This is a genomic window from Lysobacter antibioticus (assembly GCF_000731095.1).
GTDB lineage: Bacteria > Pseudomonadota > Gammaproteobacteria > Xanthomonadales > Xanthomonadaceae > Lysobacter > Lysobacter antibioticus_B.
Genome location: NZ_JMTZ01000013.1, coordinates 1 through 55091, shown reverse-complemented (window position 1 = coordinate 55091; position 55091 = coordinate 1). Strand labels below are relative to the sequence as shown.

54 protein-coding genes and 2 pseudogenes are annotated in these 55091 nt (G+C 67.2%); 18 read left to right on the top strand and 38 right to left on the bottom strand.

The window, feature by feature from the left end; genetic code table 11:
• The first annotated feature begins 22 nt into the window (after window positions 1-22).
• On the top strand, window positions 23-700 hold the full coding sequence (locus tag EX88_RS0105330; RefSeq protein WP_031370972.1) for a hypothetical protein: 678 nt from the start codon (window positions 23-25) through the stop codon (window positions 698-700).
• 263 nt (window positions 701-963) lie between these two features.
• Here the strand turns inward: EX88_RS0105330 and aroB are convergent, their stop codons facing one another.
• Both aroB and EX88_RS0105320 read right to left on the bottom strand, forming a co-directional pair.
• On the bottom strand, window positions 964-2070 hold the full coding sequence (gene aroB / locus EX88_RS0105325; protein WP_031370971.1) for a 3-dehydroquinate synthase: 1107 nt from the start codon (window positions 2068-2070) through the stop codon (window positions 964-966).
• Window positions 2067-2639, bottom strand: coding sequence for a shikimate kinase (locus EX88_RS0105320; protein ID WP_031370970.1), 573 nt, complete (start codon window positions 2637-2639; stop codon window positions 2067-2069). Before EX88_RS0105320 ends, aroB begins: the two co-directional genes overlap by 4 nt.
• Window positions 2640-2790: 151 nt before the next feature.
• On the opposite strand from EX88_RS0105320, the gene EX88_RS0105315 reads away from it, so the two are divergent.
• The gene (locus EX88_RS0105315) at window positions 2791-2994 is read left to right on the top strand and encodes a dodecin family protein (protein WP_031370969.1); all 204 of its coding nucleotides are present in this window, start codon (window positions 2791-2793) and stop codon (window positions 2992-2994) included.
• 66 nt (window positions 2995-3060) lie between these two features.
• Here the strand turns inward: EX88_RS0105315 and EX88_RS0105310 are convergent, their stop codons facing one another.
• Window positions 3061-3939, bottom strand: a complete 879-nt coding sequence (locus tag EX88_RS0105310) for a kinase (protein WP_152566104.1) — start codon at window positions 3937-3939, stop codon at window positions 3061-3063.
• A 17-nt stretch (window positions 3940-3956) separates the two neighbouring features.
• Between EX88_RS0105310 and pdxH the strand changes: the two genes are divergently transcribed.
• Window positions 3957-4562: a pyridoxamine 5'-phosphate oxidase gene (gene pdxH, locus EX88_RS0105305; protein ID WP_031370967.1), complete on the top strand. Its 606-nt coding sequence runs from the start codon at window positions 3957-3959 to the stop codon at window positions 4560-4562.
• 43 nt (window positions 4563-4605) lie between these two features.
• Here the strand turns inward: pdxH and EX88_RS0105300 are convergent, their stop codons facing one another.
• Entirely contained in the window at window positions 4606-5031 is a 426-nt protein-coding gene (locus EX88_RS0105300; protein WP_031370966.1) for a GNAT family N-acetyltransferase, read from the bottom strand.
• A 64-nt stretch (window positions 5032-5095) separates the two neighbouring features.
• A complete protein-coding gene (locus EX88_RS0105295) occupies window positions 5096-5890 on the bottom strand; it encodes an ABC transporter substrate-binding protein (protein WP_031370965.1) in 795 nt (264 codons plus the stop codon).
• Between the two features lie 267 nt (window positions 5891-6157).
• Between EX88_RS0105295 and EX88_RS0105290 the strand changes: the two genes are divergently transcribed.
• Window positions 6158-7102 carry a lipase family alpha/beta hydrolase gene (locus EX88_RS0105290; protein WP_031370964.1) on the top strand — a complete coding sequence of 315 codons (945 nt, stop codon included), beginning with the start codon at window positions 6158-6160 and terminating at the stop codon, window positions 7100-7102.
• Window positions 7103-7123: 21 nt separating this feature from the next.
• A complete protein-coding gene (locus tag EX88_RS0105285; protein ID WP_235186201.1) occupies window positions 7124-8107 on the top strand; it encodes a lipase secretion chaperone in 984 nt (327 codons plus the stop codon).
• A 226-nt stretch (window positions 8108-8333) separates the two neighbouring features.
• Here EX88_RS0105285 and EX88_RS0105280 read toward each other — a convergent pair whose 3' ends face one another.
• The 3 genes from EX88_RS0105280 to EX88_RS0105270 all read right to left on the bottom strand — a co-directional run bounded on the left by EX88_RS0105280 (window position 8334) and on the right by EX88_RS0105270 (window position 10428).
• Window positions 8334-8807 carry a DUF4426 domain-containing protein gene (locus EX88_RS0105280; protein ID WP_031370962.1) on the bottom strand — a complete coding sequence of 158 codons (474 nt, stop codon included), beginning with the start codon at window positions 8805-8807 and terminating at the stop codon, window positions 8334-8336.
• Window positions 8804-9640, bottom strand: a complete 837-nt coding sequence (gene proC / locus EX88_RS0105275; RefSeq protein WP_031370961.1) for a pyrroline-5-carboxylate reductase — start codon at window positions 9638-9640, stop codon at window positions 8804-8806. The genes EX88_RS0105280 and proC overlap by 4 nt, the downstream gene beginning before the upstream one ends.
• 125 nt (window positions 9641-9765) lie before the next feature.
• Window positions 9766-10428, bottom strand: coding sequence for a YggS family pyridoxal phosphate-dependent enzyme (locus EX88_RS0105270; RefSeq protein WP_051884554.1), 663 nt, complete (start codon window positions 10426-10428; stop codon window positions 9766-9768).
• Window positions 10429-10624: 196 nt separating this feature from the next.
• Here EX88_RS0105270 and EX88_RS0105265 point away from each other — a divergent pair, with 196 nt between their 5' ends.
• The 3 genes from EX88_RS0105265 (at window position 10625) to EX88_RS27050 (ending at window position 18041) form a co-directional block, all read left to right on the top strand.
• Window positions 10625-11662 carry a type IV pilus twitching motility protein PilT gene (locus EX88_RS0105265; RefSeq protein WP_031370959.1) on the top strand — a complete coding sequence of 346 codons (1038 nt, stop codon included), beginning with the start codon at window positions 10625-10627 and terminating at the stop codon, window positions 11660-11662.
• Window positions 11663-11766: 104 nt separating this feature from the next.
• Window positions 11767-12945: a PilT/PilU family type 4a pilus ATPase gene (locus tag EX88_RS0105260; RefSeq protein WP_051884544.1), complete on the top strand. Its 1179-nt coding sequence runs from the start codon at window positions 11767-11769 to the stop codon at window positions 12943-12945.
• A gap of 263 nt (window positions 12946-13208) precedes the next feature.
• Window positions 13209-18041, top strand: coding sequence for an RHS repeat-associated core domain-containing protein (locus EX88_RS27050; protein WP_235186199.1), 4833 nt, complete (start codon window positions 13209-13211; stop codon window positions 18039-18041).
• Between the two features lie 237 nt (window positions 18042-18278).
• Here EX88_RS27050 and EX88_RS0105250 read toward each other — a convergent pair whose 3' ends face one another.
• Window positions 18279-20075, bottom strand: coding sequence for a DUF4153 domain-containing protein (locus EX88_RS0105250; protein ID WP_051884540.1), 1797 nt, complete (start codon window positions 20073-20075; stop codon window positions 18279-18281).
• A 228-nt stretch (window positions 20076-20303) separates the two neighbouring features.
• Window positions 20304-20867 (bottom strand): annotated as a pseudogene (locus EX88_RS0105245) (DNA-3-methyladenine glycosylase I); the annotation flags it as partial.
• Between the two features lie 203 nt (window positions 20868-21070).
• On the opposite strand from EX88_RS0105245, the gene EX88_RS0105240 reads away from it, so the two are divergent.
• The 4 genes and pseudogenes from EX88_RS0105240 to EX88_RS0105225 form a co-directional block, all read left to right on the top strand.
• Window positions 21071-21637 carry a YqgE/AlgH family protein gene (locus EX88_RS0105240; RefSeq protein ID WP_031370954.1) on the top strand — a complete coding sequence of 189 codons (567 nt, stop codon included), beginning with the start codon at window positions 21071-21073 and terminating at the stop codon, window positions 21635-21637.
• A 5-nt stretch (window positions 21638-21642) separates the two neighbouring features.
• Entirely contained in the window at window positions 21643-22128 is a 486-nt protein-coding gene (gene ruvX / locus EX88_RS0105235; protein WP_223619889.1) for a Holliday junction resolvase RuvX, read from the top strand.
• Window positions 22125-23060: an aspartate carbamoyltransferase catalytic subunit gene (locus tag EX88_RS0105230; RefSeq protein ID WP_031370952.1), complete on the top strand. Its 936-nt coding sequence runs from the start codon at window positions 22125-22127 to the stop codon at window positions 23058-23060. The genes ruvX and EX88_RS0105230 overlap by 4 nt, the downstream gene beginning before the upstream one ends.
• A 50-nt stretch (window positions 23061-23110) precedes the next feature.
• Window positions 23111-23320 (top strand): annotated as a pseudogene (locus EX88_RS0105225) (alkylphosphonate utilization protein); the annotation flags it as partial.
• A gap of 271 nt (window positions 23321-23591) precedes the next feature.
• Here EX88_RS0105225 and EX88_RS0105220 read toward each other — a convergent pair.
• The 18 genes from EX88_RS0105220 to EX88_RS0105135 form a co-directional block, all read right to left on the bottom strand.
• Window positions 23592-24317, bottom strand: coding sequence for a prolyl oligopeptidase family serine peptidase (locus tag EX88_RS0105220; protein ID WP_051884538.1), 726 nt, complete (start codon window positions 24315-24317; stop codon window positions 23592-23594).
• A gap of 198 nt (window positions 24318-24515) precedes the next feature.
• Window positions 24516-25208 carry a hypothetical protein gene (locus EX88_RS0105215; protein WP_031370949.1) on the bottom strand — a complete coding sequence of 231 codons (693 nt, stop codon included), beginning with the start codon at window positions 25206-25208 and terminating at the stop codon, window positions 24516-24518.
• Window positions 25209-25401: 193 nt separating this feature from the next.
• Entirely contained in the window at window positions 25402-26763 is a 1362-nt protein-coding gene (mgtE, locus tag EX88_RS0105210; protein ID WP_031370948.1) for a magnesium transporter, read from the bottom strand.
• Between the two features lie 161 nt (window positions 26764-26924).
• Window positions 26925-28634: a phosphoenolpyruvate--protein phosphotransferase gene (ptsP, locus tag EX88_RS0105205; protein WP_031370947.1), complete on the bottom strand. Its 1710-nt coding sequence runs from the start codon at window positions 28632-28634 to the stop codon at window positions 26925-26927.
• A 13-nt stretch (window positions 28635-28647) separates the two neighbouring features.
• The gene (locus EX88_RS0105200; protein WP_031370946.1) at window positions 28648-28917 is read right to left on the bottom strand and encodes an HPr family phosphocarrier protein; all 270 of its coding nucleotides are present in this window, start codon (window positions 28915-28917) and stop codon (window positions 28648-28650) included.
• A gap of 53 nt (window positions 28918-28970) precedes the next feature.
• Window positions 28971-29363: a PTS sugar transporter subunit IIA gene (locus tag EX88_RS0105195; RefSeq protein ID WP_031370945.1), complete on the bottom strand. Its 393-nt coding sequence runs from the start codon at window positions 29361-29363 to the stop codon at window positions 28971-28973.
• 272 nt (window positions 29364-29635) lie between these two features.
• Complete coding sequence (locus EX88_RS0105190) at window positions 29636-29974, bottom strand: hypothetical protein (protein WP_031370944.1); 339 nt, start codon at window positions 29972-29974, stop codon at window positions 29636-29638.
• 66 nt (window positions 29975-30040) lie between these two features.
• Complete coding sequence (locus EX88_RS24335; protein WP_051884537.1) at window positions 30041-30397, bottom strand: hypothetical protein; 357 nt, start codon at window positions 30395-30397, stop codon at window positions 30041-30043.
• A 416-nt stretch (window positions 30398-30813) separates the two neighbouring features.
• The gene (gene rapZ, locus EX88_RS0105180; protein WP_223619895.1) at window positions 30814-31725 is read right to left on the bottom strand and encodes an RNase adapter RapZ; all 912 of its coding nucleotides are present in this window, start codon (window positions 31723-31725) and stop codon (window positions 30814-30816) included.
• Window positions 31722-32672: an HPr(Ser) kinase/phosphatase gene (gene hprK / locus EX88_RS0105175; RefSeq protein WP_031370941.1), complete on the bottom strand. Its 951-nt coding sequence runs from the start codon at window positions 32670-32672 to the stop codon at window positions 31722-31724. The genes rapZ and hprK overlap by 4 nt, the downstream gene beginning before the upstream one ends.
• 194 nt (window positions 32673-32866) lie before the next feature.
• Window positions 32867-33331 carry a PTS sugar transporter subunit IIA gene (locus tag EX88_RS0105170; RefSeq protein WP_031370940.1) on the bottom strand — a complete coding sequence of 155 codons (465 nt, stop codon included), beginning with the start codon at window positions 33329-33331 and terminating at the stop codon, window positions 32867-32869.
• A gap of 42 nt (window positions 33332-33373) precedes the next feature.
• Window positions 33374-33703 carry a ribosome hibernation-promoting factor, HPF/YfiA family gene (hpf, locus tag EX88_RS0105165; RefSeq protein ID WP_031370939.1) on the bottom strand — a complete coding sequence of 110 codons (330 nt, stop codon included), beginning with the start codon at window positions 33701-33703 and terminating at the stop codon, window positions 33374-33376.
• A 231-nt stretch (window positions 33704-33934) separates the two neighbouring features.
• Window positions 33935-35344, bottom strand: a complete 1410-nt coding sequence (locus tag EX88_RS0105160; protein ID WP_036148117.1) for an RNA polymerase factor sigma-54 — start codon at window positions 35342-35344, stop codon at window positions 33935-33937.
• A gap of 82 nt (window positions 35345-35426) precedes the next feature.
• Entirely contained in the window at window positions 35427-36146 is a 720-nt protein-coding gene (gene lptB, locus EX88_RS0105155) for an LPS export ABC transporter ATP-binding protein (protein WP_031370937.1), read from the bottom strand.
• Window positions 36146-36673 carry a lipopolysaccharide transport periplasmic protein LptA gene (lptA, locus tag EX88_RS0105150; RefSeq protein WP_031370936.1) on the bottom strand — a complete coding sequence of 176 codons (528 nt, stop codon included), beginning with the start codon at window positions 36671-36673 and terminating at the stop codon, window positions 36146-36148. Before lptA ends, lptB begins: the two co-directional genes overlap by 1 nt.
• Window positions 36654-37220: an LPS export ABC transporter periplasmic protein LptC gene (gene lptC / locus EX88_RS0105145; RefSeq protein ID WP_031370935.1), complete on the bottom strand. Its 567-nt coding sequence runs from the start codon at window positions 37218-37220 to the stop codon at window positions 36654-36656. Before lptC ends, lptA begins: the two co-directional genes overlap by 20 nt.
• Window positions 37217-37765, bottom strand: a complete 549-nt coding sequence (locus EX88_RS0105140; RefSeq protein WP_031370934.1) for a KdsC family phosphatase — start codon at window positions 37763-37765, stop codon at window positions 37217-37219. Before EX88_RS0105140 ends, lptC begins: the two co-directional genes overlap by 4 nt.
• Window positions 37766-37874: 109 nt before the next feature.
• Window positions 37875-38900 (bottom strand): KpsF/GutQ family sugar-phosphate isomerase, encoded by a 1026-nt coding sequence (locus EX88_RS0105135; RefSeq protein WP_051884534.1) that lies wholly within the window; start codon window positions 38898-38900, stop codon window positions 37875-37877.
• 249 nt (window positions 38901-39149) lie between these two features.
• Here EX88_RS0105135 and EX88_RS0105130 point away from each other — a divergent pair, with 249 nt between their 5' ends.
• Window positions 39150-39386 (top strand): BolA family protein, encoded by a 237-nt coding sequence (locus EX88_RS0105130; RefSeq protein WP_031370932.1) that lies wholly within the window; start codon window positions 39150-39152, stop codon window positions 39384-39386.
• Between the two features lie 144 nt (window positions 39387-39530).
• Complete coding sequence (gene murA, locus EX88_RS0105125) at window positions 39531-40784, top strand: UDP-N-acetylglucosamine 1-carboxyvinyltransferase (protein ID WP_031370931.1); 1254 nt, start codon at window positions 39531-39533, stop codon at window positions 40782-40784.
• A gap of 565 nt (window positions 40785-41349) precedes the next feature.
• On the opposite strand, the gene EX88_RS0105120 is transcribed toward murA, so the two are convergent.
• The 3 genes from EX88_RS0105120 to purN form a co-directional block, all read right to left on the bottom strand.
• On the bottom strand, window positions 41350-42048 hold the full coding sequence (locus EX88_RS0105120; protein WP_051884533.1) for a DUF3108 domain-containing protein: 699 nt from the start codon (window positions 42046-42048) through the stop codon (window positions 41350-41352).
• Window positions 42045-42764: a DUF3108 domain-containing protein gene (locus EX88_RS0105115; protein ID WP_051884530.1), complete on the bottom strand. Its 720-nt coding sequence runs from the start codon at window positions 42762-42764 to the stop codon at window positions 42045-42047. Before EX88_RS0105115 ends, EX88_RS0105120 begins: the two co-directional genes overlap by 4 nt.
• Window positions 42765-42853: 89 nt before the next feature.
• Window positions 42854-43537 (bottom strand): phosphoribosylglycinamide formyltransferase, encoded by a 684-nt coding sequence (gene purN, locus EX88_RS0105110; protein WP_031370928.1) that lies wholly within the window; start codon window positions 43535-43537, stop codon window positions 42854-42856.
• A gap of 417 nt (window positions 43538-43954) precedes the next feature.
• Here purN and EX88_RS0105105 point away from each other — a divergent pair, with 417 nt between their 5' ends.
• Window positions 43955-46132 (top strand): tetratricopeptide repeat protein, encoded by a 2178-nt coding sequence (locus EX88_RS0105105; RefSeq protein ID WP_152566103.1) that lies wholly within the window; start codon window positions 43955-43957, stop codon window positions 46130-46132.
• Between the two features lie 355 nt (window positions 46133-46487).
• Here EX88_RS0105105 and EX88_RS0105100 read toward each other — a convergent pair whose 3' ends face one another.
• From EX88_RS0105100 to purM, 7 genes are all read right to left on the bottom strand, one after another.
• On the bottom strand, window positions 46488-46949 hold the full coding sequence (locus tag EX88_RS0105100) for a hypothetical protein (protein WP_031370926.1): 462 nt from the start codon (window positions 46947-46949) through the stop codon (window positions 46488-46490).
• A gap of 826 nt (window positions 46950-47775) precedes the next feature.
• Complete coding sequence (locus EX88_RS0105095; protein ID WP_031370925.1) at window positions 47776-48183, bottom strand: DUF4259 domain-containing protein; 408 nt, start codon at window positions 48181-48183, stop codon at window positions 47776-47778.
• An 88-nt stretch (window positions 48184-48271) separates the two neighbouring features.
• Window positions 48272-48520, bottom strand: a complete 249-nt coding sequence (locus EX88_RS23515) for a hypothetical protein (protein ID WP_051884529.1) — start codon at window positions 48518-48520, stop codon at window positions 48272-48274.
• Between the two features lie 27 nt (window positions 48521-48547).
• Window positions 48548-48967, bottom strand: coding sequence for a hypothetical protein (locus tag EX88_RS0105085; protein ID WP_031370923.1), 420 nt, complete (start codon window positions 48965-48967; stop codon window positions 48548-48550).
• A 61-nt stretch (window positions 48968-49028) separates the two neighbouring features.
• On the bottom strand, window positions 49029-49493 hold the full coding sequence (locus EX88_RS0105080; protein WP_031370922.1) for a hypothetical protein: 465 nt from the start codon (window positions 49491-49493) through the stop codon (window positions 49029-49031).
• Between the two features lie 62 nt (window positions 49494-49555).
• Window positions 49556-50158 carry a DUF2238 domain-containing protein gene (locus EX88_RS0105075; RefSeq protein ID WP_036148128.1) on the bottom strand — a complete coding sequence of 201 codons (603 nt, stop codon included), beginning with the start codon at window positions 50156-50158 and terminating at the stop codon, window positions 49556-49558.
• A 155-nt stretch (window positions 50159-50313) separates the two neighbouring features.
• The gene (gene purM, locus EX88_RS0105070; protein ID WP_200875800.1) at window positions 50314-51378 is read right to left on the bottom strand and encodes a phosphoribosylformylglycinamidine cyclo-ligase; all 1065 of its coding nucleotides are present in this window, start codon (window positions 51376-51378) and stop codon (window positions 50314-50316) included.
• A 424-nt stretch (window positions 51379-51802) separates the two neighbouring features.
• On the opposite strand from purM, the gene EX88_RS0105065 reads away from it, so the two are divergent.
• The 3 genes from EX88_RS0105065 to hda are packed head-to-tail and all read left to right on the top strand — an operon-like array spanning window position 51803 to window position 54804.
• Complete coding sequence (locus EX88_RS0105065; RefSeq protein WP_430536894.1) at window positions 51803-52885, top strand: DUF2066 domain-containing protein; 1083 nt, start codon at window positions 51803-51805, stop codon at window positions 52883-52885.
• A 3-nt stretch (window positions 52886-52888) separates the two neighbouring features.
• A complete protein-coding gene (locus EX88_RS0105060; protein WP_051884527.1) occupies window positions 52889-54082 on the top strand; it encodes an AI-2E family transporter in 1194 nt (397 codons plus the stop codon).
• Complete coding sequence (hda, locus tag EX88_RS0105055) at window positions 54079-54804, top strand: DnaA regulatory inactivator Hda (protein ID WP_031370917.1); 726 nt, start codon at window positions 54079-54081, stop codon at window positions 54802-54804. Before EX88_RS0105060 ends, hda begins: the two co-directional genes overlap by 4 nt.
• Window positions 54805-55091 lie beyond the last annotated feature (287 nt).

Genomic DNA, 55091 nt, shown 5'->3' with positions numbered 1-55091 from the left:
CGACCGCCAGGAGCCCGCCCCGATGCCCGTATTGACCGCCGCACAACTGCAAGGACTCGCCAGCAACAACCTCGGTGCCGGCACCGAGCTCGATCCAGATTGGCCCGATCCTTATCCCGATGCGCCGTGCTGGGGCTATGCATTGTTCGGCGGCCCGGGCGGGCATGCCGCCAACACGCCGCCGACGATCTTCGACCAGGCGTGGTCGTTCGATGCCGAGGCCGAAGACTTCGTGCTCAATCCGGGGTTCGTCGACTGGGTCCACGACAGCTTCGGCAACGCCGCGGCCGATGCGCAAGCGCAGATTCTCGCGGCGAACGCCGCCACCGCCGGCAACGATGCCGCGCCCGGCAGCGCCGCCGCGAAACAGGCCTGCACGCGTGCGCTCGCGCGCCTGTGCATGATCCTCAGCGGCCTGACCTTATCGGGCAACGGCGGAGCCGCGCCGACACAGTATTCCATCGTCATGGCCTCGGACGGTTGGCGGACTTGGGAGCATTGGGCCTTGGGCTTGGCGAACAACGTCGGCGCGCCGGATAACCCGGCGGTCCAATACACTCAACGCGATGCCGGCGTGAACCCGGTCAATACGCGTTGCGGGATCGTCTGGGGGAATCATCCGATCCTCACCACGCTCTACGTCGCCGAGCTGCTGCCCGGGCATATCGAGTATCTGCAACACGCCGTCGGTTGGCCCTGAGCCAAGCGCTGGATGCGGGGCGTTGGACGCAGATGGGGGGAACTTTCCCGCTGTCGTTCCCGCGAGGGCATTGGAAGATCGCCCGCGAAACTTAGCTGCCGTCGTTCCCGCGAAGGCGGGCTCCGCTTCGCTTCGGCGGAGCCGAATACCCAGGGTTTCGCCGAAGCAAGACGCTGAAAGTCCGCTTTTGCCGGACGACGATTTGTTCTCAAGGCTGAAGAAAGCGGGTGCGGCCGCTATCGAGCCGCACCCGCGTGGTGCGATCAACCGGCGGCGAGCACCGACAGCACCGCGTCGTCGGGCACGCCCGCGACGATCCGCGCCGCGCCGGCCTTGTCCCACAGGATGAAACGCAGGCCGGCGGCGTCGGCCTTCTTGTCCAGGCGCATGCGTTCCAGCAAGGCTTGCGGCGCCAGGCCGTCGGGAATCGAGGTCGGCAGGTCCAGCCGCTCCAGCAAATGCTTCAGGCGATCGACGTCGGCCGGACTCGCGCGTCCGAGCGCCGCCGACAAACGCGCCGCCAACACCATGCCGACCGCGACCGCTTCGCCGTGGTTGAGGCCATCGCCGCGGGTGCCGGCATAGCCTTGTTCGGTTTCGATCGCGTGGCCGAAGGTGTGGCCGAAATTGAGCATGGCGCGGTCGCCGTGTTCGTACAGATCGCGTGCGACCACGTCGGCCTTGTAGCGGCAACTGCGCGCGACCGCTTCGGCCAGGGCCTCGTCGTCGCGGGCCAGCAAGGCCTCTGCGTGCGCCTCCAGCCAATCGAGAAAACTGGCGTCGAAGATCGCGCCGTACTTCACCACTTCGGCCAGGCCGGCGCGCAGTTCGCGATCGGGCAGGCTGCGCAAGGCGGCGGTGTCGGCGATCACCGCGCGCGGCGGATGGAAGGCGCCGACCAGGTTCTTGCCGCTGGGCAGGTCGACCGCGGTCTTGCCGCCGACCGAGGAGTCGACCATCGCCAACAAGGTGGTCGGCACCTGTACGCAGTCGATGCCGCGCATCCAGCAGGCCGCGGCGAAGCCGGCCAGGTCGCCGACCACGCCGCCGCCGAGCGCGATCACGCTGGCGTCGCGGGTGGCGCCGAGCGCGGCGAGTGCGGCCAGGCATTCGCCGAACCGCGTCAGGGTCTTTTCGTGTTCGCCGGGTGGGATCACGAAATGCGCCACGCTCAGGCCCGGCCTGGCCGCATGCAGGGCGGCCTCGACGCGGGCGAGGTAGAGCGGGGCGACGTTTTCGTCGCTGACGATCAGCGCGTGGCGTCCGCGCACGGTGCGCGCCAGGCGTGCGCCGTCGTCGAGCAGGCCGGCGCCGATCTCGATGCTGTAGGTGGTCCCGCCCGATACTTCGACCCTGCGTATCGCGCTCATGCGTTGACTCCGGAATAAGGATGGGGCGCCGACGAGGCGTGCGGGCGTCGCCAGAGCCGATCGAGTTGCTCGGCGAGCTGGGTCGCGGCCTCGGCCGAGGTCAGCGCGCCGGTGTCGAAGCGCAGGTCGGCGACTTGCGCATACAGGGGCGCGCGTTGCTCGGCCAGCGTGCGCAGCACCTGCTCGCGGTCGCTGCCGGCGAGCAGGGGGCGGCTGCGGTCCTGGGCCAGGCGTTCGAGCTGTTGCTCGACGGTGACCAGCAACTGCACCACGAAACCGCGTTCGCGCAGCAAGCGCCGGTTGTCGGCGGCGAGCACGGCGCCGCCGCCGGTGGCGAGCAGCAGGCCGTCGCCTGCGAGCAGCTCGGCCAGCACCGCGCTTTCGCGGGCGCGGAAACCGGCTTCGCCTTCGTGTTCGAAGATCGCCGCCACGCTGCTGCCGGTGCGTTGCTCGATCTCGCGGTCGGCATCGGCCAGGCGCAGGCCGAAATGCTCGGCGAGGCGTTTGCCGATGCAGGTCTTGCCGGCGCCCATGGGGCCGACCAGGATCAGGTTGCTGGCGGGGTTCATGCCCCGATTGTAGGGCACGCAGTAGGGCGCCCGTGCGACGGTGCTTGCGTCGTCTTAACAGGCACCGGCCTAGGCTCGGATCTCCGTCGCCGCGCAGGCGGCGGGCGGTCCTCCGGGACGTCCCATTCGCAGCACCCATCAGGAGAAAGACATGGCGGTCGCCAAAGTCATCGAACTCAATACCTCGTCCACCATCGGCATCGAGGACGCGGTCAAGACCGGCCTGGCCAAATGTGCCGAGTCGGTCAAGAACATCCAGGGCGCCTGGGTCAACGACGTCAAGGTGGTCACCGACGGTTCCGGCAACATCACCGAATGGCGAGTCAACCTGAAAGTGACGTTCGTCGTGAAGTAAGCGCGACCGCTGCGACCGATCGGGAGTGACGAAGCCGGCATTGCCGTCGCTTCGTCACTCGCCGCGTCACTGCGGGTTCGCGGCTGAGAGAACCCGTCGCGAGGCATCCAGGCGCAGGCTCGCGTCGGCGATCTGCGGCAGCCGCGCCAGCGCCTGGCGGCTGACCCGTTCGAACAGGCTTACGAAGCGCTCCACCTGCGCCCGCGTCATCGCCTGGCGGCGAGGGCGCCGCGCCTGCATCGCGGATTCCTGTTGCCAGCGCCAATCGGCGACGACCTCGAAACCCGGCTGCTGCAGGAACAGCAAGCGATCCAGCCGCGACCACAGCGCCGGATAGTCGCGGCCCAAGGCGGCGTTGCAGTGGCCGCGCCAGTGGCCGTCGCCGTCCTCATCGCGTTCGAGCGCATTGATCGGTGCGACCAGTTCGGCCGCAGTCTGCATCGGTGTCTTCAGGAACCAGCCTTCGAACAGGGTCAGGTCGACGGCTTCGGCCTGTGCCCAACGCGACGGCACGACCCGCGTATCGCGCAACTTGTCGAAGCGCGGCCAGCGCACCGCGGCGCCGGCATGCAAGCGGTCGAGTACCTCGCAGGCCAGATCGACGTCGTGGGTGCCCGGCGGCCCGCGCGTGGCCAGCAGTGGATGGACCTCGCGGCCCAGGCGCAGGCGTTCGCGCCGGCCGAGATAGAAGTCGTCGATCGACAACACCGCCACGCGCAACCCCCGCGAGCGCGCGAGCGCAGCCACTTGCGCCGCCAGCGTCGATTTGCCGCTGCCCTGCAGGCCGCAGATGGCGTAGATGCGGGCGTTCGCGGCAAGCGCGTCGTCGAGCACGTGGGCGACGCAGGCCGGTTCAAAGCCGGCCGGTCCAAAGCCGGCCGCTGCGGCCCGCTCGTGGCCCGGCGCTTTGCCGGATAGGGCTGACGGATGCAGGCGCGTCGACATCGGCTCACAATAGCGCAATGACCACGACCCCCGACCTGCTCAACGAAGCCCTCGCCACCTTCGACACGCTGTTCGAAGAAGCCTTCATCGCCGGCGAGCCCGACCCGACCGCGATGACCGTCGCCACCGCCTCGCTCGATGCGCGGCCGTCGGCGCGCACCGTGCTGCTGAAGGCCCACGACGCGCGCGGTTTCGTCTTCTACACCCACCTCGACGGGCGCAAGGGTCGCGAATTGCAGGCCAACCCGCATGCGGCGCTGTTGTTCCATTGGCCGCGCGTGCGCCACGGCGTGCAGGTGCGCATCGAGGGCGCGGTGGAAGTGGTCGGCGATGCCGAGGCCGATGCTTATTTCGCCACCCGCGCACGCGGCAGCCAGCTCGGCGCCTGGGCCTCGAAGCAGTCCGAAACCTTGGCCGACCGCCAGACGTTCGAGCAACGTCTGGCCCAGACCGAACTGCAGTTCGAGGGCCGCGACGTGCCGCGTCCGCCGCGTTGGACCGGCCTGCGCGTGCGCGCCGAGAAGATCGAGTTCTGGTACGGCGCCGACTTCCGCCTGCACGAGCGCTGGTCCTACGAATGCGACCGCGCCGGCGACTGGAACAAGCGGATGCTGTATCCGTGACGCTCGCCGCTGCGATGCGCGCGGCGGGCTCGCGCCACGCGCATCAGTGCTCGCGCTTGTACCAGAAGGTGTCCTGCATCCGCGCCATGCCGGCGCGTTCGTAGAAACCGACCGCGTCCGGCACCGAAGCCAGGATCACGCTGACGCTGGGTCCGACTTGACGGCGGACTTCGTCGAGCAGGCCTTTGCCGATGCCGAGCCCCTGCGCCGAAGCCGACACCGCCAGTTCCGACAGATAACAGCACCAGGAAAAATCGGTGACGCAGCGGGCCACGCCGACCAAGGTCGCATCGGCCCGGTCCAGGCGCGCGGTGACGATCAGGTTCGCGGCCGACAGCATCGCCTGCAGACGCGGCTCGTCGGCGACCGGACGGATGCTGCCGAGGCCGGAACGTTCGAGCACCTGCCGGAACTCGGCGACCTCGATCGTCGGTTCGCGGGCATAGACGATGCGGATGGGTTCGGCCATGGCCGGCACCTTCGCATCGCCCGCGCCGCGGTGCAAACGCGCGTTCGGCGCGCGCTCAGCGGTGTCAGCGCTGTTTGGCCGACCAAGCCTGGATGATGCCGCTCAGGGCGTCCAAGCCCGCGGTCAGCGCGGCCGGGCCGGGCTGCAGGATGATCGGCGACTTGATCTCGTGCAGTTCGCCGTCGCGCACCGCCGGGATCGCGTCCCAGCCCTCGCGCGCCGCCACCTGTTCGGGGCGGAATTTCTTGCCGCACCAACTGCCGAGGATCAGGTCCGGCGCGCGCCGCACCACTTCGAGCGGGTCGGCCAGGATACGGTCGCGCGCCAGCGACATCGCCGCGCGTTCGGGAAAGACGTCGTCGCCGCCGGCGATGCCGACCAACTCGGAGACCCAGCGGATGCCGGTGATCGGCGGCGTGTCCCATTCCTCGAAGTACACCCGCGGCCGGCGCGGCATCGCCGCGGCGCGCGCCTGCGCCTCGGCGATGCGCCGCTCGTATTCGTTGGCCAGGGCATCGGCGCGGTCGCCGGCGCCGACCAGGGCGCCGAGGCGGCGGATGTAGTCGAGGATGCCGGCGACGCTGCGGTGATTGCTGATCCAGACTTCGATGCCGTGCTTGATCAGCTCGCTGGCGATCTCGGCCTGGATGTCGGAGAAGCCGACCACGAAGTCGGGCTGCAGCTTGAGGATCTCGCCGATCTTGGCGCTGGTGAAGGCGCTGACCTTGGGTTTTTCCTTGCGCGCGATCGCCGGCCGCACGGTGAACCCGCTGATACCGACGATCCGGTGTTGTTCGCCGAGCAGGTACAGGGTTTCGGTGGGCTCTTCGGTGAGGCAGACAATGCGTTGCGGGCCCATGGGGTTCCGATGCTGACGACGAAGCGGGGATTGTCGGCCAAGCCGGCGATCCGCGGCGAGGGGCCCATGGCCGGCGGCAGGGCGACTCGGCGCAGATTTGGGTGCAGCGCAGCAATCGCAGGCCCTTCCAGGCGGGGTAAACGGCGGAATCGCACGGCGGGATCACAGTTCGTCGCCGTATGGTGCAGCGCGGCGTGTGTTGACCATACCGCTTCGTACAGTCGGGCCGTCGGTGCCTGCCGACGTCCACCCACGATCGGAGGGATCATGTCGCGACTTCATTACCGGCGCCTGTTGCGCGCACCGCTGCTGCTGGCCTGTCTGCTGTTGGCCGGCGTGTTCCCGGCATCGGCCGACGATTACACCCGGACCCGCTACCCGGTGGTGCTGGTGCACGGCTTGTTCGGTTTCGACGCGATCGGCGGCGTCTACGGTTACTGGTTCGGCATACCCGAGGCCCTGCGCGCCGGTGGCGCCCGCGTGCACGTCGCTCAAGTGGCCGCGACCCAATCCAACGAAGTCCGCGGCGAAGCCTTGATCGACCAGCTCGAACACCTGCAGGCCCTGCACGGCTACGGCAAGTTCAATCTGATCGGCCACAGCCAGGGCGGCCCGACCGCGCGCTATGTCGCGGCGGTGCGTCCCGACCTGGTCGCGTCGATGACGTCGGTCGGTTCGCCGCATGCCGGCAGCAAGGTCGCCGATTTCGTCGGCACGACCCTGCCGGAAGGCTCGCCGCTGCGGCCTCTGGTGGCCTCGTTCGCCAACGCCTTCGCCGGCCTGATCGGCCTGTTGTCGGGCAGCGACGACACCCAGGATTCGCTGGCCGCCTTGGCCGCGCTGGAAAGCGCCGGTTCGGCGCGGTTCAACGCGCGCTACCCGCAGGGCGCGCCGACCACCGCCTGCGGTTCCGGCGCCGCAAGCGTCAACGGCATTCGCTATTACTCGCTCGGCGGCACCTCGCGCGGCACCCACCTGCTCGATGCCTCCGACGTGGCCATGGTCGCCGGCGGCCTGTTGTTCGGCGGCGAAGCCAACGACGGCCTGGTCGGGCGCTGCTCCTCGCATTGGGGCCAGGTGATCCGCGACGACTACGCTTGGAACCATCTCGACGAGGTCAACCAGATCGCCGGCCTGCGCGGCCTCTTCAGTTCCAGCCCGACCAGCGTTTATCGCAGTCAGGTCAACCGCCTCAAGAACGCCGGTCTGTAAGCGATGCGGCCGGTGCCGGGCATGCTCGCGGCGGCGTGTGCCTTCGCCGCGATGCTCGCGGGCGGGTGGTGGCTGTCGAGCCGCGACCGCGGGTCGGCGATCACCACCTCGGCGGTGACCGCGGTGCGCGACATCGATCCGCCATCGATCGTTGTGGCCTCTGCGGGCGGCCCGGCGACGGGCACGACGGCATCGTCGCCGTCCGACTCCCTGCGCGACACCGACGTCGACGGCGCTGTGCGCGTCGACGCGCAGGGACGGCCGCAGCCGGATCGCGAGTTGCGGCGCTTGTTCGATTACTTCCTCAGCCGCATCGGCGAGCAATCGCCGGAAGCGATCCGCGTCGCCTTGATCGCGCATCTGCAGCCGCGGCTGGCCGCCGATGCCTTGGCGACGGTGCTGGCCTGGTTCGATGCCTATGTCGCCCTGGAGCGCGACTCGGTCGTAGCCGGACACGAGGCCCGCGACATGACGGCCGCAGTGGCGCGGGTGCGTTCGCTGCGCCGCGAACGCCTCGGCGCCGAACTCGCGCAGGCCTGGTATGGCGAGGAAGAGCGTGCCTACGACGATGCGCTTACTCGGCGCAGGTTGTTAGCCGATCGCAGCCTCGACGAGGCCACGCGCGCAAGGCGCCTGGCCGAACTGGATGCGCTGGACCCGCAACGCCAGACCTTGCAGGCGCAAAGCCTCGAACTCGACAGCGCCGTGCGGCAAAGCCGCGATTTCGAACTGCGCCAGGTCGACGCCGCCACGCGTTACGCCGAACGCGAAGCCTTGTTCGGGCGCGAGGCCGCGCAGCGCCTGGCCGCTCTGGATGCGCGCAAGACGCAATGGCAGGAGCGCTTGCGCCGCTATGCCGCGCAGCGCCGACGCGTGCTGGCCGATACCGCGCTCAGCGACAGCCAGCGCCGGCAGCGCATGGCTTCGCTATTGCAGGGGTTCGACGCCAACGAACGCCGCCGCGTCGATGTGTTGACGCGCAATGGGTTGTTGCCGGGGCCATAGAGCTTGCGTCGGCGGTCGTAGTGTCGTGGTCGCGGCTCGCGCCGCTCCTACCCCCGCCACGTCGCCAAAGGGTAGGAGCGGCGTCCTACTGGATTTCCTGCGGTCACGAGCCGCGACCGCCATGGTCAACGACTGCGCTGCGCAACGACCCGCTACATCCAAACGTCCATCGCCCTTGCTCGTCATCCCGGCGAAAGCGGGGTGAATGGATGTGCGACCGACAACCTCAGAAAAAATCCCGATTGAACTGCAAGGTATAGCGCTGCCCCTGTTCGCCGACTGCCTTGACGTCGAAGCGCAAGGTGTCCGGCGGCGAGATCGCGACCACGCCGACGTAGTCGAGCAGGTCGCCGTCGCGCATCTCGCGCATGCTCAGGGCCTGCTTGCGGCCGAGCAGGTCGACGCTGGTCACCGTGACTTTCGCCGGCACCGACACCGAGGTCGCATCGTCGCCCTTGCGCAGCGACACCACCACCAGCACTGTGCGTTCGTCGTGGCTGGCGCCGTAGCGTTGCGCGATCGCCGGCGACAATTGCTTGGCCTGGATGGCGCTGGCGCGCACGCTGATGTCGCCGATGCGCACCACTTCTTCGCTGCGCGCGGCATTCGGGTTCTGCGCCGGCGCCGGGCCCTCGCCGCCGCAGCCGGCGAGCAGCGCCAGCATCAATCCCGCCGCGGCCTTGCCTGCGAAGCCGTTCATTCGTTCGCCGCCGACAACTGGCGGCCGCGCTCGGTCGCCGCAGCGATCGCGCGGTCGACCAGGGAGCGGAAACCGCCGGCCTCGAAGGTCTCGATCGCGGCCTGCGTGGTGCCGCCCGGCGAGGTCACGCGTGCGCGCAGCACTTCGGCCGGGTCGTCGCTATGGGTCAGCATGGTCGCCGCGCCGAGCAGGGTCTGCCGGACCAGGGCGCGCGCCGCCTCGGCGCTCAGCCCTTGGGCCTGGCCGGCCTGCTGCATCGCTTCGGCGAGCAGGAACACGTAGGCCGGGCCGCTGCCGGAGACCGCGGTCACCGCATCCATCTGCGCTTCCTCGTCGATGCGCACGGTCGGCCCGACTGCATCGAGCAGGCTCGCCGCCTGATCGAAACGCGGAGCCGCGGCGGCATTGGCGTACAGCCCCGTGATGCCGGCGCCGAGCAGGGCGGGGGTGTTCGGCATCGCCCGCACGACCGCGGCGCCACCGCCGAGCCAACGGTCGAGCTGGCCGGCGGTGATGCCGGCGGCGATCGAAATCGCCAGCGGGCGTTGCGCCGCGGCCTGCGCCGCGAGGCTCGCGCAGACCTCGCGCATGACCTGCGGTTTGACCGCGAGCAACCACAGCGATGCACCCTCGGCCGCGACGCTGGCGTCGTCGAAGCACTGCACGCCGAAGTCGCGCTGCAGTGCTTCGCGCAGGGCCTGGACGGGTTCGGCGACGCGGATGTCGCTTGCGGCGACGCCGCGGGCGACCAGGCCGCCGATCAGGCTGCGCGCCATGTTGCCGCCGCCGATGAAGGCGATCGACCCGGAGGGGAGGGAAGCGGATTCGGACATGTTCGACCACTGCGGAAAACCGGAGCGCAGGATAACAACCGGCGTCGGCGGCGTCCGCCGCGCTCGCAGTGTCCGCAGTGTCCGTCTGGGCACCCAGGCACCCAGGCACCCAGGCACCGGGGAGGTCAGGTCTGCGGTTTGGTCCGCGCGCCGAACAGGGCGGTGCCGATCCGGACCATGGTCGAGCCCTCGGCGATCGCCACCGCGTAGTCGTCGCTCATGCCCATCGACAAGGTGTCGACGCTGCGGTGAGTTTGAGTGAGCGAGTCGAACAACTGCTTGCTGCGCCGGAACGCGGGGCGCAGCAGTTCCGGCTCGCCGTGCGGCGCCGGGATCACCATCAGCCCGCGCAGGCACAGCCGCGGCTCGGCGGCGATGGCCGTCGCCAGCGCTTCCACTTCCTCGGGACGGCAGCCGTGCTTGCTGGCTTCGTCGTCGATATTCACTTGAATCAATACGTTGAGCGCGGCCTGGTCGGCGCGTCGGTACCGGGCCAGGGCGGTCACCAGCTTCAGGCGGTCGACGGTCTGGACCCAATCGAAGCGCGTGGCGGCCTCGGCGGCCTTGTTCGACTGCAGGTGGCCGATCAGGTGCCACTCCAGCGCCAGCCCGGCCGCGGCGGTCCCGGCCATCGCGGTTTGCTTGGCCAGGGCCTCCTGAACGTAGTTCTCGCCGAACGCGGTTTGCCCTTTCAGCGCCAGATTCGCGACCGCCGTCTCATCCCAGGTCTTACTGACCGCAAGCAATCGAGGTACCGGCCTTCCGGCGTCATGCGCCGTATGCGTCAACTGATGCAAGATGTCGTGCAGGACGTGCTCGTGCACGAGGGGAATCCTGTAGTGAAAGGGCTGGATCGGACATGCCGTGAGGGGGCTATACTGCCTCGCAGGGGTGGTTTGGTTCCAGCTTGAAGTTGCAATCAAGCCCTTGAGGCTGGCTTTTCACGGACCCGGTTGACGGGTCCCTGCAGTGCGGGGAGCACGCATGGATATCGCCGAACTTCTGGCGTTTTCGGTCAAGAACAAAGCATCCGATCTTCATCTGTCGGCAGGTCTGCCGCCGATGATCCGGGTCGACGGCGACGTACGCCGCATCAACATCCCGGCCCTGGACCACAAACAGGTCCATGCGCTCGTCTACGACATCATGTCGGACAAGCAGCGCCGCGACTTCGAAGAATTCCTCGAGGTCGACTTCTCGTTCGAGATTCCCGGCCTGGCGCGTTTCCGCGTCAACGCCTTCAATCAGAACCGCGGCGCCGGTGCGGTGTTCCGTACCATTCCGTCGGAAGTGCTGTCGCTGGAAGACCTCGGCTGCCCGCCGATCTTCCGCCAGCTGATCGAGCAGCCGCAGGGTCTGATCCTGGTGACCGGCCCGACCGGTTCGGGCAAGTCGACCACGCTCGCGGCGATGATCGACCACATCAACAAGAACGAGTACGCGCACATCCTGTCGGTCGAAGACCCGATCGAGTTCGTGCACACCTCGCAGAAGTGCCTGATCAACCAGCGCGAAGTCCACCGCGACACCCACGGCTTCAACGAGGCCCTGCGTTCGGCCTTGCGCGAAGACCCCGACTACATCCTGGTCGGCGAGTTGCGCGACCTGGAAACCATCCGCCTGGCGCTGACCGCGGCCGAGACCGGCCACTTGGTGTTCGGCACCCTGCATACCTCGTCGGCGGCCAAGACCGTCGACCGCATCATCGACGTGTTCCCGGCCGGCGAAAAGCCGATGGTGCGTTCGATGCTGTCGGAGTCCTTGCGCGCGGTGATCTCGCAGGCCCTGCTCAAGAAGGTCGGCGGCGGTCGTACCGCGGCGTGGGAGATCATGGTCGGCATCCCCGCCATCCGTAACCTGATCCGCGAAGACAAGGTCGCGCAGATGTACTCGGCGATCCAGACCGGCCAGAGCCACGGCATGATGACGCTCGACCAGCACCTGCAAGACCTCGTCAAGCGCGGCATGATCCTGCGGCCGCAGGCGCGCGAGTACGCGAAGGACAAGCGTTTGTTCGACTGATGCGCCCGCCGGCGAAGTTTCCCGCTTCGCCGGCCTCCGCATCGCGCCGATCGCCGCTTGCGCACGACTTCCCCTAGTTCCAGACCTCCCGAGGAGGTAGCCCCATGAACAACCCAGCCAATCCGAATCCGGCCGGCCCGGCCAGCCCCGCTACCGGCGCCATCGACTTCACCTCGTTCCTCAAGCTGATGGCGCACCAGCGCGCCTCGGACTTGTTCATCACCTCGGGCATGCCGCCGTCGATGAAGGTCCACGGCAAGATCAGCCCGATCACCCAGAACCCGCTGACGCCGCAGCAGAGCCGCGATCTGGTGCTCAACGTGATGAGCCCGCAGCAGCGCGAAGAGTTCGAAAAGACCCACGAGTGCAACTTCGCCATCGGCGTGACCGGCGTCGGCCGCTTCCGCGTGAGCTGCTTCTACCAGCGCAACCAGGTCGGCATGGTCCTGCGCCGCATCGAGACCAAGATCCCGACCGTCGAAGAGCTGAATCTGCCGCCGATCATCAAGACGCTGGCGATGACCAAGCGCGGCATCATCATCTTCGTCGGCGCGACCGGTACCGGTAAGTCGACTTCGCTCGCGGCGATGATCGGCTACCGCAACCAGAACTCGACCGGCCACATCATCACCATCGAAGACCCGATCGAATTCGTCCACCGCCACGAAGGCTGCATCATCACCCAGCGCGAAGTCGGCATCGACACCGACAGCTGGGAGAACGCGCTCAAGAACACCCTGCGCCAGGCGCCGGACGTGATCATGATCGGCGAGGTGCGCACCCGCGAAGGCATGGACCACGCCATCGCCTTCGCCGAAACCGGCCACCTGGTGCTGTGCACGCTGCACGCCAACAACGCCAACCAGGCGATGGACCGCATCATCAACTTCTTCCCCGAAGACCGCCGCGACCAGCTGCTGATGGACTTGTCGCTGAACCTCAAGGGCGTGGTCGCCCAGCAGCTGATCCCGACCCCGGACGGCAAGGGCCGCCGTGTCGCCATGGAAATCCTGCTCGGCACCCCACTGGCCCAGGACTACATCCGCGACGGCGAGATCCACAAGCTCAAGGAGCTGATGAAGGAATCCGTGCAGCTCGGCATGAAGACCTTCGACCAGGCCTTGTTCGAGCTCTACCAGGCCGGCGAAATCGGCTACGAAGACGCCCTGCGCTACGCCGACTCGCAGAACGAAGTGCGTCTGCGCATCAAGCTCGCCCAGGGCGGCGACGCGCGCACCTTGTCGCAAGGCATGGACGGCGTCGAAGTGGCCGAAGTGCGCTAAGGCATCGGCGACATCGTCAGAAATGAAGAACCCGGCTTCGGCCGGGTTTTTTGTTTGCGGTCTATGTGCTTTTGGCTGCTTGAATTCACAAATCGGCGAATTGCAGCGCGCGCGTCTTGAAACCTGAGATCGCCAAGCGTGATCATCGCCACGGGCAAAAGCCCGACTCGGTCGCTTTCACGTACTCGCCGGCATCGCCATCGATTGCACAGGACCAAGGACGTTCCAGCCGCCCCGCGGCTCTCTTCATCGGATGACCTGTCATGGCGCATAGCGCATTGCTCCGCTTCGTATCCCTCGTCTGCGCGACGTTGGCGATCCTGCTGCTTCCCCGTGTTTCGCTTGCTGCGGACCAGTACTGCGCCACGCGCTATATGCCAGGGCAGGAGACGGCGTGTTTCAACACCCTGGGTGAAGCTGAAAGCTATATCAGGACCGAGCCGAGCGTGCCCATTGGCAATGCTTTGCTTGAGCGCGCGCCCCAGGAGATGCCCGGTGCCGGTTCGCTTCTTTATTCCTACAAAGTGCCGAGACAGGCCATAGCTGCATTCGTAGGCGATTTTTATAAGGCAGGTTCGCCACTGGGAAGCGTACGGTGCGATACCAAGGTGCCTGGTGTGGTAGCGCCGGATGGTTCGACATGGTGCGACGACGAGGCTTCGATGGCCGAGAGAATTCGGCGTTCATCGGCCTATGGCGATTCGTATCCGCCTGGTTTCTATACCGGCAGTTATGATCTTTCTACGCCGCAGCAATGGACGGTGCATCCCTCTGGCGGTTATCTTTACGTATATAGAAATATCGTCGGCGAGGGACGACGCATATTCAATCTTCAGCTCACACCGACGGTGACGCACTATTGGTCTATCGATCGCGTCGATTGGTACCGCTGCCCGCCTCTGTTTGCCGCGCTCGGCGACCACACGACGACCGAACATCCAAAGTGGCCGATCGTTTGCCATAACACAGCGCGCGCGACTATCACCAAGAAGTCCGGGCAATACAATTCTTGCTGCAAGGACGGCAATCCTGCCGTCGCGGCAACCGGCAACAAGGAGTATCGCGAGACCGATTTCGATTGGGAGGGCGGCGATTTTGCGCGCGCGTATAACTCCATTCGGGATTTGTCTTTGCAATCGGGCTTGACCGATAACTGGGCGCACTCATTCTCTACGCGCCTGTTAATGGTTGGCGGGTGGCCGGAAGCCTGGATTACCTCCGATGGTTACTTCGAGTATCTGACTTGGAATTCAACGACATCTTCCTATGGGTCCGCCAATCGCCCGGGCGTTGTTGTCGTCAAGGAATCAGACGAGGTTGCGGCTCTGCGTGGGCGTTGGCGGATTTCCATGGCGTCGGAGGAATTGAAGTGGTTCGACGATAAGGGGCGATTGGCCAGCTTCGATCGATCTGGTCGGGCTTTTTATGTTGATTACTGCACCAGCGCCGATGTGCAATCGGGCGCGTGCCTGGCTGATGGCGATCTGCTCAGGGTTCGCAGCCTCTCGGGCCGAACTCTCAACTTCGCTTATCTGGCTGCGATGACGCCGCGAGTTGGTGACAACGGTATTCGTCTGGCACGAGTGACCGCCGACGGGGCTGTCCTCGTAGATTACGTATACGACAGTGTCGGGCGCCTTACGCATGCCAGTAAGGCGGGTGCAAGCGCTGGTGAAGGGCGCGAGTACCTTTATGCCGAGGTTGCGCACCTATGTCGTGCGGCCAACGGCAGTGTGGTGCCCGGTTGCAATGGGGCGCTCTTTCCCCATCATTTGACCGGTGTTATTGACGAAAACGGTCAGCGTTACGCGACCTACGACTACGACGATCTGGGTCGGGTGACGATCAGCGATCATGCGGGTGGTGCAGGCAAGGTCACCTTGACCTACGACGCAGCCGGCGGAGCTACGGTCACTCTTCCTACCGGCTCGACCAAGGCTTATACATTCTCGACGGAAGCGTTTCGTCAACCGACGAAGATCGCGATGTCCGTAACCGATGGATCGTTGGCGGGGGCGAGTACGGCGTTCTACTCGAATAATCGGCGGCAATGGAGTCAGGATGCGCGCAACGTCCGTACCCAGTTCACCTACGACCATTTCCACGAGATCAGCAGCAAGGCGGGGCTAACGACAGGCGGCGGTACCACGGCGTTCACTCGGACGACGCAAACGGACTGGAGGCCCAACTACGCGCTGCCCACCGAGCGCCGAGTATTGGATAACACCAATGCCCTGGTCGCCAAATCCAAGTGGACCCATAACGACCGCGGCCAAGTCGTGACCTCGACCCAGGTCGATCCCGTCACGAACGCCGAGCGCACCACGACCACGACCTACTGCGAGGCAGCCGATGTCGCCGCAGGCGGAAACTGCCCAGTGCTCGGCGCGGTCAAGGCCATCGATGGGCCGCGCACGGATGTGGCTGACGTATCCAGTTATTCGTACTACGCCAGCGACGACCCGACTTGCGCCACATCGCCCGCAACCTGCGCCTACCGCAAGGGCGACCTGTGGAAGATCACCGACGCGCTCGGCCACGCCACCGAATTCCTGCGTTACGACGTCGCCGGTCGCGCGCTGTCCAGCAAGGACGCGAACGGCGTCGTGACCGACCTGGAATACACACCGCGCGGTTGGTTGGCGGCACGCAAGGTGCGCGGCGCCAATAATGGCTCGGAAGCCGACGACGCCATCACCCGCATGGAGTACGACCTGATCGGACAGGTCAAGAAAGTCATCCAGCCCGACGGCATGTTCGTGCGTTACGAATACGACGCGGCGCATCGCCTGACCGACATCTACGACAACGCCGGCAACCGCATCCATTACACGCTCGATAGTGCGGGCAACCGGACCAAGGAAGACACGAACGACAGCAACGGGGCGCTGATGCGGACCCTGTCGCGCGTCTACAACCAGTTGGGCCAGCTCAAGACCGCCAAGACCGCGCAGGGCCACGCCACCGGCTTCAGCTACGACGCCAACGGCAACGGCGATATCACCACCGATGCGCTCGGCCGCAAGACCGACAACGACTACGATCCGCTCGATCGCTTGGCCAAGACCCTGCAGGACGTCGGCGGCATCAATGCCAAGATCGAATACAAGTACGACGCACTCGACCGGGTGACCCAGGTCACCGATCCCAAGGGCCTGAGCACCACTTACAGCTACAACGGCCTGGGCGACCAGGTGCAACTGTCGAGTCCGGACACGGGCGTCACGAACTTCAGCTACAACGCAGCCGGCCAGGTGGCGACCAAGCAGGACGCCAACGACGCGAATCCGCACGTCTATACATATGACGCCGTAGGACGCCCGAAGACCGTGTCCTACGGCAGCGGCAACGCCGATGTCGAGTACGACTACGACACCGTCAACTCAGTTTGTGCCGCCGGAGAAACCTTCGCAGTCGGTCGGGTAATTGCAATGCGTACCGAAGGTACGGAACTGAAATACTGCTACGACCGCTTCGGTCGAGTCGTGCGCAAAGTGCAGTCGGTCGACAGCCAGAGCTTCACCTTGCGCTATGCCTACACTTTGGCAGGGCAACTGCAAGCTCTGACCTATCCCGATGGCGCAGTCGCCGATTACGTCCGCGACAACCAGGGGCGGGTCACCGAAATTGGCGTGACGCCGGCCGGCGGCGTGCGCAGCGTGTTGCTCAACAATGCCAGTTACAAGCCGTTCGGCCCCGTCGCTGGGTGGACTTATGGGAATGGCCGCAATCTGCAGCGGACTTACGACCAGGATTACCGACCGAAATCGATCTTCGATGCAGCCAGCGGTGGTTTGTCGCTGTCGTACGGCTACAACGAAGTCGGTGAGTTGACCCAGCTCAAGGATGGCTTGCAAAGCGCTGCCCTGGCTCAGTACGACTACGACGCCCTAGGCCGGCTGAAGGTCACCCGCGATGGCCCCACCGGCACGCCATTGGAGACCTATGGCTATGACGCGACCGGTAACCGCACCAGTCTGCTGCATGCGGGTATCACTACCGACTACAGCTATCCGAGCACTAGCCATCGCCTGAGCAATGTCGGCGGCGTCAGTCGCAGTTTTGATGCGGTCGGCAACACCACCAGCATCGGCGACACGGCCAGGGAGTTCGTCTACAACGCCAATGACCGCATGAGCCAGGTCAAGCAGGCCGGCGTGGTCAAGACCAGCTACCGCTACAACGCCAAAGGTCAGTTGGTCTCGCGTGCCGATAACGCGACCGGCGTGATCACTGGTTATACCTTGTACGATGAAGCCGGCCATTGGCTCGGTGACTACGACGCCAACGGTGCGACCAAGCAACAGGCCATCTGGCTGGGCGATGCCCCAGTCGGTCTGGTGGTCGGCGCCGGCGTCGCGCAGACCCTGCGTTACGTGCAGCCCGACCACCTGGGCACCCCGCGAGTGGTGATCGACCCGAGTCGCAACCTCGCGGTCTGGTCCTGGGACGCAAAGAGCGAAGCCTTCGGCAACAACCCGCCGAACCAGGACCCGGATCAGGACGGCATCGCGTTCGTGTTCGATATGCGGTTTCTGGGGCAGAGCTTTGACGCGGCTACGGGGCTGAACTACAACTACTTCCGGAATTATGATGCGACTACTGGTCGTTATGTGCAGAGTGACCCGATCGGCCAAGCAGGCGGGTTAGGGACATTTGTGTACGCGAACGCAAAGCCCTTGGAATACATGGACCGACTCGGTTTGAGTCCTCACCTTGTGGCTACTGCAATGCTTGAGGGGCTTGTAGCTGGATGTATTTCTGGCTGTGTGGGGGCTGTGGTCGGCGACTTCACTAAGTGTGTTGCAAAAGGAGTTTGGCAAAGACGGGATATAGGGCGCGACTCATTGAATCAATGCAGCTCGGAATGTACGCCCGATCCTTGTTCGGCGCTTAAGGCGTGTGCAACAGGCTGTTTGGTTGGGGGCCTAATCGGTGCAGGTACTGGTGGAACGGGAGTGACTTTGTCTGGCGTCGGGGGCTTTTTGTCTAATTTGTTGTTAGAAACATATCTTGAAGCGTTGCTTCCTGTGGATCTATGTCAACGTTTCGGTATGAAGTCGCCGGGCAAGCCGAATTCCCTACGTATTCCTTGACTGGAACGATAAGAGTGAGTCGACTTCTGCGTTTGATATTGTTGTGCGCTGGAATTTTCGGCTCCATTGTTGCTGGAGGTTGGGGGTTTCCCTATTGGCGCTGGGCGTTTTTCTTATTCTTTGGTTTGTTTGTAATTTCCGAATGGCTATGCAAAAAATCAAGAAAGAAATAAGAGGATTCTTAAGGAGGGGGCTGACGCCGCTCCTACAAGGGAGCGGCGATCAGGCGCAGTTGGGCTACTCAGGTTTCGTAGCCGTGGCCGGCGCAGCCGCCTTCGCCCGCTCCACCCGCTCAAGCTCCAGCCGAATCACCTCGCCGCCCTCGCCGAACTGATAATCAGCCCAACGGCGGGGCACCGGGCGGACGTCGCCTTTGCGCAGGGCCGGTTGGATCGCTTCGAAGCGGTCGCCGAGATAGCTGCTGCCGATCTTGATCCAGGCTCCGTTCTCGAAGGCGTAGACGAAACAGCTGGCGCCGTATCGGTTGGTGTTGCACAGCAGGTAGTCGTTGCGGCCGTCGCGGTCGAGGTCGGGCGTGAACAGCAGACATTCGGCGTGTTCGCTGAGGCAATCGGGCGTGAACAGCTTTCCGTCGAGCACGATCTGCAGCCAGGCCGGGTCCGGTGTGTCGGCGCCGGGTGCGGGTTTGATGTGTTCGCGCACCGCAGCGAGTGTGTTCGGCGACTTGTCGGAGCGGTTGGCCAGGTAATCCCAGGGGGTGTCGAGTTTGATGACGCGTTCGAGTTCGGCTTTCTCGGCAGCGGTGGCGAACTTGGGATCCCTGCGCAGGGCCAGCAAGGCTTCGTAGCCGCGGCGGCCGCTATAGAAGCGCAGGTGCCTGAGGTCGAAATCTTCCGCGGCGATGCGGTCGTCGTGCAGGCGCGCGAGTTGGTCGCCGACGCTGAGCCGGTGCGGGTCCAGCAGCCAGGAGTTGGCGGCGATCGCGAATGCCAACGCGACCAATGAAACGATGACGTTGACCCGCATCAGCGGGCGCAACCAGCCTTGGCGCGGCCGCAGCGCGGCCCAGGCGTAGCCGAAGGCATAAGCGCTCAGCAGCAAGGAAGCGACCAGGGCCCAGAAACGGTCGCCGGTCCAGCCGTGCTGGGCGATGCGCAGGCCCAGCGCGTACAGGCCTAGTGCGGCGTAGATCGGCAAGCTCAGCAGGGCGGCCTCGACGATGCGCCGCAGCCACGCCGGGTAGGGCGGTTCGCCTTCGCCGTCCTGGTAGACCGCGTTGACGAACAGCACCAGCAGGGCGATCAGGCACATCAGGATCAACGTCGCCGAGCGGGTGCGCCACAGCGCGTCGAGACCGGTGAACGGCAGGCTGACGACGAACAGCACCGCGATCAGCGACAGCAGCGGCAACAGGCCCTTGAAGATCGCGAACAGTATCTGGCGCGCGACCTGCACCGGCCGCTGCTGGGTGCGCCCGACCAGGATGCCCAGGCCGACCATGGTGCCGGTGGCCAGATAGGCGAAACGCGGGTCCGAGAACAGGTCGCCGAAGAACTTGATGCCGATCAGCTCGAACAACACCGCGCACAGGGCCAGCACGCCCCAGCTGATGCCGACGAAGACGCCGGTCAGGATCAGGGTCAAGGCGTTCTGCCAGCCGTACTCGAACAGGTCCGGGTAGGGCGCGCTCCAGCGCCGATGCGCGATCCGGCATTGCAGGTAGGGCAGGGCGATGAACAAGGCGATCGCCACGCTCGCACCGAACGGCCACAGCACCGCGCCGGCCTTGATCTGCGGCGCACCGGTGACGCTCCAGCCGGCCCACGCGGCCAGCACGGCGTAGATCGCGGCCAGACCAAGGCTCTGCTGCCAGAAGCGGCGGTCGCGCAACTCCTGCACCGACAGGATCATCGCGCTCGGCACCGACAGCACCAGGGCGTACCAGCAGATCTGCGCGCTATGGCCATCGAGGACGTGGCCGCTGCGCGCCAGGTACAGCAACAGACCTTGCAGCAGGGCGATGGCGACGATGAAGCCGCGGGTGGAGCGGGGCAGTGCGGGGGCCGTGCTCATGTTCTGTCCTTGATCGATGGCCTGGGTCGTTGTGGCGGTGCCAGCCGGCCTGCTAAGGCGGGTACGGCGCTGCCATCCATGACGTTCGGTTCAGCGGGTCTGGCGTGGTTTGCGCGCCGGCGCTTTGCTTGCGGTCTTCTTCGCGGCCGTTTTTTTCGTGACGGCCTTTTTTGCCGCCGTTTTTTTCGCGGCCGGCTTGGGCGCCGCCTTGGGCCCAGCCGGCGGCGCGCTGGCCTGCGCCTGCGCTTGCTGCCAGTAGGGCCCTTGCTGCTCGATGCGTCGATAGGCCGGGCAATCTTCGCGATGGGCCCCGGGCAGGTAGCCCAGGCTCATCAGGAATTCGTTGGTGATCTCGCCGCCGGTGAAACGAAAGGTCTGCTTGAACAGCTTGATCCACGCGGCCTTGTCGCGCGGCCGGCCGTCCAGCAGCAGATGGGCGTCGAGCCACTGGGCGAAGCCGCCGTGGCTCGCGCGCAGACCCTGAACGACCTGGGCGTTATGGATCGCGGCGTCGACCTTGAGCCGGTTGCGGATGATGCCGGCGTCGTCGAGCAGGCGCAGGCGCTCGTTCTCGCCGTAGCCGGCGACGGTGTCGACGTCGAAACCGCCGTAGGCGCGGCGGAAGCCGTCGCGCTTGCGCAGGATGGTTTCCCAGCTCAGGCCGGCCTGGTTGATCTCCAGGATCAGGCGCTCGAACAGCTCGGCTTCGTCGCGCCGCGCATAGCCGTATTCGTGATCGTGGTAGTGGCCGTGGACCGGGTGGCCCGGTGCGATGTCGCAATAGCCCGACATGGGAACCTCGTGGGACGCGGATCCCGATTGTGGTGCCGGGGCTCGGGGGAATCCAGCGGCAGGGGGCCGCGGACCGTATGGTCGGATGCATGCCGGGATGCGGGCCGGCACATGTCTTGGATTCGGGACGCAGGCCCTCGGGGGTGGCCGCGGACCGTGCGTTTCCGGGTCCGAATTCGCGCCGGGGCGGTTAGAATGGGGCCATGTCCGTGATGCCCACACCCCTCGCCAATCAGGTCCTGATCGCGCTGTCCGCGCTGGCCGATACCAATTTCTCCCGCAGCGTGGCGCTGATCTGCCAGCACGACGACGACGGTGCGATGGGCATCGTGGTGAACCGCCCCTCCGAATACACGCTCGGCGAAGTGTTCGGGCAGATGGGCGTGGACGGCGGCGACGAGTCGTTGCGTTCGCAGGTCGTGCTGGCCGGCGGCCCGGTCCATCCCGAACGCGGCTTCGTGCTGCACGACGGCGGCACCCGCTGGGACTCGACCCTGGTGATCGGCAACGACCTGTTCCTGACCACCTCGCGCGACATCCTCGAAGCGATGGCCAAGGGCGAAGGCCCGGACAACGCCATCGTCGCGTTGGGCTGCGCCGGCTGGGGTTCGGGCCAGCTCGAGCACGAGATCACCGAGAACGACTGGCTGACCGCGCCGGCCGACGCCGAACTGCTGTTCGAGCTGCCGCTCGATGTGCGCTGGCAGGCGGCGGCGGGGCGCATCGGCGTCGATTTCGCCCACCTGGCCGACTACGCCGGTCACGCATGAGTTCGGTGGCGAGCAAGCCCGTCAGCATCCGCCGCGACGGCACTGTACTTGGGTTCGACGTGGGTTCGCGCCGCATCGGCGTCGCCGTCGGCAGCGCCTTCGGCCACGGCGCCCGTGCGTTGGCGGTCATCGACGTGCATGGCACCGGTCCCGACTGGGGCACCATCGATCGTCTGCACAAGGAATGGCGCCCCGACGGTTTCATCGTCGGCGACCCTATGACGCTGGAAGGCAACGACCAGCCGGCGCGCGTGCGCGCGATCGAGTTCGCCCGGCAACTGCGGGTGCGCTACAAACTTCCGGTGGTGCTGGTCGACGAGCGTTCCAGCTCGATCGAGGCCGCGCACCGTTTCGCCGCCGACCGCGCCGAAGGCCGCAAGCGCCGCCGCGATGCCGAGGCGCTGGATGCGGTGGCCGCGGCGGTGATCGTCGAACGCTGGCTGGCTTCACCCGACGACGCAACCGATATCGACGAGCTTCCGCACATATGAACGCCCCTGTTTCCACCGTCGCCTGCTCGCGCCATCTGCTGAGCCTGGCCGATGCCTCGCGCGAGACGCTCGAAGCCCTGCTGATCCGCGCCCAGGCCTTCGCCGAGGGCCATTACGATCGCCGCGCGCTCGACGGCATCGCGGTCTGCACCTTGTTCTTCGAACCCTCCACGCGCACCCGCTTGAGTTTCCAGCTCGCCGCCCAGCAACTGGGCGCGCACGTGTTGAATTTCGACGCCTCGACCTCGTCGACCAGCAAGGGCGAAACCGCGCTCGACACCCTCAAGAACATCGAAGCGATGGGCGTGCGCGGTTTCATCGTCCGCCATCGCGAAGACGGCGCGGTCGCCGCGCTGGCCGGGCAGGCGCGCGAAGGCACCTGCCTGATCAACGCCGGCGACGGCCGCAGCGCGCACCCGACCCAGGGGCTGCTCGACATGCTCAGCCTGCGCCAGGCCAAGGGCCGCGACTTCTCGGGCCTGCGCGTGGCGATGATCGGCGACGTCAAGCATTCGCGCGTCGCGCGCTCGGACTTGCAGGCCCTGCGTACGCTCGGCACCGGCGAGATCCGCGTCTGCGGCCCGGCCTCGCTGTTGCCCGATGACGGGACCCTCGACGGTTGTACCGTGACCCAGGACTTCGATGCCGCCCTCGACGGCGTCGACGCGGTGATGATGCTGCGCCTGCAACGCGAGCGCATGGAAGAAGGCCTGGTCAGTTCCTTGCAGGACTACCACCGCGACTACGGTTTGAGCGCGGCGCGCCTGAAGCGCGCCGCGGCCGATGCGGTGGTGATGCATCCGGGGCCGATGAATCGCGGCGTCGAGATCACCGACGAGGTCGCCGACGGCCCGCAATCGCTGATCCTGACCCAGGTCGCCAATGGCGTCGCCGTGCGCATGGCGGTGCTCGAGGCCCTGCTCAAGGGTTGATGTTTTTCGCCGCGCCGTCGTGGCGCGGCCGTTTACCGGATATCGACATGATCGTGAAAGACAGCAATGGCACCCCGCTTGCCGACGGCGACTCGGTGCTGCTCATCAAGGACCTGAAAGTGAAGGGCACCTCGGTGACCCTCAAGCGCGGCACCCTGTGCAAGAACATCCGCCTGACCGACGAGGAAGGCGAGATCGAGTGCAACGTCGACAAGGTCAAGGGACTCGTGCTGAAGACCGAGTTCTTGAAGAAGGCTTGATTCGCTGGTTGTGCGGCGGCTGGTTGTTGCGCCGGGCGTAAGGGGAGAGCAAATCCCCCTCGGTCCCCCTTTTCCAAAGGGGGAAGGTCGTCTTGGCGGCTAGTCGCTATGCGGCTGGCACAACCTTGCTTAGTGCATGTCCAGGCAGGCCGCCGTTAGCGGTGCCGCTCACCAGCTCGCTGCATCACTCAACACCCATCGTTAGGCCTCCCCCTTTGCAAAAGGGGGATTGAGGGGGATTTGTTTTCCTCCAGCGAACGATGCGAATCCATCAAGGCCTGCGTTGCGCGAACAACCAAGGCCACAGCGCCGCGGTCGCATAGGCCGGATCCCAGCTGTTGTGCTTCGCTTCCGGGAATTCCGTATAGCGCACCTCGGCACCGGCGCGCTTCAGAGCGGCCACCATCTGGCGCGAATTTTCCACCGACACCACGTCGTCCTTCGCGCCATGGAAGACCCAGAACGGAATGCCGCGCAATTTCTGCGCGGCTTCGTCGTGGCTGGACACGCCGCCGAGCGCTTTGCGGCGGGCGACGAACTGCGCTTCCGGCGGGTCGAAGCCGCCGCAGATCGGCACCACCGCGGCAAAGCGCTCGGGTTGCATCAGGGCCAGCTCGAAGCTGGCATAACCGCCGAGCGACAAACCGGTCAGCAACACCCGCTGCGGGTCGCCGTCGAACTCGGCCTGCACCGCATCGAGAATCGCGAAGGCCGTGTCGCCGAAGCGTTCGAGGTCGGCTTGGTCCGTATGCATCTGCGGGAACACGACGATCGCGGGGAACTCGTCGAGGCGCGAACGGACCACCGGCCCGAGCCCGACCTCGACTTGCTTGCGGTTGTCGTCGCCGCGCTCGCCCGAGCCGTGCAGGAACATGATCAAGGCCGGCCGTTCGCCGCCGGCGCGGCGCGATGGCAGGAACACCTGATAACGGTGGACGATGCCGTCGCGTTCGAGTTGGCGCGAAACGAAATGGCCGTGCGCTCGGGTGTCGGACATGGGGGCGGCGTCGGGTCGGGTGGCGGAGGGCGTGCAAGCGGCAGCGAGAACGAGCGAGCCGACTATCAGCAAGGCGGTTGCAAGACGAAGCGGACGGCCATGCGGCATCGACGTTCTCCGTAGCGGGTTGCCCGCATCATCGATCGCGCCCGGACGCGATTCAAGCGCGGCGCAGCGACGGCTTCGCATTAGGGACTTTCAGCCCGGCGCGGCCAGGCGCTGCCGCAGCAAGGCCGATGCATCGAGGACCGCCGCCACGCTGAGGCGGAACTTGCGCTTCGGCGCGCCTTGCTCGGTCCAGGCGAAGCGCCGCCACAGCGCCAGCGGCACGCCGATCTCGGCGCCGCCGCCGCGCAGGCGGCGCAGCAGGGTCTCGGTGTAGGCATACAGCGCCAAGGCTTCGCGGAATGCCGCATCACGCATCAGGACATCGACATCGCGGTCTTCGAGCAGGCGATCGTGCTTCAGCGCCAGCTCGTCGAGGCTGTGGCGCATCTGACGGTTGGCGCGACGGCGGTCGCCGCTGGAGATCGTGCGTGCTTTCAGCGAGGCGTTGTGGATGTACCAGCTGCACATCTCGCAGAAGCAATGCGCATCCGGCGAGTACAGGCGCTGGCCCGGATCGCGGACCAGGCGCTGGCCGCCGTCGAGATAGGTCGTGAATAACCGGCAGAACGCGGCGAGGTGTTCGCGCGGCGGGCGCGCCGGCGGCGGCAGGTCGGCGTAGTGGCGTTCGATCCAGGCCGCGGCGGCTTGTGCATCGTGGGCATAGGCATGGGCGGCGTCGAAGCCGATGAAGCCGCGCCGGATTCCTTCGGCCATCCACTTCAGCAGCGCGTAGCTGCGTGCCTGCAGGTCCACGGCCTGTTCGATGTCTGCTTCCTGCAACATGCCGGCGATCTTAGTCGGCCGTTGCGGCGCCGCCGAGGCCGCTCGTCCGGGTACGAGCGGTCGCCGCTCGCGCCCGATGGCTCAGTGCGGCGCGATCAATGGATCAGGATCAATGAATCAAGATCAATGAATCAAGATCAATGAATCAAGATCAATGAATCAAGATCAATGAATCAGGATCAATGAATCAAGATCAATGAATCAAGATCAGCGTCGCCAAGCCGAGGAAGCTCAGGAAGCCCATCACGTCGGTGAGGGTGGTCAGCATCACGCCGCCGGCGAGGGCCGGGTCGAAACCGAGCCGCTTGAGCGTGATCGGCACCAACACGCCGCCCGCGGCGGCGGTCAGCAGGTTGATGGTCAGCGCGGCGCCGATCACCAGCGACAGGCCGGGCTGGCGGAACCAGGCCAACACGATCAGGCCAAGGCCGACGCCGAGCACCAGGCCGTTGATCAACGCGACCATCAATTCCTTGCGCAGCAGCACGCCGACGTTGGAGGCGCCGATTTGGCCGAGGGCGAGGCCGCGGATCATCAGCGCGAGCACCTGGGTGCCGGCGTTGCCGCCCATGCCGGCGACGATCGGCATCAGCGCGGCCAGGGCGACCAGCTTGGCGATGCTGTCCTCGAACTGGCCGACCACGCTGGCGGCCAAGAAGGCCGTGCACAGGTTGATCGACAGCCAGATCAGTCGGCGCCGGAATGCGCGCCGGACCGGGCTGAACAAGTCTTCGTCCTCGTCCAGGCCGGCCGCGCTCAAGGCCTGGTGCTCGGCTTGTTCGCGGATGATGTCGACGACGTCGTCGATGGTGATGCGGCCGAGCAGGATGTTGTTGTCGTCGACGACCGGGGCGCTGATCCAGTCGTGGTCGGAGAATTGGCGCGCGACTTCGGCGGCGGTTTCGCCGACGTCGATCGCCGGCTGTTCGTCGTCGATCAGCTTGTTGATCGCGGTGCCGGGCTCGTGGGTGAGCAGCGCGGCCAGGGCGATGCGGCCGAGGTACTGATGGCGCCGGCTGACCACGTAGAGGTGGTCGGTGTGTTCGGGCAGTTCGCCGCGCAGGCGCAGGTAGCGCAGCACCACGTCGATGGTGGTGTCGGCGCGCACCGTCACCACGTCCGGGTTCATCAGGCGGCCGGCGGTGTCTTCCGGATACGACAGGACCTGTTCGAGCCGCTCGCGGTTCTCGCGGTCCATCGACTTGAGCACTTCGTCGATGACGGTGTCGGGCAGGTCTTCGACCAGGTCGGCCAAGTCGTCGATGTCGAGGTCTTCGACCGCGGCGACGATCTCGTCGGTGTCCATGTCCGCGAGCAGGCTTTCGCGCACTTCCTCGCCGACGTGGACCAGCACCTCGCCGTCGTCTTCCGGGTCGACCAAGCCCCACACCACCACGCGCTTGCCCGGAGGCAGCGATTCGAGCAGGTTGCCGATCTCGGCCGGGGAGAGGGTGTTGACCAGGCGCCGCACCGGCCCCAGACGACCGCTGTCGAGCGCGTCGGAGAGCAGGCGCAGCTGACGTGCGGTTTTGTCGTGGCGGACGGCTTCGGCCATACGGTACTTCCTGGCGGGTGACGGACGCGGCCACGAAGCCGGCGAGGGTCAGATGTTCATGCGGCGATTATCGCCCCTGCAGCTTACAAAGCCCAGCTTTCAGCCTTGCGTCGGAAGAGGGCGTGATTGCGGCGCCTGGAGATGAACGACGCGGCGGCGCATCAGCCGCGTAGCCAGGCCTCGATGCCGGCGCGGTCGCGCGCCCGCAGCAGCGCCGGTGCGCGTTTGCGCAGCACGCTCAGGTCGAGCGAGCGGATCGCGCGGCGCAATTCCAGCAAGGTCGCCGGATGCAGGCTGAATTCCTCCAGCCCCAGGGCCAGCAGCAGCGGCGCGAAGTTGGCGTCGCCGGCCATTTCGCCGCACACCGCGACCGGCTTGCCGCGCGCCTGGGCCAGGCGGATCACGTCGCGGATCACCCGCAGCACCGCCGGATGCAGCGGCGTGTAGAGCTCGCTCAGCGCTTCGTTGTTGCGATCGACCGCGAGCAGGTACTGGACCAGGTCGTTGGTGCCGATCGACAGGAAGTCGATGGTGTTGATGTAGCCGGGCAGTGCGATGGCCGCGGCCGGTACTTCGATCATGGCGCCGAGCGGCACGTCGTCGGCGATCTCCTGCCCCTGCCGGCGCAGGTCGGCGGCGACGCGGTTCAACAGCTCGCGCACGCGGCGCATCTCTTCGGCCGAGCTGACCATCGGCACCAGGATCCGCACCGGGCCGTAGCCGGAGGCGCGCAGGATCGCGCGCAACTGGGTTTCGAGCAGGCCGTCGCGGGCCAGCGACAGGCGCACGCCGCGCACGCCGAGCGCCGGATTGGGCTCGTCGCGCAGGGCCAGGCCGGTCTTGTCGGCCTTGTCGGCGCCGAGGTCGAGGGTGCGGATGGTGACCATGCGTCCGGTCATGCCGAGGACGACGTCGCGATAGACGCGGAACTGTTCGTCTTCGTCTGGCAGTTCGTTGCGCTGCAGGAACAGGAACTCGGTGCGGTACAGGCCGACGCCGGCGGCGCCGAGCGAATGCGCCTCGGCCACGTCCTCGCGCGATTCGGCGTTGGCGTAGAGCTTGATGTCGACGCCGTCGAGGGTGCGGGTCGGCTCGCGGCGCAGGCGATGCAGCTGCTTGCGTTCGCGGGCGAGTTCGCGGGTACGGGTGCGGTGGCTGCGCAGGTCCTCGGCATTGGGTTCGAGGATCACCGTGCCGGTGGCGCCGTCGACGACCAGGGCGTCGCCGTCGTTGATCTTCAGCAGCGCCTGGGCGGTGCCGACCACCAGCGGCAGGTGCAGGCTGCGGGCGAGGATGGCGCTGTGCGACAGGGTGCTGCCGGCGGCGGTGACGATCGCCATCACCCCCTGAGCCTGCAGTTGCGCGAGTTCGGCCGGGGCGACGTTGTCGGTGACCAAAATCTCGCCCGCGACCCCGGAGGTATCGTGGTCGCGCCGATGCAGCGCCGCATGGATGCGCCCGATCACCTGGTCGATATCGTCGACGCGGCTGCGGAAATAGGCGTCGTCCATGGCCTCGAACACCGAGGCGATGCGGTCGCGCTGCAGGCGCAGGGCATAGTCGGCGGCGTAGTGGCCGCTGCGGATCAGTTCGTCGAGGCCGTGCAGCAGTTCCGGGTCGTCGAGCAGCAGGGTGTGCAGATCGAGGAACTCGCCGACCTCGTGCGCGAGCGCGCCGTGCAGGCGGTCGCGCAGGGTGTGCATTTCGTTGCGGACGGTATCGATGGCGACGTGCAGGCGGGCCAGCTCGGCTTCGACCTGGTCGTGGCCGATGCGTTCCTCGGCGACTTCCAGCGCATGCGGCAGGCGGACGCGGGCGCGGCCGAGCGCGCTGCCGCGCGATGCCCCATGCCCCTGGAATTCCTGCCTCATGCGCGCCTCCGGCTCAGCTGTCTTCGTCGAAACGACGGTCGAACAGGGCGATCACCGCGTCGGCGGCATTGGTTTCGTCCTCGCCCTCGACGCGCAGTTTGACGTGGGTGCCTTGTCCGGCGGCGAGCAGCATCACGCCCATGATGCTCTTGGCGTTGACCTCGCGACCCTTGGCGGTCAGCGTGGCGTTGCTGCGGAAGGCCGACAGCACCTGCACCAGTTTGGCGGTGGCGCGGGCGTGCAGGCCGAGTCGGTTGGAAACAGTCAGGTCGCGTTCGATCATGTCGGGGTCCTCAGGCAATGGTCTTACGCGTCGTTGCGAGTCGCGTCATGCGGTCAGGCGTCATCCAGGATTACACCGTTGCGGGCGCCGGCGGCGGCGATCGCCGGCAGTTGGTCCAGTTCCAGCTCCGAGTAGTTCATCACCCGCAGCAGCATCGGCAGGTTCAAGGCCGACACGCGCCGCACCGGCGTGCCCAGCCGCGACACGCGCGCGGCGAGGTTGCTCGGCGAGGCGCCGTAGAGATCGGTCAACACCAGCACGCCGTCGCCGTCGTCGACGCGGCGCAGCGCCGCGCTCGCGAGCGGCAGCAGAGCGTCGGGGTCGGCGTCGAACGGGACCTCCAGCGCTTCGGTGCGCAGCGGCAAGGGGTTGAGCAGGCGGTTGGCGACCGCGACGAGTGCGCTGCCGATACCGGAATGGGTGATGAGAAGGACGCCGACGGACATGCCTCCAACTTAACAGAGCGGAGTGACAAGCCGGAAGCGCCGAATGCGGCGGTCCGCGGGCACGGCGACGGGCGCTCCGGGTCGAGGGCCGGAACGCGGCGGGCAACTGTTTGATTCTTCGAGTCCGCCCGCGGCGAATGCGGGGCGAGCGGTGCCGCGAGCGGGGTGCCCGGGCGCGATGGAAGCGTGATCGATGGGCGCCGCGGCCGATCGGGATCACGGCGCAGGCGGGCCTTGCTGTGACGGCCCGCTGCGCTGCGGATGGTGCCGCGTCACCGCATCGACGGTGCGCGGTCCTCGGACGGCGGTGGCGGCCCGGTCGGGTCGGTCGGTGTCGGTTGCGGGTTCTGCACCGGCGGGGTGTCGCTGGGGGTGTCGGTCGGCGGCGGCAGGTTCGCCGGCGGGAGGTCCCCCGGCGGCATGGCGGTTGCCGGTGCCGGGTCGTTCGCGGGCGGCGTCGGCCCCGGATCGGTCGTGGCCGGGGCCGGCCCGCTCGATTCCATCGGCGCCGGCTCGGGCTTGTTGCAACCGCCGAGCAGGCCGGCGGCGAACAGGGCGCTCAAGACCGCGGCCAGGGCACGCGGGTGAGCGCGAGTGGTAAAGATATTCATGATGATCCTTGGCGGGTGATCCTTGGCGGTCAGGAGCGGGCGTGATCGGCAGCGGACGCGGCGGCGTCATTTGTCGCCGCCGCGCTTGCCATCGCCGGCCTGGTATTCGGCCAGCGACAAGGCGCCGTCGCCGTCGTGATCGTGCGTGGCGAAGTTCGCGGCGAGGCGCGCATCGAGCGCGGCTTCGTCGCGGCTGATCTTGTTGTCGCCGTTGCGGTCGAGGTCCGCGAAGCTCGCCGGTACGGTGGTGTCGGCCGGTGGCGGTATCGGTGCCTGGCCGCGTTGATCGTTGACCGGCGGCTCGGTGCGCTGCATCGCATCGCCCGGCGGTGCGGATTGCGCTTGCGCCATCGCGGCCGGCGGCAAGGCGAGCGCGCCGACCGCAAGCAGCATCGGCGCGAGGCGGCGGATCATGGCTTTCATGTCGTGGCTCCGTGGGGATTCAGACGCACCGGAGCGCTCAGCTCCCGGCACAGCCCGAAACTAAGGCGAGGCTTGCAAGCGTCGCGACACGGCAATGGGAAAAATTTGTAAGGACGCCAAGCCGGTCGCGGGCGAGGCTCAGAGCGCGTTCATATCGCCGCAAAGGGGGAACTGCGTTCGCCTCCCCTCTGCAAGGCGCATGCGTCAGTTCGCCCCCTTTGCAGAAGGGGGCGGCGCCCTGCGTGGTACGAAGTCTGTGGAAAGCGACTGGCGCGGGGGATTTGCTCTGCACGCGCGGCTTGACGGTGCTTAAGAGCAAATCCCCCTAGCCCCCTTTGCAAAGGGGGAGGAGGGTTGCGCTAACACGCTCAAGAAGAGGGCTGCGTTCGAGGTCTGGATGAGCTGCGGCGCGCGGCTCAGTCGAGCTCGCGATGGTGCACGGCGACTTCGTTCCAGCCGCGGGTGCGGGCGTGTTCGGCCATGCGTTCGGCCAGGTACACCGAGCGATGGCGCCCGCCGGTGCAGCCGAAGGCGATGGTCGCGTAGCTGCGCGTGCTGTCGGCTTGCAGGCGCGGCAGCCAGGTGTCGAGGAACTGGCTGATCTGCTCGACGTAGAGGTTCACGTCGGCCTGCGCTTCCAGGTAATCGCGCACGCCGCCGTCGCGGCCCGACAAGGGCCGCAGCGCCGGGTTCCAGTGCGGGTTCGGCAGGCCGCGCGCATCGAAGACGAAGTCGGCGTCGGCCGGCACGCCGCGACGATAGGCGAAGGACTCGAACAGCAGCGACATGCCGGCGTCGCCGCCCATCGCGAATTCGGTGATGACGTGGCGGCGCAGCTGATGAACGTTGAGCTCGCTGGTGTCGACGATCGCATCGGCGATCTGGCGCAGGGGTTTGAGCACCTGACGCTCGAGCGAGATCGCATCGGCCAGGGCCAGGCCGAACTGGCTCAGCGGATGGCGGCGGCGGGTATCGGCGTAACGCTTGAGCAGCACGCCGTCGCTGGATTCGAAGAACACCAGCCTGGGGTCGGCGCCGAGCGCGCCGACGGCCGACAGCCATTCGGGAATATTGGCCAGGTCGCTGTGGCGATTGCGCACGTCGATGCCGACCGCGAGCTTGGTCGGCATGCCTTCCTCGGCCTTGATCACGTTCTGCACGAACTGCGGCAGCAGTTCCGCCGGCAGGTTGTCGACGCAGTAGAAACCCAGATCTTCGAAGGTGTTCAGCGCCACCGACTTGCCCGAGCCGGACATGCCGCTGACGATGACCAGGGTGAAAGCGTTGCTCTCGGCGGCCGAGGCAGTGTCGAAGGGGGAGTTGCTCACGATTCGCCGCGCTCCAGGAAGTTGCTGTGCCGGGCGATGAAGGCCGCGGCCGGGTCGAGGCCTTTCATGCGCAGGCTGTGCAGCCGCGTCGCCGCTTCGGTGAGCACGGCGAGGTTGCGGCCGGGCATGACCGGCAGGGTGATCATCGGCACGTCGAGATCGAGTACGCGGCGGATGCCGGTGTCGCCGGTCAGGCGCTCCATGCCGGCCGGCAGCGGTTCGCTCATCGGTTTGGTCAGGTGCACGATCAGGCGCAGGTATTTGTTGTTCTTGACCGCGGTGTCGCCGAACATCTGGCGGATGTTGAGCACGCCCAGGCCGCGCACTTCGAGCAGGTCCTGGAGCATGTCGGGGCAGGTGCCGTCGAGCACGTCGGGCGCGATCTGGGTGAATTCCGGCGCGTCGTCGGCGACCAGGCGATGGCCGCGCGTCACCAGTTCCAGCGCCAGTTCGCTCTTGCCCGATCCCGATTCGCCGGTGATCAGCACACCGATCGAATAGATCTCCATGAATACCCCGTGCAGGGTGATCTGCGGCGCCAGCGCGCGCGCCAGATGGTATTGCAGGTGATTGAGCAACTCGTGGCCACGGCGCGGCGAGACCCACAACGGGGTGTCGGTTTCCTCGGCGGCGATGCGCAGGTCTTCGGGGCAGGGCTGGTCCTTGCTGATGACCAGGGCCAGGGGCCGGAACTGAATGATCTTCTCGATCGTTTCCCAGCGCAGCCGCGAGTCCAGGCCGTCGAGCCAGGTCAGCTCTTCGGTGCCGAGGATCTGCACCTTGTTCGGATAGATCGCATTGAGATAGCCGGCCAGCGACGGGCGCCGCGCGACCGTGTTGACCGCTTCGACCAGGCGGCCGTCGCCGCGTTGGCCGGCCACCCAGCGCAGGGCGAGGCGCTCGCGCTGCTGTTCGAACAGTTCGCCTGCACGGATGCTCTTGCTCATGGGCGGAAGTTTACGAGCAAAGCGATGGCAGTGTCCGCATCGGCGCGGACCCGCTCGCGTCCGCGGCGCGGTGTGAAGCAAGTGGGGCGGGCGAGCCGATAGACCGGCTCAGCGGCTCGGGGAACGAGCGGGGCTGGGATCAGTGCGTCTCAGATGCGTACGCCTCGAATCGCCGCAGCCCAGAACGGCACGGCTCAGGCCGCGCTGCGGCGAACGTGATCGAGCAGGCGATAGCTCAGCTCGGCGACGTTCGGTGCCGTGCGCAATCGCTCGAGAAAGCCGCTATCGGCGAAGCGTTCGGCCAGTTCCGCCAGCAACTGCAGATGTTGCTGGACGTGGTGCTCGGGAATGGCCATGGCCAGGACCAGGTCGACCGGGCGCCCGTCGATGGCGCCGAAATCGATCGGCTGGGCCAATCTGAGAAAGGCGCCGCGGCTGTTTTCGAACAAGGGCGTGCGCGCGTGCGGAATGGCGACGCCGTGGCCGATGGCGGTGCTGGCGAGGCGTTCGCGTTCGCCCAGGCTTGCGCGCAGGGCGAACGCAGTGGAGGCATTGCCGTCGCAGAGCATGCGTGCGGCGACATCGAGCACGGTATTGCGATCGCCGGGCTCGACCACGATCGCGACCCGTTCCGCACTCAGTAATTCATAAAGCGGCATGACAGCGTGTCTGGATCGATGACCGGGTCCCGGGGAGCGGGTTCAGCCTACGAATTCGCCATTGCGTGCGAGGCTTTCGCCACGGTGATGGTCGACTTGCTTACTCTTGTGCTTCATCAGCAGGCGGTCGAGCTTGTCGGCGAGCAGATCGATGGCGGCGTACATGTCGATGGCGGCGGCGTCGCAGTGCAGGGTACGGCCTGCGATGAGAACGGTGGCCTCGGCGCGATGGTCGGGCTTGTCGAGACTGAGCTGGGTACGCACGTCGAAGGGTTGGTCGAAATGGCGTTGCAGACGGGCCAGCTTGGTTTCCACATAGTCACGCAGGGCTGCAGTGACTTCCAGTTGCTGGCCGTGGGTTTCGATACGCATCGGAGACCTCCTTCACGTCGCGGGAGAATGCAGACTGGGCTCCGGACCGTCGGTCGTCGACGGCTTCGGGGCCTGATTGACGCCCTGGCCGGGGCCAGGGATTCCAGCATCTCACGCTCAGCTCTGGGTGCAAGTGGCAAGACCGCAACAATGGTCGTAGGCCAATGTTAAGTCACTGATTCGATGGGGAATAGAGGCCGAAATCCCGCGGCTTTGCGGGATTTGGCGGCCTCAGGCCATGCGCACGCGCTCTTGCGACGAGGGGATGCTCATCGCCTCGCGGTACTTGGCCACGGTGCGGCGCGCGACCGGCACGCCGGTGGCCTTGAGGGTTTCGGCCAGGCGCGCGTCGGACAGGGGTTTGCGCGGGTTCTCGGCCTCGATCAGGCGCCGGATCATGGCCTGGATCGCGGTGCTGGAGGCCTCGCCGCCGGAGCCGGTGTCGATGCCGGAGGCGAAGAAAGCGCGCAGCGGCATGGTCCCGCGCGGGGTGCGCGCGTACTTGCGGGCGATCGCGCGCGAGACCGTGGATTCGTGCAGGCCGACTTCGGTGGCGACCTCGCGCAGGGTCAGCGGGCGCAGCGCGCTGTCGCCGAATTCGAGGAAACCGGCCTGTTGCTTGAGCAGGCAGCGCGCGACCTTGAGCAAGGTGTCGCCGCGCGCTTCCAGGCTCTTGAGCAGCCAGCGCGCTTCCTGCAGATGGCCGCGCAGATAGCTGGCGTCGGAGGCGTTGGCGTGGCGGATCATGCTTTCGTAGCCGCGATGGATCGAGATGCGCGGACGCATCGCTTCCGACAGGGCCACGCGCCACAGGCCGTTCTGGCGCCAGATCACCACGTCGGGGGTGACATAGGTGTCGGTGGAGATCGCGCCCATCTGCGCGCCGGGGCGCGGGTCGAGCGAGCGCAGCAACTGCACCGCGGTCTCGACCTCGGCGATGTCGCGCTTGAGTTCGCTGGCCAGGCCGGCCGCGCCGATCCTCGGCAGGCGTTCCAGCGGTTCGCCGGCGATCACCAGGGCCAGGGCCTTGCCCGGGGTGTCGTCGGACAAGGTGTTGAGCTGCAGGCTCAGACACTCGCTGAGCGAGCGAGCGCCGGAGCCGACCGGGTCGAAGCGCTGCACCTGGTGCAGCACGGTCGCGACTTCTTCCTCGCTGACGCCCATCGCCAGCGATTCGACGATCGCGGCCAGGCTTTCGCGCAGGTAGCCGTCGTCGTCGATCGCCTCGATCAGGGCCACGCCGATGCTGCGGTCGCGCTGCGACAGCGGGCTGAGGTGCAGTTGCCACAGCAGATGGTCGTGCAGGGTCTCGGCCTCGGCGACCTGTTCGGCCGCGGGCGAGTCTTCATCGCCGTGATCGGAGGGCCCGACCCGCTCGTACCAGGTCTCGCCGTCGTCCATGGTCCATTCGGGTTCGGCGGTCGGCGCTTCGGCGCCTTCCTCGGTGCTCGGCGGCGGGCGCGGTTCGTCTTCGTTGACCGCGGACGGGTCGGTCCAGTCGAGCAGCGGATTGCTCTCGATCGCGGTGGCCAGTTCGGCTTCCAGTTCGACAGCCGACAGCTGCAGCAGGCGAATCGCCTGCCGCAATTGCGGCGTCATCACCAACTGTTGTCCGAGCGAGGCTTGGAGGCGGGGCTTCATCATCGATTGCTAACGCGACCTGAGATGGCTGTCGGCCCGGGCCGCGCGTCGTGGGCGCCGTCCGCGCCCGGCAACCGCTAGGTTACAGACGGAACTGCTCACCCAGATAGACACGGCGGACATCGGGATTGGCCAGCAGCGCGTCCGGAGCCCCCTGCGCGAGCACGCCACCGTCGTTCAGGATATACGCCCGGTCGCAAATGCCCAAGGTTTCACGGACGTTATGGTCCGTGATCAACACTCCGATGCCGCGATTCTTGAGATGGCGCACGATTCGCTGGATCTCGCCGACCGAAATGGGGTCGACGCCGGCGAAGGGTTCGTCCAGCAGCATCAGGCGCGGGCGGGCGGCCAGGGCACGGGCGATCTCGACCCGGCGGCGCTCGCCGCCGGACAGGCTGGCGCCGAGCTGCTCGGCGACATGGGTCACCTGCAGTTCGTCCATCAGGCTGGCCAGCTCGCGCTCGATGCCGGCGCGGTCGAGGTCGTCGCGCAGTTCCAGCACCAGGCGCAGGTTGTCGGCGACGCTGAGCTTGCGGAACACCGAGGGTTCCTGCGGCAGGTAGCCGACGCCGTACTTGGCGCGGGCGTACATCGGCTCGGAGGTGATGTCCTTGCCGTCGAGGACGATCTGGCCGGCATCGGCCGGGACCAGGCCGACGATCATGTAGAAGCAGGTGGTCTTGCCGGCGCCGTTGGGGCCGAGCAGGCCGACCACTTCGCCCGCATCGAGGGTCAGGCCGAAGTCGCGCACGACCTCGCGCGAACGGTAGGCCTTGCGCAGGCCTTGTGCGACCAGCATCAGCCGCCTCCCTTGGCCGGCGCGGCGGTCTTGCTCTTGGGCAGCATGCGAATGTTGACGCGGCCGCCGGTGCCACCGCTCTCGACCTGGCCGGTCTTGGAGTTGTAGACGATGCGTTCGCTCTTGATGGTGTCGCCGTTCTTGTCGACGTAGGCGTTGCCGGTCAGGACGATGGTGTCCTTCGGCATGTCGTACTCGATCTTGTTGGCGCGGCCGTTGAACGGAGCGCCGTCATCGAGTTCCTGCTTCAGCGTCGCCTGCGAGCCGGTCAGGGTGACGAAGCTGATGTCGCCGCCGGCGCGCTTGATGTCGGCCTTGGCGGCATTGATGATCAAGGTGCCTTGGGTGATCTTGACGTTGCCGGTGAGCACGCAAGGGCCCGAATCGGTGCTGACCGAGCAATTGCTGCTGTCGGCGCCGGCATCCATGGGCTGGTTGCGGTCCGAAGAGCGCGCGAGCGCGGCCGCCGGCGCCAGCAGAAGGGCGACCAGGCACAGCGCCGGCCAGTTAGCGGGCTTTCGCTTCATAGCGGACCTTGACGTTGGGGATGGTGACGTTCTTGGTTTCGAGATCGGCCTGCAGTCCCGAGCCCGTCATTATAGTGCCGGGCTGAATCAACCTGACCGGAACGGCCGACGTGGCCTTGTTCGTGTCGGGGAACACGTTCAGTTCCTCGGTCGAGATATTGATCGGCTTGCCGTCGGCATTGGTGCTGTCGGCCTTGACCTGGCCGCGCAGGCGTACTTCGTCGCCCTCGGCGCTGACCCAGCCGCGCTGCGAGCGCACTTCCCACGGCCCGCCGTTGCCGCCGGCCTTCGGCGGAATCAGGAACAGCGGGGTGGTGACGTCCAGGGTTTTTTCGTTCGGGTCGCGGGTCAGCTTGGGGGCGCGCAAGGTGAACGATTCCTTGCCCTCCTTGTTGAGCACGACCGCCTCGAACTGGTTGAGCACGTAGTCCGGGCGCGCCTCGGCGCGGCCGTCGCCGCCGTTCTTGTCGCGTTGCGACCACAGCGCCCAGCCGCTCAATGCCGCGGCGGCCATCAGGATCAGGGTCAGCATGCCGCGCCAGCTCATCCGAGCGCACCGGTCAGCACGCGCTCGGCATGGCCTTGCGCGCCGAGCAGCAGATCGCACAGTTCGCGCGCCGCGCCTTCGCCGCCGCGCGCCACGGTGCGCCAGTGCACGCGCTCGCGCACCCAGGGGTGAGCATTGCCCGGGGCGACCGACAGGCCGACGTGGGGCAGGATCTTGAGGTCGGCAAGGTCGTCGCCCATGAAAGCGACCTGGTCCAGCGACAGCCCCAGGCCGGCGGCGATCTGCTGCACGCAGGCGAGCTTGTCGGCGACGTCGCCGTGGGCGGTGGCGCCGAGCTCGGCCGCGCGCTGGGCGGCGATGACGCCGCCGCGGGCGGTGACGAAATGCACGGCGATGCCGAACTTGCCGAGCAGCGACAGACCCTGGCCGTCCTGGACGTGGAAGCTCTTGAGCTCGCGCCCCTCGCTGTCGTAGGTCAGTCGGCCGTCGGTCAGCGTGCCGTCGACGTCGAAGCAGGCCAGCCGGATGCGGGCGGCGCGTTCGCGGATTTCAGCGGGGTAATCGTTGAGGTGGCTGTAGGGCACGGGATCGGGAATCGAGAATGGGGAATAGGGAATCGTCTGCACCGAATGGGGTGGGAATCGCGAGGAACCGCTTTGCGATTCCCTATTCTCGATTCTCCATTCCCGGCCGTTAAACCACTCTCGCACGCAACAAGTCGTGAATATTGAGAGCGCCGACCACGCGGCGTTCAGTGTCCACGACCAGCAGGCCGCTGATCTTGTGGGTTTCCATGAGCTGCGCCGCCTCGACCGCGAGCGCGTCGGCGCCGATGGTCTTGGGCGAGCGCGTCATGACCTCGGCGATGCGGGTCGAACGCAGGTCCACGCCGGCGTCGTCGAGGGTGCGGCGCAAGTCGCCGTCGGTGTACAGACCGATCAGGCAGCCGGCGTCGTCGACGATGGCGGTCATGCCCAGGCGCTTGTGGCTCATCTCGACCAGAGCCTCGCTGATGCTGGCATCGGCGTGAACCCGCGGCACTTCCTCGCCGGCATGCATGATGTCGGTGATGTGCAGCAGCAGGCGCCGGCCGAGCGCGCCGGCCGGGTGCGAGCGGGCGAAGTCGTCGGCGGTGAAGCCGCGCGCCTCGAGCAGTGCGACCGCGAGCGCGTCGCCCATCGCCAGCGAGGCGGTGGTGCTGGAGGTCGGCGCCAGGTCGAGCGGGCAGGCTTCGGCCGGCACGCTGACGTCGAGGTGCACGTCGGCTTCGCGCGCCAGGGTGGACTGCGGCCGGCCGGTCATCGCGATCAGGCGGTTGCCCTGGCGCTTGAGCACCGGCAGCAGCATCAGCACTTCGTCGCTTTCGCCCGAGTAGGACAGGGCCAGGACCACGTCGGCGTCGGTGATCATGCCCAGGTCGCCGTGGCCGGCTTCGCCCGGGTGGACGTAGAAGGCCGGGGTGCCGGTCGAGGCCAGGGTCGCGGCGATCTTGCGGGCGATATGGCCGGACTTGCCCATGCCGGTGCAGACGACCCGGCCGCGCGCGGCCAGGACCAGCTTGCAGGCGGCGGTGAAATCGCCGTCGATCCGGGCTGCGACCGCCGCCAGCGCCTGGGCCTCGATCTCGAACACGCGGCGGCCGCTCTGGGCCAGGCCGGCCTGGGCCGCGGGCGATTGCAGGAAGGCGGGATCGAGGGCGGGGCGTGCGGTGCTGGTCATAGAGTGGCCGTTTCGAAGGTCGCCATTTCGGACCGGAGGGCTTTCCGCTAGGCTAATCCGTCAATTCTAAGCGGTTCGTCCGCCCAGCGCCGTCCCGTGCGGCAGATCCTGCCAGGCAAGGATCCGTCCCGGGCGGCGGCCACCCCGCATTCAGCCGGCTTCCGGCGCACGCAGCGCGTCTGCGTCGTCCGCATTGCCGCTTCATCCCTTGGCCCGCACGGCGGGCCGCATCCCCCAGAGGCTCGAGTAGTGAACGCCGAAACCATCCGCTCCCTGATCGAACAAGGCCTGCCCGGCGCACAAGCGCAAGTGAGCGGCGACGACGGCGTCCACTTCGAGGCCACCGTGATCGCCGAGGCGTTCCGCGGCAAGCTGCCGCTGGCGCGCCACCGCCTGGTCTATTCGACCCTGGGCGAGCGCATGGGCGGCGAGATCCACGCCCTGGCGCTGAAGACCCTCACCCCCGAAGAGGCCGGCAATCGCTGAAGCGGCGGCGCGGCGAGCGCTCGCCAGCGGGCCCGCGCCGACCCTGCGACCTGCCCAAGGCGGCACTTCACCGAGACCTCACCCGTCCCCGGCCGTCTGCTCTTACCATTGCTGATTCTTCATTTCCTATACCCGGCTCCCTAAATGCAAAAAATCGTGGTCGAAGGCGGGCAGCCGCTCAATGGCGAAGTCCAGATTTCCGGCGCCAAGAACGCCGTGTTGCCGATCCTGTGCGCGACCTTGCTGGCCGATGCGCCGGTGACGATCCGCAACGTGCCGCAACTGCACGACGTGCTGACCACCGCCAAGCTGCTCGGCGAGCTCGGTGCCGGCGTGCGCAGCGAAGGCGCGACGATCACCGTCGACCCGACCACGGTCAACAGCCATGTCGCGCCGTACGAGCTGGTCAAGACCATGCGCGCCTCGGTGCTGGTGCTCGGCCCGCTGCTGGCCAAGTACGGCGAAGCCGAAGTCTCGCTGCCGGGCGGTTGCGCGATCGGTTCGCGCCCGGTCGACCAGCACATCAAGGGCCTGCAGGCGCTCGGCGCCGAGATCACCGTCGAGAACGGCTACATCAAGGCGCAGCGCAAGGGCCGTCTGAAGGGCGCGCGTTTCGTCTTCGACGTGGTCACCGTCACCGGCACCGAGAACGTGCTGATGGCCGCGGTGCTGGCCGAGGGCACCAGCGTGCTCGAAAACGCCGCGATGGAGCCCGAGATCGTCGACCTGGCCGACTGCCTCAACGCCCTGGGCGCGCGCGTCGAGAACGCCGGCAGCGGCCGGATCGTCGTTCACGGCGTGGAAAAATTGCACGGCGGCAGCCACGACGTGCTGCCCGACCGCATCGAGACCGGCACCTTCCTGGTCGCCGCGGCGATGACCGGCGGCCGCGTCACCGTCACCCACAGCCGTGCCGACACGCTCGACTCGGTGCTCGACAAGTTGCGCGATGCCGGCGCCCAGATCGAAGTCGACGGCGACCGCATCACCCTCGACATGGGCGGCCGCCGCGCCCGCGCCATCGACATGGTGACCGCGCCGTACCCGGCGTTCCCGACCGACATGCAGGCGCAATTCATGGCGCTCAACTGCGTGGCCGAAGGCGTGGGCGTGATCAACGAGACGATCTTCGAAAACCGCTTCATGCACGTCAACGAACTGCTGCGCCTGGGCGCCGACATCCGTGTCGACGGCCACACCGCGGTGATCCGCGGCGTGCCCAAGCTCAGCGGCGCGCCGGTGATGGCGACCGACCTGCGCGCGTCCGCGTCGCTGATCCTGGCCGGCCTGGTGGCGCAGGGCGAAACCACGATCGACCGCATCTACCACCTCGACCGCGGCTACGAAAACATCGAAGCCAAGCTGTCCAAGCTGGGCGCGAAGATCCGCCGGGTTTGACGACGAGCGTATTGCACTTGCGATAGCCAGTGCCCTCGAGAGTCGCCCCTTTGAGAGGAGGGGCGGCGCTTCGCATCGTGATGAAGTGGACTCGCATGCATCGGATGCGGAGGCGGTTTTGGGGCTGGCGAATGCCTGTCGCCGCAGAGCCCAAAGCAAATCCCCCCTAGCCACCCTTTTTCAAAGGGGGGGTAACCGCGCGCGGGGTTCGGCGGTTCTTTGCTGCGACGATGCGCCTTGAAGCGTCTGCGCCAACGAAACTCTCGCGATCCAGCCACGATAGTTCGCCCCCTTTGCAAAGGGGGCTGCGCCTTGCGTCGCACGAAGTCGATTCGTCAGTGACTGGCGCGGGGGATTTGCTCTTGGTTCGGCGAAAGCTTGCCGTGGCAAAGCAGAGCAAATCCCCAGGCCGCTGCGCAAAGGCGGAATCTCTCTGCGGAAGGAATGCCGAGGGTTTCGATGTCGTCCCGGCCGAATCGCCACGGCAACAAAAAAGCCCCGCCGAAGCGGGGCTTTTTCGTGCCGGAGCGACGCGGCGCCAGCGCCGCCGGTGGCGCGCGGCGCCTCAGCGCACCGATTGCACGCGCAGGTCGATCGCGTCGGCGCCCTTGTCGCGTTGCAGGATGCGCGCGGGCACCGGCATGCCGGGGACGACCCAGGCGATGGTTTCCTTGTCGCCGTTCTTGCTGACCAGCTTGGTTGCCTGCTGCGATTTGCCGCCGACGGTGATCGCTTCCTTGCCTTCGACGGTGTAGGTCAGTTGCTTGACGCGGCCGTCTTCGACCATGCGGTAGCTCATCGGTTTGCCGGCGGGCGCATCGCGCACCAACGCCAGGTTGATCAACAACGCGTCCAGATCGCCGGTCTCCAGCTTGATCGGGCCGGCGCGGTCGGGCTTGACGTCGCCGGTCCAGGTGGCGACGCCGCGCGCCCAGTCGTAGGTCGCGTTCTTGTTCTTGTTCTTGGTCAGCACCTTGCTGCTGTCGCTGCCGCTGATCGGGCGCAACTGGCCGGCCTTTTCCTCGAACACGGTCGACTGCTGCAGATTCGCCAGCGGGCTGGTCACCGCCAGGCTGTACTTCCAGCGGTTCGCACCGGCGGCGGCGACGGTCATGCGGCCGTTGCCCTGCATGCCCATGTAGCTGGCCGAATAGTCGGCGCTGAACGGCTTGACCGCGAACGCCGGAGCGCTGGCGAGGGTCAGCGCGGCCGCGAGCAAGGCAAAACGAATCTTGGGGATTCGACTATTCGTTTGGGTCGTCATTGTTCGTTGACTCCTTTGTATTCGACCAGACGCAGATCATAGGTGTCCTGGCCATTTTCGCGTTGCAGGATGCGCACCGGGGTGGGAACGCCGTCGACCACCCAGATCGAGGTTTCCTCGTTGCCGCTCTGCACGCGGTTGACGCGCATCGCGTTGAAGCTCATGTCGTCGACCTTGACGCCTTCCAGCTCCTGGGCCACCAGGTATTGATGGGGGCGGGCACGGCCGGAATCCACGAAGCGGTAATTCAGGGTCTTGCCGGGTTGGGCGTCTCGGACCACGGCGAGATTGATCAGCAGGCCGCTCATGTCGCCGTCGGCCAGCGGAATCGGCTTGCGCCGATGTTCCTTGACGTCGCCGCTCCACTGCGCGCTGCGCTTGTTCCAGTCGTAGACGCCGGTGATCGTGCGCTTGGAGAACAGCACCTTGCGCACCATGGTCTGGCTGAGCGGGCGGTAGCCTTCGCCGGCGGTTTCGAACAAAGTGCTTTGCTGGGCGGCGGCGCCGGCCAGGCCCATCATGCCGCGTTCGGCATGGATGTTCAGGTCGATGCGCCAGCGGCCGCCCTCGGGCTTGACCTGCATGGTCGCGTCGCCGAGCGCCTTGCCGCTGTTGAAGACCTGGTAATTGGCCACGAACGGTTCCAGCGCGAAGGCGCTGCCGGGGAGGGCCGCGCCGATCAGCACGGCCAAGAGCAGGGGCAGGTGGGACTTCATGGGCGACGCGAAGAATCCTGAAAGGGCTCGAGTGCAGCGCGTGGAGGGCGTGTGCGGAACGCGTTCGACCCGTGCGCGGGGTGCGGAGTTCAGGCCGCGAGGCCGGTGGCCGGGTGGGTCAGATCGCCGGCGAAATCTAAACGCAGCGGCGTAAATAGCGGATGACCGTCGAGGGTGACGGTTGCGCCGTGTTCAGCCAGGCGGCCACTGGCGGCCAGTCTCATTACCGCGAGCAACAACGGGTGTTCGACCCCGAGCACGCGCTGCGCCAGGGCTTCCGGCGTGTCGCCGGCTTCGATCGCGACGACCGCTTGGGCGATGACCGCGCCGGCGTCGAGTTCGGGAATGACGAAGTGCACGCTGGCGCCGTGTTCGCGCTCGCCCTCGGCAAGGGCGCGTGCATGGGTGTGCAGGCCGCGGTACTTCGGCAATAGCGAGGGATGGATGTTGATCGTGCGGCCGCGGAAGCGCTCGACGAAGGCGCTGCCGAGGATGCGCAGATAACCCGCGCACAGGATCCAGTCGGGCCGGCAGGCGGCGACGGCGTCGGCGAGATCGGCGTCGAAGGCCTCGCGGCTCGGGTAGGCCTTGGCCGGGGCCGACCAGCGCAAACCCTCGGGCACGCGCTCCAGCGCGGCCGCGCCGGGCTTGTCGGAGAACACCCCGACCACTTCGGCGGCGAGCCGGCCGGCGGCGATGGCGTCGAGCACGGCCTGCAGATTGCTGCCGCGGCCCGATGCGAGGACGGCGATCCGGGGAAGCGGCTGGGACATTACAGGCCATCGGGTCGAGACAGGCCGGCATTTTAAGCGATTCGCCGGGTGCGCGATGTGGCGGTTGGCGGGGGCGGGCGCTGCGGAATGTGCCAACGCCTGGCAGGGGCGCGGCGACCGGCGGCGGCGCGGTCGCGCCTCGTGACCGAAAGAAATCCCGTAGCCCGCCGCTCCTGCTCTGGAAGCGGCCACTCCCGCTCTCCCGCGCTTGAAGCGAGGGGAGGACCGCAAGACCGAGAGGGCCGGGACAGGGGTGAACGAGCACTGCTGCGAAAGTGCGAGTGTCGATGAAGTCCACGATCACTGTGACCGAATGCGCTAAATGAGCGCGATCGATGGGGACTTTCTCCAACGCCATCGCTTCCGCTTCAGCGCCGGATCGGCAAAGCTGCCGATAGCGGCAGCCGGGAGCGGGGCGTGGGCAAGGACAGTTCGAGGTGTTGGGCTTTTGCGGTACTGACCAGTTTCCTGTTGAACATGCCGGCGGCGGCTGCGCAGGCCGATGCGAACGCGGCGTGTCGACCGCTGCAGCCGAGCGTGGCGCTGCCCGCCGCGGACGAGTGCTCGCGGCGCTATGGCCTGACGCCCGGCGGCGATCGCGCGCATGCGCTCGCAGCACTGTACGAGGCCGGCGACCAGCGTTCGCGCGGCGGCGATTTTTCCGCGGCGGCCGGTGCGCTCGATTGCGCGCAGGCCGTGGCCGGCGCCGACGCCGGTTGGCGGGTCGACTACGAACTCGTGCGCCGTCGCGGCGTGCTCGATTACCGCCAGGACTGTACGGTCGAAGCCCTGGGCAAATTCCATCAGGCCTTGCAGATCGCCAAGCGCCAGCAAGACCGCCCGGCGCAATCCAAGAGCTGGAACAACATCGGCGCCTCGCTGCGACGGCTCGGCGACTATCGCGGCGCCTTGCAGGCATTCCTGTCGAGTCTGGAAATTCAGCGCGGCGCCCGCGAGCCGGCCTTGGGCCCGGTGCTCAACAACATCGCCGATATCTATCGCGACCTCGGCGCGACCGATAATGCCGCGCGGCACTACGATCAGGCATTGGCCGAGTTCCGCCGCGTCGGCAATCCGATCGAAGCCGCTCACGTGCTGCAGAGCATGGGCGTGCTGGCCCTGGATTCGGGCGATACGCAACGCGCCGAAGGTCTGCTGGAGCAGGCCTTGGCCGCGTTCGTCAAAGCCGGCGAACGCACCTACCAACTGCGTGTGCATGCCGAACTCGGCCGCGCCGCGATCCTGCGCGGCGATCTGGCCAAGGCGCGCGATTGGACCGATCGCGGTCTCGCCCTCGCCGCCGAAGATGGCGTGCGGCCGCCGGCGCCGCTGCAATTGCAGGCCGCACGCGCCGCGCGTTTGTCCGGGCAGGCGCGTGCGGCGCAACTGCGCCTGAGCGATGCCTTGTCGAGCCTGCCGGCGCAGGACAGCGACCGGCCGGCGCTGTTGGCCGAATTGGCCGATGCTTACGAAGCCTTGGGCGAATGGCCGCGCGCGCTGACGACCTTGCGCGAGTCCGAGGTCGCCGCGCGCACTTTGCGCGAGGCGCGCTACGACCGCGAGATGAAGTGGATGCAGATCCGCTTCGAAACCGCCGAGCGCGACCGCACCATCGCCGCGCTCGCCGCCGAGAACGAAGTGCGCGCACTCAGCCTGCGGCAACGCACGCTGGCCTTGTGGCTGACCGCGGTGTCGGCAGTGGCGGCCTTGCTCGGCCTGATCGTGTTCTTCCTGCGCCGGCAACAGCGCGCCCGGCTCGCCGAAGCGGCTCGGCAGGCACGCCTGGCCGAGGAAGTGGAGTACTACCGTCGCGCCGCGGCCGAGCTCGGCGTCGACCGCACGCGTTTGCAGGCCGCGCTCGACAGCCGCGACGATGCGGTGCTGGTCCTCGACGCCGGCGGCCAGGTGCTCGCCGCCAACCGCAGTGCCGGGCAATTGCTCGGACAGGCCGGCGACAGTCTGCCCGGACGTGCCTTCGGCGAATTGCTCGGCGAGTCGGATGCGTCGCGCTTCGCCCAGGCGATGGAGCGGCTCGATGAGTCCTCGGCCTCGCAGCGCCTCGACTTCGGCCTCAGCGGCGGCGCCTTGCGCGCGCAGCTCAGCGAAACCGGGCAGGGCGAGGGTTTGATCGTGCTCGGACTGGACGCGCTCGGTGTCGGACAGGTTGAGCGCGTCGGCCTGGAGCCGGTCGGTATCGACACCGGCGCGGTCGAAGCGCTGGCCGACGTCGAAGCCGCCTCGGCCCTGGACGCTACCGCCAACGAGGCCATGCGCTCGTCGTTCCGCCGCGCCCTGGTCGAGTTGATGCTGGCGGTGGTCGAAGCCTGGGAGCGCAGCACCGGCCACGGCCGGTTGGAACTGGCCGAGAAAAGCCGGATCTGGCGCGTCACCGTCGACGACGGCCGGCTGCGGGCGCGGGCGATGGAGCGTTACCTGAGCCTGTCCAAGCTGCCGCGCCAGCCGCGCTGGCGCGACGTGCTGCGTTCGGGCTATTACGTGCTGGCCGAGTGTCCGCTGGAAGAGTCGGTGCGCAGCGAACTGCAGAAGCACGTCGATACCGTGCTGACGTATACGCGACGCCACGCGCTGGTGTGAGCGACTGCCTGCAGGTTGTTGGGTTGTGCTTGCCTGGCATCGCTAGCCCGCGACAATTCAATCCGTCTTCGCAGCGAAAGCGGGGGTGAAGGGATCCGCTTGCGAGCCACCGGCTCGCGCATCCGTGAACGCCAGGGCGCTGTGCGCCCTGGCCGGGCCGCAGACTTCAGTTCGCGTGGAGTCCCGGTTCGCACGACTGCGCCATCCGTCATCCCCGCGAAGGCGGGGATCCAGGGCTTTATCGGGGCATCCCTCTGAAGTCTCTGGATTCCCGCCTTCGCGGGAATGACGGCGGGTGGGTGTCGCCGCTTACGACCGATGGGTTTCGCCGTTTACAGAGGGGCGGCTTCGCTGCTTACGGCCGCAGCGCGTTAGCCGCCTTCGTCAGCTTGATCGGCGTGCCACTGAGCACCTGGCAACGCACGCACAGGCCCTGCAGGTTCGGCGTGTTCGGGCCGAAGCTGTAAGCGGAGTGGTGCAGCAAGGTGTCGTTGTAGGTGGCCGGGGAGGTTACCTGGGCGATGCTGCCCGGTGCGATCTGCTCGCAGTACTGGAAGGCACGGCGGGTCGCGACCGCCCAATGGTCGTCGACGATGCCGCAACTGCTCGGCGTACACATGCCGCCCGGCGGCAGCCGGATACCGCCGCCGAGTTCGCGCTGTTGGAATTCCAGCAGGTCTTGCGAGCTGAAATTGAACGAGCCGACCACGGTCATGCGTGCGCCTTCCTGTGCGCAGGCGCCGTCGGTGTCGTGGGCGATGGCGCTCGTGCTGAGCAACGCGGCCGCGAGAATGAATCCCTTGAGTGTCGTACGCATGTCCGCCCCCTGTAGGCGAAGCTCGATGGAGGCCCAGCCTACGAAACGCGCCGAAGCCGAGTCCAAGCAAATCGGGGACCAAAGCGGGAACGAATCGGCTTGAACTTGTCGGGCGACACGATTGCACTGTGACCTCATTGGCGGTCTGCATGTTCGGCATCGCCCCCGATCGCGAAACGTTCCCGCCGCGTCCCGATTCGGTCCCTGAACGTTCCTCGCAAATCGACGCGCGCCGACAGTAAATAGAGACGTCGCCGGCGCGGTGTCGGCCTGGTCAACGCCGGGCTCGTCCACTGGAAGGACGCACCGCGATCGCGTCGAGAGGGCGCGTCGGCATGCGCATCGGGTACCGCTCAGTCCCCGTTCGCATGCCGACGCGGCCGATCCATCGGCCGGTGCAGGGTCGAGGCGGATCGGCGATGCCGGCGACGATGGGTGACGATGAACTTCGCGGCCCGCCGTGATCGCGCGTGCACGTCCCGCGACTCCAGGCGAGTCTCACGGGCGGGAACGCAGGCAGCGATCCGGTCGGGCCGGTGATGAGGCATAGGGACATGCCGCCCGCCCCGCGTCGGCCATGGACGGTCCGGCGCGGTCGCTGGCGCTGCGCGCAACGCGCGGCGCAGGCGGGAGCGATCGGTCCGACGGGGGAGCCAACGGGCTGGACGCAGCGGGCTATGGCGGGTCAGGCCGCCATAGCCCTGGACGCAGCGGGCTATGGCGGGTCAGGCCGCCATAGCCCGCGTTTGGATCGGTGCGTGGCTCGACGGGCGAGGGCGGGGTTGGAAGGCGGAGGCCGGTGAGAGCCGCCACCGACGGCGATGCCTCAGTGCGACAGCCGCGAACGCAGTTGGACGACGTCCGCCTGCCAGGCGGCGTAATCGTCGGTCTCTTCCCATAGCTCGCGCAGCTCCGACTCCGGGCCCAGTACGCGGTCGATGGCGCGCAGCGCATCGGCGATGAGCGCGGCATCCGGCGAAGGCTTGCGGTGCGCGATCCAGTGGGTCAGCGTTTCCTGCTTGCGCGCGGTGGCCGAGGGGCGGCCGATCGCGGCGGCGATCAGTTCGCAGGCGGCCAACGCGGTCGAGGCTTCCGGTGCTTCCAGATAATCGTTCGCCTCGAGCGCGGCCGCGATGGTCTCGCGCACCAAGGCCAGGCTTTGGTGGTCCGACAGATCGGCCAGCCAGTCCGCCGCATCGTCGTTGTCGAACGTGCTAATGCCCCAAGCGCCCATCGATTCGCTCCTGCTGATGAAATTCGCGAGCCGCCGGGGCGGGTCGATGTGTTGCATGGTGTTGCGTGCTGCCGACGATGCGCCCGGCTTATTGCTGGTCCGGGGCCCTGGCGATCAACGACAACTCGTCGTGCTTGAAGCCGTTCGGATAGTGCACCAGCCCGCCGAAGTCGGTTTCGACGAGCACGCCGCGTTCCAGGTAGGCCCACTCGGCTTGCGGGAACCGCGCCGAGTACTCGTCTCGGTCGATCAGGGCCACGATCCTGCCGCGATTGAGTTCATAGGACAGGACCTGGTCGCCGATCCTGACTTCGAGTCCGTCGCTGTATCGCACCATGGCGGCTCCCATGTCGAAACCTTCCGATCAGCGTTCGCCGAACAGCGCCTTCACCGAAGGCCGGCTCAACACGATCAGGGTGAACACGCCCAACGCGGTGCCCAGCGGCACCGACAGGCAGGAAATGCAGGCGACGACCATGCACAGCGTGCGGCTGCGGCGCTGGCCGAGGCGGCGCGCGGCGATGAAGGTCAGGCTGCCGCCGATGATGGCCACCAGGAACAACGCCACCGCGAAGCCGATCAGGACATAGCCGCCGACCTCGTCGCCGGGTTGGCTTTGGATGCCGCCGTTGAGGATCGCCGCCCCCATGAAGACGTACAGGAAGGCCACCAGCAGCGGCAGCAGATACAGGGCGGCGAACACGTAGTGCAGGATGCTCAGCGTCTTGAGCTGCGAGGCGTCCTGCGGGTTTTCGACCGCCGATGCGGCTGGGACCTGGTTCATGGATGGATTTCCTGGGTGGGAGGTTGCGGCCGCATTCCGGGCTTGCGGCGACGGGGGCGAATCAATCGCGCGCGGCGAACTGCGCCTGCACCGACGGACGCGCCAATACGATGAAGGTGAACACACCGAGCAAGGTGCCGAGCGGCACCGACAAACAGCTCAGGCCGGCGACGATCTGGCAGAAGCGGGGGCTGCGGCGTTCGCGCAAACGCCGCGCCGTCATGAACTGCAACCCGGCGCAGGCCAGGCTGAAAACGAAGCTGGCCAGGATGAGGCCGAACGCGATGCCGCTCGCCATCGTCGAGTCGCCCGACGAGGTCTCCGAAGTCGCTGGGCCAGCCGGCGCCAGGGCCACGATGATGGCGAAGACGCCGACGAACGACAGCAGCATGAAGGCGTTGAGCCCGGCCAGGACGTAATACAAGATGCTGAGCGTACGCAGTTGCGAGGCATCCGCCGAATCGGTCGCGGCGGCGGAGCTGTCGGCGCTGGTTGCCGGATCGAACCTGGACTCGAATTCGGACATGGCTTCTCTTGGTCTTGGTCGGATCCCGATCGAATAGCGCGATCGCCGGCCGGCCGGCGGCTTCAGCGCCGCGCGCGCGGCCAGGCGGCGAGCGCGCCCAGTGTCGCAAGAAACATGTCGGTGTGGGCGTCCCAGACGTCGCCTTGCTGGCCGTTGTAGGACTCGGCGGCTTCCGGCGACATGGTCAGGGCGATCGCCCATTCGATCCACTCGTAGATCAGGCTGGTGCACATGATCGCGGCGATCGCGAGCACGAAGGCCTGGCGCGGCGACAGCGCCGGCCAGCGCTGGCGCAGGTACTCGCGCACGGCCGGGGCGAAGCAGACGCCGTAGAGGAAATGGATCAGCCGGTCGAAATGATTGCGCTCGAAGCCGAGCGCGCGATCCAGCGACCAGCCGCCGGTCAGCGACTGAATCCACTGGTCGTAGGGCACGTAGGAATACAGCCAGCGCGCGGCGATGCAGTGCGCCACCATGAAGCCGCAGATGGCGAGGAAGTGGCCGTCGCGCAGCGGCCAGCGGCGGTCGTGGCGCCACAGCCACAGCAGGCCGACCACGGTCAGCACGCTGTGCATGCCCTGCTCGAACGGGCTGCTCGGGTCGATCCAGGACAGCGCGAACACCGCCAGCACGACGGCCAGGGCGAATTTCTTGGCGACGCTCATGCGTCCTGCCGGCGTTGCGGTCATCGGGGTCGGGTTCTGCGAAGTGAGATGCATCGCACGCTACCCGAGCGCCGCAGAGAAAGAAACCGCAACGCAGTGCGCAAAAAAACGGCGGGCCGCGGCCCGCCGTTCGATTTTTCGCGATCGTGCGCGGCTCAGCCGATGTGCACGCGCTCGCCTTCGGAATGAGCGACCACCTCGCCGATGCGCCAGTGCGCCAGGCCCAGGCGTGCCAGGTCGGCTTCGGTCGCGGCGACCGCCTCGTCCGGCACCACCAGCACGAAGCCGATGCCGCAGTTGAAAGTGCGCCACATTTCCTCGCGCGGCACCGCGCCTTCGCGCTGCAGCCAGTCGAACACCGGCGGCAGGGTCCAGGTGGCGGTGCGGATGTCCAGGCCGAGGCCTTCGGGGATCACGCGGATGATGTTTTCGGTCAGGCCGCCGCCGGTGATGTGGGCCATGGCGTGGATCTGGTGCTCGCCGCCGTTGGCGCGCAGCAGTTCCAGCACCGGCTTGACGTACAGTGCGGTCGGCTCCATCAGCGCGTCGATCAGGCGTACGCCGCCGACGGCGACGTCGCCCGGACGGCCGGCGCGATCGAAGATGCGGCGGATCAACGAATAACCGTTGGAGTGCGGGCCGCTCGAGGCGATGCCGATCAGCACGTCGCCGCGGCGCACGCGCGCACCGTCGAGCAGCTGCGACTTCTCGACCGCGCCGACGGTGAAGCCGGCCAGGTCGTATTCGCCCGGCGGGTACATGTCGGGCATTTCCGCGGTCTCGCCGCCGATCAGGGCGCAGCCGGCGAGCTCGCAGCCCTTGGCGATGCCGCCGACCACGGCCACGGTGGTGTCGACATCGAGCTTGCCGGTGGCGAAATAATCGAGGAAGAACAGCGGCTCGGCGCCCTGCACCAGCACGTCGTTGACGCACATGCCGACCAGGTCGATGCCGATGGTGTCGTGGCGGTTGAGCTGCTGGGCGAGCTTGAGCTTGGTGCCGACGCCGTCGGTGCCCGAGACCAGGACCGGCTCGCGGTACTTGCCGGACAGATCGAACAGGGCGCCGAAGCCGCCCAGGCCGCCCATCACCTCGGGACGGAAGCTGCGCTTGACCAAGGGCTTGATGCGTTCGACGACTTGGTTGCCGGCGTCGATGTCGACGCCCGCGTCGCGGTAGGTCAGCGGCTTGGGGGAGGTGTCGGAAGGAGATGCGGTCACGGCGGCCCCGGCGGTCGCGGAAGGAAACGTGGGATTTTAGCAGCCATGGGGCGTCCGAACCGGTTTGCCCTGCAGCCGGGCCGCGCAGAGCCTCCGCCGAGGCTGCGCTAGGCCTCCGCCGAGGCTAGGCAGGGCCTCCGCCGAGGCTAGGCATGGCCTCCACCAAGGTTCCGGCGGGCGTTGCCTGAACCGGTCCGTTCAGGCGCGCGAATGGACGTGCCGGCGCCACTACGGCAACATTTCGGACCTTGAGCACCGTTGGCGGAGCGCACCCGCGACCGCCGGACCGAAGCAGGAGGCGAGGGTGGGCGAGGGCACGGCCTTCGCCCGCGGTGGTGGGTCCAGCGCTACGATGCCGGGCCCGCAGCCCGGCTCGCGACTGGAACGGCGGGCGGGACGCCGGTTTTTCTACATACAGTTAAGGATGGCGATGGTTCGGGCAATCCGGAGTTTTGTGGTCGCAGCGCTGATGCTGGCGAGCTTTGCCGCCGCCGCGCAGCGCGTCGAGGGCGACCGCGCCGAGGCGGCGGGTCCGTTCTCGGCCGAGGTCCAGGTCAACGGCCAGGGCGAAGCCGAGCGCAACGGCGCCATGGCGCGTGCCCTGGCCCAGGTGCTGGGCAAGATGTCCGGCGACCGCGCCGCGGCCAGCCGGCCGGGCGTCGGCCAGGAACTGCGCCGGGCCAAGGACTACGTCACCGGCTACGACTACCGTCAGGACGAGGGCGTGTCGCGCTCGACCGGCGCGCCGACCTTCCAGACCACCCTGGTGGTCAATTTCGATCAGACCAAGGTCGAGACCCTGGCCTCGACCCTCGGCCTGCCGATCTGGCCGCAGCCGCGTCCCAAGCCGGTGCTGTGGATGGCGATCGACGACGGTAGCGGCCCGCGCCTGGTCGGTCTGCCGCAGGTCAACGCCGCGCGTTCGGCGCTGAACCGCGCCATCGACCGCGGCTACCGCCTCGGCCTGCCGAGCGGCAACGCCGCCGAACAGGCCAGCGTCGGCGCCATCTGGCGCGGCGACGCCGCGGCGGTGGCCCGCGCCTCGTCGCGCTACAGCCCGCCGATGCAGCTGATCGGCAAGGTCTACCGGGTCAAGACCGGCGGCTGGAAGGGCGATTGGACCTTCGTCGACGGCGGCAAGGTGCTGGGTAGTTGGTCCAACACTGACCCCGACGCACGCAAAGTCATGGCCGGCGGCGCCGACGGCGCGGCCGACGCGCTGATGAAGCGCTACGCCAAGCGCAGCGCGGCCGGTCCGGCCGGCGTCTACCGGGTGGTGTTCACCAACCTGCACAGCGCCGACGACTACATCCGCCTGTCCGGCTACCTGCAGGGTCTGGCGGTGATCCGCAAGATGACCCCGGTGCGTGCCACGCCCGACAGCGTCGAGTTCGATCTCGACCTGATCTCCGGCCTGTCCGGCCTGAAGCGCATGGCCGACAGCGGCGATACCCTCGAAGCGCTGGAAGGCCTTGAAGGTCAGCCGCCCGTGTACCGGCTGCACTGACGCATGGACCGCGCCCCGTTGGAAGACATCGCCCTGTTCCTGCGCCGCCTGCAATGGACGGCGCTCGGCGTCGGCGCCTGTTGGCTGCTGTGGGTGCTCGCACCGGTGCTGACGCCGTTCGTGATCGCCGCCATGCTCGGCTGGCTCGGCGACCCCTGGGTCGACCGGCTCGAACGCACCGGCCGCTCGCGCAACGTCGCCGTGTCGCTGGTGTTCGGGTTGATGGCTCTGCTGGTCATCCTGGTGCTGGTGCTGCTGGTGCCGCTGATCGAACGCCAGATCTCGACCCTGATCGTGTCGCTGCCGCGCTATCGCGAATGGTTCACCGCCACCGCGATTCCGTGGCTGGAGCAGCGCAGCGGTTTCGAGATCAGCAACTGGCTCGACCTCAACCATCTGATCGAGCTGGTGCGCAGCAACTGGGAGCGCGCCGGCGGCGTCGCCACCACCCTGCTGGGCTATCTGTCGCGTTCGGGCTTCGCGATCATGGGCCTGATCGCCAACATCGCCCTGCTGCCGGTGCTGACCTTCTTCTTCCTGCGCGACTGGGACGTGCTGGTCGAGCGCGTCGCCTCGTTGATCCCGCGCGCCCACCTTGCCACGGCGAGCCGCCTGGCCAGGGAGTCCAGCGACGTGCTCGGCGCCTTTCTGCGCGGCCAGTTCCTGGTGATGCTGGCGCTCGGCGTGATGTACGGCCTGGGCCTGTGGGCGGTCGGCCTGGACCTGGGCATCCTGATCGGCATCATCGCCGGCCTGCTGACCTTCGTGCCCTACCTCGGTCCGGCCAGCGGCATCATCCTCGGCGTGATCGCCGCGCTGGTGCAGTACGGCGACTGGAAATACGTGGCCGGCGTGCTGGCGGTATTCGGTGTCGGCCAGGTCGTCGAAAGCTATTGGCTGACCCCCAAGCTGGTCGGCGACCGCATCGGCCTGCATCCGGTCGCGGTGATCTTCGCCGTGCTCGCCGGCGGCACCCTGTTCGGTTTCCTCGGCATGCTGCTGGCCCTGCCGGTCGCCGCCGTCGCCAACGTGCTGCTGCGTTACGCGCAAGAGCGCTACACCCACAGCCGCCTGTATGCAGGCGACCACCCGACCATCCTGCTCGACCCGGCGACCGTGCCTGTGGTGCCGAAGGCCGAGCCCACGGCGAAGGACAACGCGGAGCAGGCCGACCGCGCGGAGCGCGAAACGCAGTGAGCGTCCCGCAGTTGCCGCTGGCCCTGCGCTATCCGCCGGACCAGCGTTTGGATACCTATGTCGACGCGCCCGAAGGCGCGATCGCGCAATTGCGCGCCCTGGCCACGCAGACTCAGGAGACCGCCGGCTACGTCGACCCGACCGGCGCCGACTGGGTGTATCTGGCCGGCCCGGCCGGGGTGGGCAAGACCCACCTGCTGCTGGGCGCCTGCGCCGCCGCCGAATCGGCCGGCCGTCGCGCCGCCTATCTGCCCTTGATGGCGGCCGCCGGGCGTCTGCGCGATGCCTTGTACGCACTCGAAGGCAACGACCTGCTGGCGCTCGACGGCATCGAAGCGATCGCCGGCAACCGCGACGACGAAATCGCCCTGTTCGACACCCACAACCGCGCGCGCGCCGCCGGCGCGTCGTTGATCTATGCCGCGCGCGACAACCCCGACGAACTTCCGTTGAGCCTGCCCGACCTGCGCTCGCGCCTGTCGCAGTGCACCCGCATCGTGTTGACCCCGCTCGACGACGCCGGCCGTGGCGAAGTGCTGCGCCAACGCGCCCAGCGCCGCGGTTTGGCCTTGGACGAAGCCGCGCTGGATTGGCTGCTCAAGCGCGTCGACCGCGACCTCGGCGGTTTGACCGCCTTGCTCGACAAATTGGATCGCGCCTCGCTCGCTGCGCAGCGGCGGATCACGGTGCCGTTCTTGCGGCAGACCTTGGGCGCGGAGTAGGCGCTGCCTAGGGTCGGGTGTGGTCGGCGAGGATTCTCGGCTCGACCCTGACACCCACTGTCGGTTGCGGTTGCGTTTGAATCACATGCGAAGTTGCATCGCGACTGAGCGAGCGCGTGTGCGAGCTTTTGCCTTGCCTTGCCTTGCCTTGCCGTTGCCGTTGCCGTTGCCGTTGCTGTGCGCGGCTTGGCACTAGCGAAGGCAATCGAAGACCCGGAGGGCGGCCCGCAAGGATGCGGGCCGTTTTTCATCGGGACAGGGATGTCCCGTATGAAAAATCCCCGCGT

Excerpts from the sequence above, each read along its gene's own strand:
- EX88_RS0105330 (WP_031370972.1), top strand. The coding sequence starts at position 23 with ATGCCCGTATTGACCGCCGCACAACTGCAAGGACTCGCCAGCAACAAC.
- aroB (WP_031370971.1), bottom strand. The coding sequence starts at position 2,070 with ATGAGCGCGATACGCAGGGTCGAAGTATCGGGCGGGACCACCTACAGC.
- EX88_RS0105320 (WP_031370970.1), bottom strand. The coding sequence starts at position 2,639 with ATGAACCCCGCCAGCAACCTGATCCTGGTCGGCCCCATGGGCGCCGGC.
- EX88_RS0105315 (WP_031370969.1), top strand. The coding sequence starts at position 2,791 with ATGGCGGTCGCCAAAGTCATCGAACTCAATACCTCGTCCACCATCGGC.
- EX88_RS0105310 (WP_152566104.1), bottom strand. The coding sequence starts at position 3,939 with ATGTCGACGCGCCTGCATCCGTCAGCCCTATCCGGCAAAGCGCCGGGC.
- pdxH (WP_031370967.1), top strand. The coding sequence starts at position 3,957 with ATGACCACGACCCCCGACCTGCTCAACGAAGCCCTCGCCACCTTCGAC.
- EX88_RS0105300 (WP_031370966.1), bottom strand. The coding sequence starts at position 5,031 with ATGGCCGAACCCATCCGCATCGTCTATGCCCGCGAACCGACGATCGAG.
- EX88_RS0105295 (WP_031370965.1), bottom strand. The coding sequence starts at position 5,890 with ATGGGCCCGCAACGCATTGTCTGCCTCACCGAAGAGCCCACCGAAACC.
- EX88_RS0105290 (WP_031370964.1), top strand. The coding sequence starts at position 6,158 with ATGTCGCGACTTCATTACCGGCGCCTGTTGCGCGCACCGCTGCTGCTG.
- EX88_RS0105285 (WP_235186201.1), top strand. The coding sequence starts at position 7,124 with ATGCTCGCGGCGGCGTGTGCCTTCGCCGCGATGCTCGCGGGCGGGTGG.
- EX88_RS0105280 (WP_031370962.1), bottom strand. The coding sequence starts at position 8,807 with ATGAACGGCTTCGCAGGCAAGGCCGCGGCGGGATTGATGCTGGCGCTG.
- proC (WP_031370961.1), bottom strand. The coding sequence starts at position 9,640 with ATGTCCGAATCCGCTTCCCTCCCCTCCGGGTCGATCGCCTTCATCGGC.
- EX88_RS0105265 (WP_031370959.1), top strand. The coding sequence starts at position 10,625 with ATGGATATCGCCGAACTTCTGGCGTTTTCGGTCAAGAACAAAGCATCC.
- EX88_RS0105260 (WP_051884544.1), top strand. The coding sequence starts at position 11,767 with ATGAACAACCCAGCCAATCCGAATCCGGCCGGCCCGGCCAGCCCCGCT.
- EX88_RS27050 (WP_235186199.1), top strand. The coding sequence starts at position 13,209 with ATGGCGCATAGCGCATTGCTCCGCTTCGTATCCCTCGTCTGCGCGACG.
- EX88_RS0105250 (WP_051884540.1), bottom strand. The coding sequence starts at position 20,075 with ATGAGCACGGCCCCCGCACTGCCCCGCTCCACCCGCGGCTTCATCGTC.
- EX88_RS0105240 (WP_031370954.1), top strand. The coding sequence starts at position 21,071 with ATGTCCGTGATGCCCACACCCCTCGCCAATCAGGTCCTGATCGCGCTG.
- EX88_RS0105230 (WP_031370952.1), top strand. The coding sequence starts at position 22,125 with ATGAACGCCCCTGTTTCCACCGTCGCCTGCTCGCGCCATCTGCTGAGC.
- EX88_RS0105220 (WP_051884538.1), bottom strand. The coding sequence starts at position 24,317 with ATGTCCGACACCCGAGCGCACGGCCATTTCGTTTCGCGCCAACTCGAA.
- EX88_RS0105215 (WP_031370949.1), bottom strand. The coding sequence starts at position 25,208 with ATGTTGCAGGAAGCAGACATCGAACAGGCCGTGGACCTGCAGGCACGC.
- mgtE (WP_031370948.1), bottom strand. The coding sequence starts at position 26,763 with ATGGCCGAAGCCGTCCGCCACGACAAAACCGCACGTCAGCTGCGCCTG.
- ptsP (WP_031370947.1), bottom strand. The coding sequence starts at position 28,634 with ATGAGGCAGGAATTCCAGGGGCATGGGGCATCGCGCGGCAGCGCGCTC.
- EX88_RS0105200 (WP_031370946.1), bottom strand. The coding sequence starts at position 28,917 with ATGATCGAACGCGACCTGACTGTTTCCAACCGACTCGGCCTGCACGCC.
- EX88_RS0105195 (WP_031370945.1), bottom strand. The coding sequence starts at position 29,363 with ATGTCCGTCGGCGTCCTTCTCATCACCCATTCCGGTATCGGCAGCGCA.
- EX88_RS0105190 (WP_031370944.1), bottom strand. The coding sequence starts at position 29,974 with ATGAATATCTTTACCACTCGCGCTCACCCGCGTGCCCTGGCCGCGGTC.
- EX88_RS24335 (WP_051884537.1), bottom strand. The coding sequence starts at position 30,397 with ATGAAAGCCATGATCCGCCGCCTCGCGCCGATGCTGCTTGCGGTCGGC.
- hprK (WP_031370941.1), bottom strand. The coding sequence starts at position 32,672 with ATGAGCAAGAGCATCCGTGCAGGCGAACTGTTCGAACAGCAGCGCGAG.
- EX88_RS0105170 (WP_031370940.1), bottom strand. The coding sequence starts at position 33,331 with ATGCCGCTTTATGAATTACTGAGTGCGGAACGGGTCGCGATCGTGGTC.
- hpf (WP_031370939.1), bottom strand. The coding sequence starts at position 33,703 with ATGCGTATCGAAACCCACGGCCAGCAACTGGAAGTCACTGCAGCCCTG.
- EX88_RS0105160 (WP_036148117.1), bottom strand. The coding sequence starts at position 35,344 with ATGAAGCCCCGCCTCCAAGCCTCGCTCGGACAACAGTTGGTGATGACG.
- lptB (WP_031370937.1), bottom strand. The coding sequence starts at position 36,146 with ATGCTGGTCGCACAAGGCCTGCGCAAGGCCTACCGTTCGCGCGAGGTC.
- lptA (WP_031370936.1), bottom strand. The coding sequence starts at position 36,673 with ATGAAGCGAAAGCCCGCTAACTGGCCGGCGCTGTGCCTGGTCGCCCTT.
- lptC (WP_031370935.1), bottom strand. The coding sequence starts at position 37,220 with ATGAGCTGGCGCGGCATGCTGACCCTGATCCTGATGGCCGCCGCGGCA.
- EX88_RS0105135 (WP_051884534.1), bottom strand. The coding sequence starts at position 38,900 with ATGACCAGCACCGCACGCCCCGCCCTCGATCCCGCCTTCCTGCAATCG.
- murA (WP_031370931.1), top strand. The coding sequence starts at position 39,531 with ATGCAAAAAATCGTGGTCGAAGGCGGGCAGCCGCTCAATGGCGAAGTC.
- EX88_RS0105120 (WP_051884533.1), bottom strand. The coding sequence starts at position 42,048 with ATGACGACCCAAACGAATAGTCGAATCCCCAAGATTCGTTTTGCCTTG.
- EX88_RS0105115 (WP_051884530.1), bottom strand. The coding sequence starts at position 42,764 with ATGAAGTCCCACCTGCCCCTGCTCTTGGCCGTGCTGATCGGCGCGGCC.
- purN (WP_031370928.1), bottom strand. The coding sequence starts at position 43,537 with ATGTCCCAGCCGCTTCCCCGGATCGCCGTCCTCGCATCGGGCCGCGGC.
- EX88_RS0105100 (WP_031370926.1), bottom strand. The coding sequence starts at position 46,949 with ATGCGTACGACACTCAAGGGATTCATTCTCGCGGCCGCGTTGCTCAGC.
- EX88_RS0105095 (WP_031370925.1), bottom strand. The coding sequence starts at position 48,183 with ATGGGCGCTTGGGGCATTAGCACGTTCGACAACGACGATGCGGCGGAC.
- EX88_RS23515 (WP_051884529.1), bottom strand. The coding sequence starts at position 48,520 with ATGGTGCGATACAGCGACGGACTCGAAGTCAGGATCGGCGACCAGGTC.
- EX88_RS0105085 (WP_031370923.1), bottom strand. The coding sequence starts at position 48,967 with ATGAACCAGGTCCCAGCCGCATCGGCGGTCGAAAACCCGCAGGACGCC.
- EX88_RS0105080 (WP_031370922.1), bottom strand. The coding sequence starts at position 49,493 with ATGTCCGAATTCGAGTCCAGGTTCGATCCGGCAACCAGCGCCGACAGC.
- EX88_RS0105075 (WP_036148128.1), bottom strand. The coding sequence starts at position 50,158 with ATGAGCGTCGCCAAGAAATTCGCCCTGGCCGTCGTGCTGGCGGTGTTC.
- EX88_RS0105065 (WP_430536894.1), top strand. The coding sequence starts at position 51,803 with ATGGCGATGGTTCGGGCAATCCGGAGTTTTGTGGTCGCAGCGCTGATG.
- EX88_RS0105060 (WP_051884527.1), top strand. The coding sequence starts at position 52,889 with ATGGACCGCGCCCCGTTGGAAGACATCGCCCTGTTCCTGCGCCGCCTG.